General features: G+C 67.3%; 58 protein-coding genes (2 of these 58 running past the window's edge). 33 read left to right on the top strand and 25 right to left on the bottom strand.

The annotated features are described in order from the left end of the window. Nucleotides 1-403: the end of a YncE family protein gene (locus F5544_RS38440; protein WP_167477695.1), read on the top strand. Its footprint begins 1355 nt before the window's first position; the window shows 403 of its 1758 coding nt (coding positions 1356-1758); the start codon falls outside the window, past its left edge; the stop codon is at nucleotides 401-403. On the opposite strand, the gene F5544_RS38445 is transcribed toward F5544_RS38440, so the two are convergent. Then, nucleotides 337-1329: a MerR family transcriptional regulator gene (locus tag F5544_RS38445; protein WP_167477696.1), complete on the bottom strand. Its 993-nt coding sequence runs from the start codon at nucleotides 1327-1329 to the stop codon at nucleotides 337-339. The genes F5544_RS38440 and F5544_RS38445 overlap by 67 nt on opposite strands. A gap of 90 nt (nucleotides 1330-1419) precedes the next feature. On the opposite strand from F5544_RS38445, the gene acpM reads away from it, so the two are divergent. Next, nucleotides 1420-1725, top strand: a complete 306-nt coding sequence (gene acpM / locus F5544_RS38450) for a meromycolate extension acyl carrier protein AcpM (protein ID WP_167477697.1) — start codon at nucleotides 1420-1422, stop codon at nucleotides 1723-1725. Continuing rightward, complete coding sequence (locus F5544_RS38455; protein ID WP_167477698.1) at nucleotides 1722-2153, top strand: SRPBCC family protein; 432 nt, start codon at nucleotides 1722-1724, stop codon at nucleotides 2151-2153. The genes acpM and F5544_RS38455 overlap by 4 nt, the downstream gene beginning before the upstream one ends. 141 nt (nucleotides 2154-2294) lie before the next feature. Here F5544_RS38455 and F5544_RS38460 read toward each other — a convergent pair whose 3' ends face one another. After that, nucleotides 2295-3239 (bottom strand): AraC family transcriptional regulator, encoded by a 945-nt coding sequence (locus F5544_RS38460; protein WP_167477699.1) that lies wholly within the window; start codon nucleotides 3237-3239, stop codon nucleotides 2295-2297. Between the two features lie 87 nt (nucleotides 3240-3326). Here F5544_RS38460 and F5544_RS38465 point away from each other — a divergent pair, with 87 nt between their 5' ends. The 7 genes from F5544_RS38465 (at nucleotide 3327) to F5544_RS38495 (ending at nucleotide 8333) form a co-directional block, all read left to right on the top strand. Then, nucleotides 3327-3647 (top strand): EthD family reductase, encoded by a 321-nt coding sequence (locus F5544_RS38465; RefSeq protein ID WP_167477700.1) that lies wholly within the window; start codon nucleotides 3327-3329, stop codon nucleotides 3645-3647. A 141-nt stretch (nucleotides 3648-3788) separates the two neighbouring features. Then, nucleotides 3789-4979 carry an FAD-dependent monooxygenase gene (locus F5544_RS38470; protein WP_238847533.1) on the top strand — a complete coding sequence of 397 codons (1191 nt, stop codon included), beginning with the start codon at nucleotides 3789-3791 and terminating at the stop codon, nucleotides 4977-4979. Between the two features lie 44 nt (nucleotides 4980-5023). Then, a complete protein-coding gene (locus tag F5544_RS38475; protein WP_167477701.1) occupies nucleotides 5024-5503 on the top strand; it encodes a hypothetical protein in 480 nt (159 codons plus the stop codon). A 196-nt stretch (nucleotides 5504-5699) separates the two neighbouring features. Beyond that, nucleotides 5700-5876 (top strand): carbohydrate-binding module family 14 protein, encoded by a 177-nt coding sequence (locus F5544_RS47690; protein WP_167477702.1) that lies wholly within the window; start codon nucleotides 5700-5702, stop codon nucleotides 5874-5876. A gap of 25 nt (nucleotides 5877-5901) precedes the next feature. After that, entirely contained in the window at nucleotides 5902-6405 is a 504-nt protein-coding gene (locus tag F5544_RS38485; protein ID WP_167477703.1) for a hypothetical protein, read from the top strand. Between the two features lie 98 nt (nucleotides 6406-6503). Next, nucleotides 6504-7013, top strand: a complete 510-nt coding sequence (locus F5544_RS38490) for an HAD domain-containing protein (RefSeq protein ID WP_167477704.1) — start codon at nucleotides 6504-6506, stop codon at nucleotides 7011-7013. Between the two features lie 174 nt (nucleotides 7014-7187). Next, nucleotides 7188-8333, top strand: coding sequence for an asparaginase (locus tag F5544_RS38495; RefSeq protein ID WP_167477705.1), 1146 nt, complete (start codon nucleotides 7188-7190; stop codon nucleotides 8331-8333). A gap of 363 nt (nucleotides 8334-8696) precedes the next feature. Here F5544_RS38495 and F5544_RS38500 read toward each other — a convergent pair whose 3' ends face one another. The 5 genes from F5544_RS38500 to F5544_RS38520 all read right to left on the bottom strand — a co-directional run bounded on the left by F5544_RS38500 (nucleotide 8697) and on the right by F5544_RS38520 (nucleotide 14064). Further along, complete coding sequence (locus F5544_RS38500) at nucleotides 8697-9527, bottom strand: SDR family oxidoreductase (protein ID WP_167477706.1); 831 nt, start codon at nucleotides 9525-9527, stop codon at nucleotides 8697-8699. A gap of 29 nt (nucleotides 9528-9556) precedes the next feature. After that, nucleotides 9557-11170 (bottom strand): FAD-dependent oxidoreductase, encoded by a 1614-nt coding sequence (locus F5544_RS38505; RefSeq protein ID WP_167477707.1) that lies wholly within the window; start codon nucleotides 11168-11170, stop codon nucleotides 9557-9559. 49 nt (nucleotides 11171-11219) lie between these two features. Continuing rightward, a complete protein-coding gene (locus F5544_RS38510) occupies nucleotides 11220-11867 on the bottom strand; it encodes a TetR/AcrR family transcriptional regulator (RefSeq protein WP_203217441.1) in 648 nt (215 codons plus the stop codon). Nucleotides 11868-12014: 147 nt separating this feature from the next. Further along, the gene (gene ychF / locus F5544_RS38515; protein ID WP_167477708.1) at nucleotides 12015-13094 is read right to left on the bottom strand and encodes a redox-regulated ATPase YchF; all 1080 of its coding nucleotides are present in this window, start codon (nucleotides 13092-13094) and stop codon (nucleotides 12015-12017) included. A 46-nt stretch (nucleotides 13095-13140) separates the two neighbouring features. Continuing rightward, the gene (locus tag F5544_RS38520; protein WP_167477709.1) at nucleotides 13141-14064 is read right to left on the bottom strand and encodes a quinone oxidoreductase family protein; all 924 of its coding nucleotides are present in this window, start codon (nucleotides 14062-14064) and stop codon (nucleotides 13141-13143) included. 159 nt (nucleotides 14065-14223) lie between these two features. On the opposite strand from F5544_RS38520, the gene F5544_RS38525 reads away from it, so the two are divergent. The 6 genes from F5544_RS38525 (at nucleotide 14224) to F5544_RS38550 (ending at nucleotide 20767) form a co-directional block, all read left to right on the top strand. Next, on the top strand, nucleotides 14224-15060 hold the full coding sequence (locus F5544_RS38525) for a helix-turn-helix domain-containing protein (RefSeq protein WP_167477710.1): 837 nt from the start codon (nucleotides 14224-14226) through the stop codon (nucleotides 15058-15060). Nucleotides 15061-15070: 10 nt separating this feature from the next. Beyond that, complete coding sequence (locus F5544_RS38530; protein ID WP_167477711.1) at nucleotides 15071-15484, top strand: VOC family protein; 414 nt, start codon at nucleotides 15071-15073, stop codon at nucleotides 15482-15484. A gap of 434 nt (nucleotides 15485-15918) precedes the next feature. Beyond that, a complete protein-coding gene (locus F5544_RS38535; RefSeq protein WP_167477712.1) occupies nucleotides 15919-18249 on the top strand; it encodes a carbon starvation CstA family protein in 2331 nt (776 codons plus the stop codon). Nucleotides 18250-18349: 100 nt separating this feature from the next. After that, on the top strand, nucleotides 18350-18541 hold the full coding sequence (locus F5544_RS46830) for a YbdD/YjiX family protein (protein ID WP_238847534.1): 192 nt from the start codon (nucleotides 18350-18352) through the stop codon (nucleotides 18539-18541). A 73-nt stretch (nucleotides 18542-18614) separates the two neighbouring features. Continuing rightward, complete coding sequence (locus F5544_RS38545) at nucleotides 18615-20138, top strand: Ada metal-binding domain-containing protein (protein ID WP_167477714.1); 1524 nt, start codon at nucleotides 18615-18617, stop codon at nucleotides 20136-20138. A gap of 86 nt (nucleotides 20139-20224) precedes the next feature. Then, on the top strand, nucleotides 20225-20767 hold the full coding sequence (locus F5544_RS38550; protein WP_167477715.1) for a methylated-DNA--[protein]-cysteine S-methyltransferase: 543 nt from the start codon (nucleotides 20225-20227) through the stop codon (nucleotides 20765-20767). Nucleotide 20768: 1 nt separating this feature from the next. Here the strand turns inward: F5544_RS38550 and F5544_RS38555 are convergent, their stop codons facing one another. From F5544_RS38555 to F5544_RS38570, 4 genes are all read right to left on the bottom strand, one after another. Next, nucleotides 20769-21962: an MFS transporter gene (locus F5544_RS38555; protein ID WP_167477716.1), complete on the bottom strand. Its 1194-nt coding sequence runs from the start codon at nucleotides 21960-21962 to the stop codon at nucleotides 20769-20771. Between the two features lie 44 nt (nucleotides 21963-22006). Next, a complete protein-coding gene (locus F5544_RS38560) occupies nucleotides 22007-22450 on the bottom strand; it encodes a MerR family transcriptional regulator (protein WP_203217442.1) in 444 nt (147 codons plus the stop codon). A gap of 46 nt (nucleotides 22451-22496) precedes the next feature. After that, a complete protein-coding gene (locus F5544_RS38565) occupies nucleotides 22497-26375 on the bottom strand; it encodes an AAA family ATPase (protein ID WP_167477717.1) in 3879 nt (1292 codons plus the stop codon). 99 nt (nucleotides 26376-26474) lie between these two features. Then, complete coding sequence (locus tag F5544_RS38570) at nucleotides 26475-27653, bottom strand: exonuclease SbcCD subunit D (protein WP_167477718.1); 1179 nt, start codon at nucleotides 27651-27653, stop codon at nucleotides 26475-26477. 259 nt (nucleotides 27654-27912) lie between these two features. Between F5544_RS38570 and F5544_RS38575 the strand changes: the two genes are divergently transcribed. Together F5544_RS38575 and F5544_RS38580 are read left to right on the top strand one after the other, a co-directional pair. Beyond that, a complete protein-coding gene (locus F5544_RS38575; RefSeq protein WP_167477719.1) occupies nucleotides 27913-29091 on the top strand; it encodes a DNA recombination protein RmuC in 1179 nt (392 codons plus the stop codon). A 57-nt stretch (nucleotides 29092-29148) separates the two neighbouring features. After that, the gene (locus tag F5544_RS38580; protein ID WP_174867485.1) at nucleotides 29149-30060 is read left to right on the top strand and encodes a DUF6542 domain-containing protein; all 912 of its coding nucleotides are present in this window, start codon (nucleotides 29149-29151) and stop codon (nucleotides 30058-30060) included. Nucleotides 30061-30276: 216 nt separating this feature from the next. Here F5544_RS38580 and F5544_RS38585 read toward each other — a convergent pair whose 3' ends face one another. Further along, nucleotides 30277-31287 (bottom strand): 4-hydroxy-3-methylbut-2-enyl diphosphate reductase, encoded by a 1011-nt coding sequence (locus F5544_RS38585; RefSeq protein ID WP_167477720.1) that lies wholly within the window; start codon nucleotides 31285-31287, stop codon nucleotides 30277-30279. A 164-nt stretch (nucleotides 31288-31451) separates the two neighbouring features. Here F5544_RS38585 and F5544_RS38590 point away from each other — a divergent pair, with 164 nt between their 5' ends. The 5 genes from F5544_RS38590 to F5544_RS38610 all read left to right on the top strand — a co-directional run bounded on the left by F5544_RS38590 (nucleotide 31452) and on the right by F5544_RS38610 (nucleotide 35199). Further along, nucleotides 31452-32036, top strand: a complete 585-nt coding sequence (locus F5544_RS38590; RefSeq protein WP_167477721.1) for a lipid droplet-associated protein — start codon at nucleotides 31452-31454, stop codon at nucleotides 32034-32036. Beyond that, nucleotides 32033-33394, top strand: coding sequence for an exodeoxyribonuclease VII large subunit (gene xseA, locus F5544_RS38595; protein ID WP_167477722.1), 1362 nt, complete (start codon nucleotides 32033-32035; stop codon nucleotides 33392-33394). Before F5544_RS38590 ends, xseA begins: the two co-directional genes overlap by 4 nt. 2 nt (nucleotides 33395-33396) lie before the next feature. Beyond that, nucleotides 33397-33642, top strand: a complete 246-nt coding sequence (locus tag F5544_RS38600; protein WP_167477723.1) for an exodeoxyribonuclease VII small subunit — start codon at nucleotides 33397-33399, stop codon at nucleotides 33640-33642. Then, the gene (locus tag F5544_RS38605) at nucleotides 33639-34103 is read left to right on the top strand and encodes a VOC family protein (RefSeq protein WP_167477724.1); all 465 of its coding nucleotides are present in this window, start codon (nucleotides 33639-33641) and stop codon (nucleotides 34101-34103) included. The genes F5544_RS38600 and F5544_RS38605 overlap by 4 nt, the downstream gene beginning before the upstream one ends. A gap of 106 nt (nucleotides 34104-34209) precedes the next feature. After that, on the top strand, nucleotides 34210-35199 hold the full coding sequence (locus F5544_RS38610) for a hypothetical protein (RefSeq protein ID WP_167477725.1): 990 nt from the start codon (nucleotides 34210-34212) through the stop codon (nucleotides 35197-35199). Between the two features lie 66 nt (nucleotides 35200-35265). Here the strand turns inward: F5544_RS38610 and F5544_RS38615 are convergent, their stop codons facing one another. Next, nucleotides 35266-35832, bottom strand: coding sequence for a DUF4245 domain-containing protein (locus F5544_RS38615; RefSeq protein WP_167477726.1), 567 nt, complete (start codon nucleotides 35830-35832; stop codon nucleotides 35266-35268). Nucleotides 35833-35942: 110 nt separating this feature from the next. Here F5544_RS38615 and glpX point away from each other — a divergent pair, with 110 nt between their 5' ends. Further along, on the top strand, nucleotides 35943-36986 hold the full coding sequence (glpX, locus tag F5544_RS38620; protein WP_167477727.1) for a class II fructose-bisphosphatase: 1044 nt from the start codon (nucleotides 35943-35945) through the stop codon (nucleotides 36984-36986). Nucleotides 36987-37113: 127 nt separating this feature from the next. Beyond that, complete coding sequence (locus F5544_RS38625; protein WP_167477728.1) at nucleotides 37114-38517, top strand: class II fumarate hydratase; 1404 nt, start codon at nucleotides 37114-37116, stop codon at nucleotides 38515-38517. A 425-nt stretch (nucleotides 38518-38942) separates the two neighbouring features. On the opposite strand, the gene F5544_RS38630 is transcribed toward F5544_RS38625, so the two are convergent. The 3 genes from F5544_RS38630 to F5544_RS38640 form a co-directional block, all read right to left on the bottom strand. Next, on the bottom strand, nucleotides 38943-39800 hold the full coding sequence (locus F5544_RS38630) for an acyl-ACP desaturase (protein WP_167477729.1): 858 nt from the start codon (nucleotides 39798-39800) through the stop codon (nucleotides 38943-38945). Nucleotides 39801-39916: 116 nt separating this feature from the next. Further along, nucleotides 39917-40450, bottom strand: coding sequence for an LGFP repeat-containing protein (locus tag F5544_RS38635; protein ID WP_167477730.1), 534 nt, complete (start codon nucleotides 40448-40450; stop codon nucleotides 39917-39919). A gap of 204 nt (nucleotides 40451-40654) precedes the next feature. Further along, complete coding sequence (locus F5544_RS38640) at nucleotides 40655-41947, bottom strand: PhoH family protein (protein ID WP_428847201.1); 1293 nt, start codon at nucleotides 41945-41947, stop codon at nucleotides 40655-40657. A gap of 399 nt (nucleotides 41948-42346) precedes the next feature. Here F5544_RS38640 and F5544_RS38645 point away from each other — a divergent pair, with 399 nt between their 5' ends. Beyond that, nucleotides 42347-42622 (top strand): hypothetical protein, encoded by a 276-nt coding sequence (locus F5544_RS38645; RefSeq protein ID WP_167477732.1) that lies wholly within the window; start codon nucleotides 42347-42349, stop codon nucleotides 42620-42622. A 10-nt stretch (nucleotides 42623-42632) separates the two neighbouring features. Here F5544_RS38645 and F5544_RS38650 read toward each other — a convergent pair whose 3' ends face one another. Both F5544_RS38650 and F5544_RS38655 read right to left on the bottom strand, forming a co-directional pair. Continuing rightward, nucleotides 42633-42836, bottom strand: a complete 204-nt coding sequence (locus tag F5544_RS38650; RefSeq protein WP_167477733.1) for a ferredoxin — start codon at nucleotides 42834-42836, stop codon at nucleotides 42633-42635. A gap of 13 nt (nucleotides 42837-42849) precedes the next feature. Further along, on the bottom strand, nucleotides 42850-44052 hold the full coding sequence (locus tag F5544_RS38655) for a cytochrome P450 (protein WP_167477734.1): 1203 nt from the start codon (nucleotides 44050-44052) through the stop codon (nucleotides 42850-42852). A gap of 220 nt (nucleotides 44053-44272) precedes the next feature. Between F5544_RS38655 and F5544_RS38660 the strand changes: the two genes are divergently transcribed. After that, nucleotides 44273-44977 carry a GbsR/MarR family transcriptional regulator gene (locus tag F5544_RS38660; protein WP_167477735.1) on the top strand — a complete coding sequence of 235 codons (705 nt, stop codon included), beginning with the start codon at nucleotides 44273-44275 and terminating at the stop codon, nucleotides 44975-44977. Here F5544_RS38660 and F5544_RS38665 read toward each other — a convergent pair. Beyond that, a complete protein-coding gene (locus tag F5544_RS38665; RefSeq protein ID WP_167477736.1) occupies nucleotides 44974-45393 on the bottom strand; it encodes a limonene-1,2-epoxide hydrolase family protein in 420 nt (139 codons plus the stop codon). The two genes, F5544_RS38660 and F5544_RS38665, sit on opposite strands and share 4 nt — an antisense overlap. A 13-nt stretch (nucleotides 45394-45406) precedes the next feature. Further along, the gene (locus tag F5544_RS38670; protein WP_167477737.1) at nucleotides 45407-46144 is read right to left on the bottom strand and encodes a TetR/AcrR family transcriptional regulator; all 738 of its coding nucleotides are present in this window, start codon (nucleotides 46142-46144) and stop codon (nucleotides 45407-45409) included. A gap of 108 nt (nucleotides 46145-46252) precedes the next feature. Between F5544_RS38670 and F5544_RS38675 the strand changes: the two genes are divergently transcribed. The 4 genes from F5544_RS38675 to F5544_RS38690 all read left to right on the top strand — a co-directional run bounded on the left by F5544_RS38675 (nucleotide 46253) and on the right by F5544_RS38690 (nucleotide 50835). Further along, complete coding sequence (locus F5544_RS38675; protein WP_167477738.1) at nucleotides 46253-47437, top strand: FAD-dependent monooxygenase; 1185 nt, start codon at nucleotides 46253-46255, stop codon at nucleotides 47435-47437. Nucleotides 47438-47570: 133 nt separating this feature from the next. Then, the gene (locus F5544_RS38680) at nucleotides 47571-48785 is read left to right on the top strand and encodes a PPE domain-containing protein (protein WP_167477739.1); all 1215 of its coding nucleotides are present in this window, start codon (nucleotides 47571-47573) and stop codon (nucleotides 48783-48785) included. A 193-nt stretch (nucleotides 48786-48978) separates the two neighbouring features. Continuing rightward, nucleotides 48979-49716, top strand: a complete 738-nt coding sequence (locus tag F5544_RS38685; protein WP_167477740.1) for an ESX secretion-associated protein EspG — start codon at nucleotides 48979-48981, stop codon at nucleotides 49714-49716. A 384-nt stretch (nucleotides 49717-50100) separates the two neighbouring features. Further along, a complete protein-coding gene (locus F5544_RS38690; RefSeq protein WP_167477741.1) occupies nucleotides 50101-50835 on the top strand; it encodes an HNH endonuclease family protein in 735 nt (244 codons plus the stop codon). Here F5544_RS38690 and F5544_RS38695 read toward each other — a convergent pair. Continuing rightward, complete coding sequence (locus F5544_RS38695) at nucleotides 50763-51428, bottom strand: TetR/AcrR family transcriptional regulator (protein ID WP_167477742.1); 666 nt, start codon at nucleotides 51426-51428, stop codon at nucleotides 50763-50765. The genes F5544_RS38690 and F5544_RS38695 overlap by 73 nt on opposite strands. A gap of 68 nt (nucleotides 51429-51496) precedes the next feature. Here F5544_RS38695 and F5544_RS38700 point away from each other — a divergent pair, with 68 nt between their 5' ends. Further along, complete coding sequence (locus F5544_RS38700; protein ID WP_167477743.1) at nucleotides 51497-52246, top strand: MBL fold metallo-hydrolase; 750 nt, start codon at nucleotides 51497-51499, stop codon at nucleotides 52244-52246. Nucleotides 52247-52249: 3 nt separating this feature from the next. Here the strand turns inward: F5544_RS38700 and F5544_RS38705 are convergent, their stop codons facing one another. The 3 genes from F5544_RS38705 to F5544_RS38715 form a co-directional block, all read right to left on the bottom strand. Then, nucleotides 52250-53035: a GDSL-type esterase/lipase family protein gene (locus F5544_RS38705; RefSeq protein WP_167477744.1), complete on the bottom strand. Its 786-nt coding sequence runs from the start codon at nucleotides 53033-53035 to the stop codon at nucleotides 52250-52252. A gap of 122 nt (nucleotides 53036-53157) precedes the next feature. Then, entirely contained in the window at nucleotides 53158-54453 is a 1296-nt protein-coding gene (gene glyA, locus F5544_RS38710) for a serine hydroxymethyltransferase (RefSeq protein ID WP_167477745.1), read from the bottom strand. Then, the gene (locus tag F5544_RS38715) at nucleotides 54450-55070 is read right to left on the bottom strand and encodes a TetR/AcrR family transcriptional regulator (protein WP_167477746.1); all 621 of its coding nucleotides are present in this window, start codon (nucleotides 55068-55070) and stop codon (nucleotides 54450-54452) included. Before F5544_RS38715 ends, glyA begins: the two co-directional genes overlap by 4 nt. Before the next feature lie 98 nt (nucleotides 55071-55168). On the opposite strand from F5544_RS38715, the gene F5544_RS38720 reads away from it, so the two are divergent. Further along, nucleotides 55169-55624 carry a PaaI family thioesterase gene (locus tag F5544_RS38720; protein WP_167477747.1) on the top strand — a complete coding sequence of 152 codons (456 nt, stop codon included), beginning with the start codon at nucleotides 55169-55171 and terminating at the stop codon, nucleotides 55622-55624. A gap of 292 nt (nucleotides 55625-55916) precedes the next feature. Here F5544_RS38720 and F5544_RS38725 read toward each other — a convergent pair whose 3' ends face one another. Further along, nucleotides 55917-56735, bottom strand: partial view of a DUF885 domain-containing protein gene (locus tag F5544_RS38725; RefSeq protein ID WP_167477748.1) — the 3' portion only. The gene runs 378 nt beyond the window's last position; 819 of the gene's 1197 nt are visible here — the last part of the coding sequence; its start codon lies beyond the right edge, outside the window; the stop codon is at nucleotides 55917-55919.

Genomic DNA, 56735 nt, shown 5'->3' on the forward strand with positions numbered 1-56735 from the left:
GACCACCAAATCCGTGGTGAAACGGATCGAATCCCCCGTCCGCGGACAGCGGATGGTCGTCGACCCGCGGACGAACACCGCATTCGCGTCATCGGAGACCGGCATCGTGGTGATCGATCTCGCCGGCGGCGCCTACGTCAAGACCATCGGCATCGGCCACAAAGTGTTCTGGCTGGCAATCGATCCGGCCGTCGGCAAGGTCTACGCACCCGAAACCGGCGCCTCCGGCACCGCCCGCCTCACCGTGATCGACACCGCGACCCGCGCCGTCGCGAGCGCCATCGATATGGGCGGCTCCGCCGAGGGCCTCGCGGCAGATCCGGTGTCCCACAAGGTCTATGTGCGTCCGCTGCGTTCGTACGTGTACGTCGTCGACCCCTGCGCCTCGGTGCGGTGCGGCTGATCCGTTGACGCGCTGGAGTTGGTCAGTGCGTCATAGACCCAGTTGTGGGCCTGCCCCACGGTGACCCGGGCGCCGAGGAACCGCGCCGTCAGTTTCCAGTAGCAATGGATACGGTGGTCGGTGTCGGTTGCGTTGCGCAGCAATCGCTCCCGGAAATGCGGGGAGTCGCGGTCCCCGCGCGCGCTGGCATGCGCGTCGACGAAGCGATCCAGTTCGCTGCCGCCGTGTGGCGGCACACCTTCGGTCACGTGCGCGACAACATCGGTCATCACCTCGCTCACGGCGGAGTACAGTCCGAGGCGGTCGCGGATCAGCTCCGGCTCGTTCCGCCAGAGTTGTTGTCGCACAGTTCTTTTCATATCCGGATTGGCGGCGAGCGCGGCCAGCTCGGCATATGCGACCACCTCGTCGACGGACGGATCGGCGGGCGGCTCCGGGACATTCCAGTACACGTAGATGTCGATCTCGCGGCGCGGTATCGGGGCGAGGACGCGCCGCCAGAACCGCACCAGGCACTCGTGTGCCGCATCGCCGTCCTGCGCGGCGGCCAGCAGGGCGAGGCGCTCGGCCCGCTGCGCCGGAGCGGCCGCCTCGACGGCCCGCAGCGCCGCCCGCCGCCAACCCAGTGATCTGAATTCGATATCGAGACGGGCGCTTTCGGCGGAGACGGCATCGGCGATCGACCGGTTCCCGTGCAGCACATCGGTGATCGAGCCCAATCCCAGACCGAGTGTGCGCAACCGCCGGACCAGCAACAGTCGCTCGATGGCGCTTTCGGCGTCGAACATTCGATGCCCGCCCGCGCTTCGCCGGGATTCCAGAATGCCTTCGTCACAGTAGAACCGGATCGTGCGCACCGCGAACCCGGTGGCACGCGCCAATTCTCCGATGCTCACCAGAGCGCTTGCCTGTGTGCTGTCTGTCACAACGTGTTGAACCTCCACCCCGGTGGAGCTTTTAGCGTACTGGCACCGCCGCACCACACCGTTGCGGCACACACCGAGGAAGGGTGCCTAGTGGCAACAACGCAGGAAGAGATCGTCGCCGCCATCGGGGAAATCGTCGAGGAGGTGACCGGCATCGACGCCGCGGACGTGACGATCGAGAAGTCCTTCGTCGAGGATCTGGACATCGACTCGCTGTCGCTGGTGGAAATCGCGGTACAGCTGGAGGACAAGTACGGCATGCGGGTTCCCGACGAGGACATGGCGAGCCTGCGAACCGTCGCGGACGCGGTGGCCTACGTGCAGCGGATGGAGGCCGAGAAGCCCCAGCTCGCCGCGGAGATGGAGGCGAAATTCAAGGAGGGCCAGGCGAATTGATTGCCGATCCACAGTTGAATCCCGCCGCCATCGAACTCGGCAGCTTCTTCCCGCAGCCACCGGACACCGTCTGGCGCGCGTTGACGGAGCCGGATCTGTTGGCGCGGTGGCTACTTCGGCCGACCGGATTCGCCGCGACGGTCGGCACCCGGTTCCGATTCACCATCCCGGACCCGCCGAACGACGAGATCGCCTGCGAGATACTGATATCCGAGCCGGGTGCGCGGCTGACCTACACCTGGACGTATCCGCCGCTCGACGGCATCGCCGATTGGACGATCCGCCCACAGGGCCGCGGCACCCGACTCCTGTTGACGCAGACGGGTTTCGACATCGAAGACCGTCGACAGCGGATGGTGCGCAATGCGATGGAGCGGCGCTGGAAGCGTCACGTCCTGCCGCGCCTCGGCGAGGTCATCCACCGCTGACCGTGCCGTGCGGGCCTTCGAAGGCACCACTTTGCTTTCGCTGAATGCATGTCGGCCACCATGTCCCGACGCCGAATAGTGCGGAAGGCAGCTGTTCTCCTTGGAGCAACGCACCCAGGACGCACGTGCGCATGCGGGTCGTCAGTGACGTCGGATGTCTCGGCGCCAGCGGGCGGGGGGTATGTGGTAGCGGTTCTTGAACGCGCGGCTGAATGCCGCTTCCGAGGTGTAGCCGACTCGCTCCGCGATGAGTGGGATCGAGAGGGCGGTGTCGCGGAGCAGGTCGGTGGCGGCGTCCAGGCGGACGTGTGCGAGGTAGGTGGCCGGGGGTGTTCCGACGCGGGCGGTGAATCGGGCGGCGAATGCCGACCGGGATAGGTTGCACGCTCGAGCGAGTTCCTCGACCGTCCAGTCATGGCTGGGGTCCCGGTGAATGGCGCTCAGGGATGGACCTAGATGCGGGTCGAACGCACCGGCCAGCCAGTTCGGTTCGGCGTCCTCGCCCGCGGCCCAGGTGCGCATGATCTGGATGAACATCAGATCGAGGATGCGGGAGATCATGACCGCCGAACCCTGTGAGGGCGAACGCATTTCGATGAGGAGCATCCTGCGGGCGACTTCGAGCCCTTCCGGCACAGGGGTTCCCGCGCCGCCGAGGACGACCACGGCGGGCAGGCTCCCGAGTAGATGGCTCGCCTGCGGGTCGCCGATCGTGAATGTTCCACAGAGCCAACGTGTTTCCTCGGGGGCGGTGATCGCTCGATTGCTGATGCGGTGGGAGTCGCCGCGCGGGAGCAGGACCATATCGCCGCGGCTCACGCACTCGACGTGTGGGTGCCCGTCGACCCGGAGCTCGACTTCACCCTCCTCGATGATGTGCAGGCTGCCGAATTCGGCGAAGCCGATCGAAAAGGTCTGCGGCGGAGCGTATTCGGCGATCCGTTCGCCGCTCAGTCGAACGGATCGAAGCAGTTCCGAGAGCAAGTCGTCGCCGACCGCGGGCGGATCGCCGGGTGTCTGTGGCGATCCGAGCGAATCAGCTTGCGTCGCTGGACGATCAGCAAGTTTTCCCGGCGGAGCGGTCATGGTCGCTGCCCATTCCTCTAATTACTGTCGACAACCGTGAGCGGGTGCGCTCGCTGGTATCAAACAGGATCAACCGAGAGGTAAGCCATGGCGGAGCAAGGTAATCCCACGAAGATCAGCTTCATCTACTCCAACCCGACCGACCCGGAAGCCTTCGAAGCGGCTTACCCGGAACAGCTGACGCTGGCACGCAAGCTGCCCGGACTGACTCGGCTGCAGGCGTCGAAGGTCTGGCCCAAGGAGGACGGCAGCCCGACCCCGGCATACCGACTGCTGGACCTGTACTTCGCCGACTATGCGGCCGCAAGCGCCGCCGCCGCGGAGGCAGGCCCCCTTGTCGCCGCCACCCGGGAGCACGCCACCGGAGGGGTTGCGATCGCATTCGCCGAAGTCATCGAGGACTTCTGACCCGACGACGCGAATCCTCCCGGCCACACCGATGAATTCTGGATGGATCCATCGTCGATACGTCTGGATACACCGACAGCGGTCGGTGACAGCAGATCCGGACAGTGAGCGGGAGGCGCGGTGAGCGGTATCAGGGTGTTGGTGGCGGGGGCGAGCATTGCGGGGCCCGCGCTTGCCCACTGGCTACGTCGGCGGGGAGCCGAAGTGACCGTGGTCGAGCGGGCCCCCGAGCTGCGTCCCGGCGGGCAGGCGGTGGACGCGCGCGGGGTGACCAAGGAGGTCATCCGGCGAATGGGATTGGACGCGGCCGTGCGCGCGGCGCGCACCGAGACCGCGGGCGCGTACACCGTGGACGCCGACGGGAACGTGCTGGAAACCTATCGCGCGGACGATAACGGCGGCGACGGGTACATCTCGGAGATCGAGATCCTGCGCGGAGACCTGTCCCAGGTGCTCTATGACGACACCCGCGACGAAGTCGAGTACCTCTTCGGCGACCGGATCGCCGAGCTCACCCAGGATGCGGACGGAGTCGACGTGGTCTTCGCGAGCGGCGACCGGCGGCGCTTCGACCTGGTGGTCGGGGCGGACGGACTGCATTCGGCACTGCGCGCGATGGTCTTCGGGCCGCACGAGCGGTTCGTCCGCCATCTCGGACTCGTGCTGGCCTTCTACAGCGTGCCCAACGAGTTCGGGTTGGATGGCTGGCTGCTCGACTATCAGGATTCCGGGCGTTCGGCCGGCCTGCGACCCATCCGGGATGCCACCCGGGCGATGGCCATGTTGTCCTTCCCCTCGGGGGACTTCGACGTCGACTACCGCGACGTCGCGGCTCAGAAGAGCCTGCTTCGCGAGCGGATGGCCGGGATGGGCTGGATGACCCCGCGCATCCTCGCCCACCTGGACGACACTCCGGACTTCTACCTCGATCAGGTCGCCCAGGTGGCGATGGACCGTTGGTCGAGCGGACGGGTGGCGTTGCTCGGAGACGCGGCGTTCAGCTCGTCACCGATGTCCGGAGGGGGTACCGGGCTGGCCCTGGTCGGCGCCTATCTGCTGGCCGGAGAGCTGGCTGCCGCCGAATGGGACCCGGAGATCGGGTTCGCCCGGTACGAGACTCGGATGCGTCCGTTCGTCGAGGCCAATCAGGAGATCGGCCGGTTGCACGTGCGCAGCCTCATTTCCCCCGAACCGAGCGCGGATTTCGACGCCGAGTGGTTCGCCGAGTTGATCGAGCGCGCCATCAACGGCGTCGAACTGCCCGACTACGCAGGGGTGCCCGACTCCGGGACCCCTGCCGGAGCGCCGATCACCTCCTCCGCCAAACCATAGGCGCAGATCCCGCGGCCGAGCCGATAGCTATCTACTATGACCGCATGGCGGCGATATCCGAACTGCGTGACGCGCTGGAGCAGTCCGCGCTGGAACACCGCGTGCGGGCGTTCATCTACACCTGGCTGTGGCTCATCGAGCCGCCCGTCAAGGATGCGCGGCTCGTGCTCGATCTACTCGACGAGCACATCGCCATGCGGCTGTCCGATGGCCGCACGATCACCACCCGTGCCGACATCACGGCCTGGTACGAGCAGACCGCGGGAGCCGTCTCGGCAAGCAGCCATCGCATCACGGCACTACACGTCCGCGCCGGCGACGCCGGAACCGTTTACGCGAGTATCGATTTCGCGTGGCAGGGCATCGGCCCGGGCGACCAGGCCATGACGGCGCGCACACACCACGAATGGACCCTCGTCGACACGGGCGGCCCCCTGATGAAACTGCGCGATTTCGCCGTCACCGCACTGAAGCCCTTCGCCCCCAGCAGTATCGACGCGGCACTCGCCGAAGTCGGCCATTGACCCCGCGTCCGCCGGGCACAGTCCTCCGGCTATGAACACCGTAGTCGTCAACGGATCTCAACTCGTCCCCGTCGCTGCTTTGGCGGTCGTACCCGATAGCAGGGCACTGTCGGCCCGGCCGGAACGTCCGCGCAGCGGATCGGTCGTGTGCTCTCATGGGGGTGATCCACATCCCCACAGTGATGGGAGATCCACTATGTCCGACAACGTAATCGACTGGTACGACTGCTCTGGCAAGCCCGATGGCAACTACGTTCACCCGAGCGACCCCACGAAGTTCATTACATGCGTAGCCGAGAAAATCGCATACGAGAGAAGCTGCCCGCCGGGCACCCGATACGACCCGGACACCGACACATGTATCCCGATGTGACACAGGCGAACCCGGCAGTCCTTGAATGAGTGCGACCAAGTTCGTCGAGATCGACGGTCGCGGCTTCTGGGCGCTGGACGATGCGCTCGATGTGTGGCTTGCCTATCTGGTCGACCAGATCGGCGATCGGTCTCGCGCAGACGACACTTGGATTGCCGATTTGCGTGACCAGTGGAGCCTTACCGCCGCGATCAGCGATTACGGCATCACGATCGACTTCGACACACAAGAGCATCGCGACCGGATCCGCGAATTCGCCGAGGCTGCCCGCCGCGCCGCATCGGAGGTCGGCGATGTGACCCCGGATCGGCTGCGCCAGTGGCTGATTCTGGACGACATCGCCGAATCGGACGGCCACGCACGCCGCCCCGAAGGCGTCCAGCTGAACCGCATACTCGAGGTCGCCGACGGGTTCATCGCGCTCCTGGACGGGCGGCTGCCTCCGGACCCGCCGTCGGGCTGGTGGTTCCTCGGAACCGGCGAGGGAATGAGCGAAATCGGCCGGTCGATTCGTCCCTCGAACCCGTAGCTACATCACCTCGGGCACATGACATTTCAACCAACTTCGCCGACAGGCGGGCGGCGCAACACTGGATCAGCGCGAGCCGAGCACGCAGAATCGGTTCCATGGCTGCCGGCTCGAATCGTCGCCTACTGTTCCTCGACGTCGACGGAACATTGCTGCCGCGCAGCGCCGGTGCGCCGTCGGCCCGCGAAATAGACTGGGCGGCATGGCAGCATCCGTCGAACCCCGCCTTGTCCGGGCTGACCCCACGCCTCGGCGATCAACTGCTGGCCCTGGACTGTGAGCTGATGTGGGCCACCGGCTGGGGCGAAGACGCCAACCGGGTGGTGGCCCCGATCCTCGGCCTGCCGTCGCTACCGGTGGTGACTCTGCCCGAGCACCCCGACGGCGACTACTACGATGACGAATTGCATTGGAAAACAAGGACCTTGGTTACCGTCGCCGCCGGACGTTCGTTCGTCTGGGTCGATGATGAGATCAGGCAGCAGGATCGAACTTGGGTGCGCGGCAACCATCCCGGACCCGCCCTCCTCCATCGGATCGACAGCGCCATCGGCCTTCTCGACGCCGACTTCACAATCCTCACCGACTGGCTACGGGCATCTCCATAAGCGCCACAGCCTCCTTGAACCGCGCACCCGCAACCACCTCACACGGCTGGCCCGGCGAACTCGAGCGCGCTGCAATGTCGACAGACAGGAGTCCATGCATCACCCCGCGGTATCGTCTCCGCTCAGACTCCAGAGTGATCCCGGTGAATGCCGCAGGCTCCTACCGTCATCGGCATGCCTCGAACGAAAAAATTGCGAGACAACCACGCCCACAGGATCATTCGTGGCAGCGTCGCGCTCCTCGCGTCGGCTGCCGTCCTCGGGGGCTCGGCCGTGGGCGGCCTCGGCGTGGCCGTCGCCGATCCCACCGGCCAGCCCGTGAAGCCCACGGTGGCGGTGATCGGGCTGGGCGGAACGATTGCGGGCGCATCGGATCGCCGCACGAACGTCGAGACCTACGAGCCCGGCAAACTCTCGATCTCGGACCTGGTCGGCTCACTGCATCCGGAGGTCGCCGACGTGGCCGACGTGTCGACGGAGGAGTTCGGTCATCGGGGCTCCACCGATTACACCCTCGCCGACTACTACGACTTGGCCCGGTTGATCGATCAGCGGCTCGCCGATCACGACGCGGTGGTCGTGAGCAGCGGCACCGCGACCATGGAGGAGCTGGCCTACTTCCTGGATCTCACGGTGCGCAGCACCAAACCGGTGGTCGTCACCGGGGCGATGCGACCGTGGACCGCGATCGGTAGCGACGGGCCGCCCAACCTGTACAACGCGATCCGACTGGGCGCCAGCGGGCGGACGAAATGTTTCGGCACCACCGTCACCCTCAACGACCAGATCTTCCCGGCCCGCGACGCCACCAAAACCGACTCCACCCGCCTGAACACCTTCACCACCCGCGAATACGGCGACCTGGGCACCATCGATGAGGCAGGAGTGCGCCTGCAGCGCGCCCCCGCCCGGATCAAGGATTGCGGCGACCCGGGTAAATGGGAGACCCCGTTCGACCTGTCGACCATCACCCGCGAGTCGCTGCCTCGCGTCGAGATCGCCTCCGCCTACCTCGCCGCCGCCGGCGAGCCTGTCACCGCTGATGTGGGGGCCGGCGCCAAGGGAATCGTCTTCGCGGGCACCCCGTCCCCCGGGCAGATGACTGCGGCCACCGCGGCCGCCGGCCACGGGGTCGCCGTGGTCGCTGCCAACGGATACGGTGCCGGCGCGATCTCGGTCGACCCGAAAGTCGGGGTGATCAGCGCCGGCGACCTGGCACCGAAGAAGGCCCGCATCCTGCTGCTGCTCGCCCTCACCAAAACCGCCGACACCCATCAGATCAGCGAGTGGTTCCGCCGCTACGGCAATGAGCAGTTCTGAGAGTCGCTTCGACCGCAAGCTGCCCCGTCGGTAGTGAGATCGGCTGCGGCCCATAACCATTCGATCATGCCGCCGATCGCGCTGACCGAACCGGCCGATGCGCGGCAGCGGCAAGCACCGAGCCCCACCCGAACACCGGATGGGCTCGACAGACCCGAATTCCTATACGTTGAAACGGAATTCGACTACCGCTGCGCGGGCGTTGGTAGACCATCGGAATCGGTTGGGCAACAATGTCTTCCAACGTACGCACATGCCGATGTGAGGTAGGTCCGACGAGTTGGTTGCGTCGGCCGCCGTGCCCGGTTGGCCGGATCCCGAAGGCGGATGAGCGTTGTTGATGTAGTCGATCGCGGGCATGCGCTACGGCGCGGCGAAGTCCGCGCGGTGGTCGTGGATCCACTGTCGATAGGTGCGTGGCTGTTCCGAGGGCAGGATCGTCGAAATAGGGGTCGGTTCGATCGGGTGCAGGATGGCGCGGTGGTAGTACCGCAGCAGTGAGTCGGCGATGTGGGACGGGGTGTGCTGCTCGGTCAGCAGTCGGTGACCGATGGCGGGCGAGACTTCTTCGAACCGGACCGGTTGGCCGAGGGCTTCACCGATCAACTCCGCTTGTCCGGCTTGGCTGATCAGTTCGGGTCCGGTGAGCACGGGCGCTGTCCCGGCGAGACTGTCTTCCAACATTGCGGCGGCCGCCGCGGCGGCCAGGTCTTGCTCATGGATCGGAGCGATACGAGCCTCGGCATAGGCGGCGCGAACGACGCCGTGCGTACGAATCAGGGGTGCCCACCACATGGTGTTGGTGGCGAACATACCGGATCGGAGGAATACCCATTCCAGTCCGGTCTTTTCGATGTGGCGTTCGAGTTCCCGGTGTGCGGTACCGGTGTGATTGTCGGGATGGTCGTCGAGCACCGATGAGGAGGACAGCAGCACGATGCGCCGCACACCGTGCGCCACCGCTCGAGACAGAAACTGCTCGGCGGTGCCGGGCACCGCGGCGGCGTTGAGGAATACTGTGGCGACCCCGTCGAGCGGGAACTGTCCGGCCGGCGCCGATACCGTCTCGACGCCTGGCGGCAGGCCAGCGGCTGCGGGGTTGCGAGTGACGGCTCTGACGTCGGCGCCTGCCGCGTAGAGCCGATCCACGAGGGCCCGGCCTACGTTTCCGGTTGCTGCCGTGATCAGAAACATGTGTGTACTCCTGTGCGTCGGAAAGTAGTTCAGTGGGTTCGTGCCGCGTCGCGGCCGGCGATGCGGCCCCAGGTGAGGGCGGAGGCGATCGTGAGCCCCCCGGCGATGATGCCGGGCCCGAAGACGGCCGCGGCCGCATTCCCCGCCGCGTAGAGACCGGGGATCGCTTGTCCGGTCCAATCGAGAACGCGGGCATGCCGGTCGATACGGGCTCCGCCCTTGGTACCGACTGCTCCCGGGTGTACGGGGAGGGCGAAGAACGGGGGCTCGCCTACTGGGCCGAGGTTCGGATGCGCCGCGGCCGGGTCGCCGAAAGCATGCTCGTAGCGGGAGCGTCCGCGGCCGAAATCCTCGTCGTGACCGGTCGCGGCCATGTTGTTGAATCGGGTGATGGTGCTCGCCAAGGCGTCCGGGTCGATGCCGAGACGGGTGGCGAGGTCGCGGAGGTTGTCTGCCTGGATCAGCCAGTCCGGTGCCTGCGCACCCGCGGGGATCCCGGCGACCGAGTACTTGGCACGGAACTGAGCATCGCCGATCGCCCAGGCCGGCAGGTTCCTGAGCCGATGGGTGTTGGGGTCGAGTTCGGCGAACGCGGCGGCGCAGTTGTGGCTGGACTCGTTGACGAACCGGTGCCCGGCGGCGTTGACCCAGAGCACGTGCGGCAGTAACCGTTCCGGCAGCACCAATTGTGCCTGCGGTGTCGCGTCCGAGTCGGGCCAGACCGTGCCGGGGACCTGGTATGCGGGCCAGGACCAGTACTCACCCGGGTACGCCATCGCCGCACCGATCTGTCCCGCCAACCGCAGGCCGTCACCGTTTTGCACCGGCGGGGTCACCGGGTGTGTGAGCGGCCCGGACAGCAATCGCGACCGCAGGTCGGCGTCGTGTTCGAATCCGCCGGTGGCCAGGATGACACCGCGCCGGGCACGCACTGTGCGGGCGGCACCACCTTGTTCGGCGCGCACACCCGCGATCCGGCCGTTGTCGGCGCGGAGCAATTCGACCACCCGGCATCCGCGCACCAGGCCGACACCCATGGCACGGCAGCCGTGGAGCAGCCCGATGATCAAGCCCGCGCCCAGGGTCACCACCTCGGCCGAGCTGCGTTGCGCGATCAGTTCCAGCGGTGGCGGCCCGCCGGCGAAGAGGCTGTGTTCGAATACCTCTTGATTGGTGAGTACCGGTGCGAAAAGCGGTGCCGGCCAGACCAGTTCGTCGATTACGCCGAGGTCGCCGACAGCCACCGGGCGAACCTCGAGATGGCGGGACGAATGGCCGCCCGGCAGCTCGACGAAAGTGTCCGGATATGCCGTGACCACCGACAATTCGATCGGGGTGCGTTCCTCGAGAAATCGCACCGTCTCCGGCACCGCCCGCACGAACGTCTCGATCAGGTCGTCCGGACGCCCGGGGGCCGCGGCGCGGCAATAGGTCAGGGCATTCTCGGCGGAGTCGGGGCAGCCGGCCTCACGCATTCGATGGTTGGCCGGCGCCCAGATCTGCCCACCCGAGACCGCCGTCGAGCCGCCCCACCGTGCGGACGCCTCCAGTACCACAACCTCGGCGCCACCATCCGCGGCCGCGAGCGCGGCAGCCAAACCAGCTGCGCCCGAACCGATCACCACAACATCCACGTCTTCCATGAGCCCTCCACACCTATTTGTTAACACGTTAACAAATAGGTGTGGAGTGTCAAGATCGTGCGATCACACCATCGAGTAACGCGGTGAGTCCGTAGTCGTAGTTCTCCCAGGGATGCGGCCAGTCGGATGCCAGCGCGGCGATCGTAGGGGTCAGTTCCGAATCGGCTTCCATGATCATGCGCACCTGACCGGGCTGATTCGGGTCGGAGCGGGCTCGATCGGACCCGCTCCGGATGGTGAGGACACCGACCGTGAACTGCCACACCGCGCGGTATGCGGACGCCGCCTGCTCGTGGTCCAGACCGCAGGCCAAGAATGCCCGCAAGATCTCCTCGACCACCCACAAGATCGCCCGACTGGCAAGATCTCCGCCGACCAGGACACCCACCACCCAGGGTCGCGCGGCAAGGGTGTCGTACAGCAGCCGCCATAACACCACTAGTCGCTGCCGCGGGTCTTCGGGTAGATCGGGCCGCCCGAGCTCACCCGCAACGTCGTCCAGCAGCGCCAGCAGCATCTCGTCCTTGTCACGCACGTGCCGGTAGATCGCCGTGGGAGAGCTCGACAGCCGATCCGCGACCCGGCGCATGGTCAACGCCTCGATACCTTCGGACTCCACGATCTGTTCCGCGGCCGCGACAACCGCCTCGCGGGACAGTCTGGCCGGCCGACCCCGGCGCCGCATCGAGTCAGTCATCAGCACAGTCTGTCACCGCCACTGACAAGACGGTCATGCCCCCGAACGCGCACCGCATACCGCGCGGACCGGACCGACCAATGCGCCGCGGCGGCAAACGACCGAGCCCCACCCGGACACCGGATGGGGCTCGGCAGACCCGAATTCCTATACGTTAAAACGGAATTCGACTACGTCGCCGTCCGCCATGACGTAGTCCTTGCCTTCCATGCGCACCTTGCCCGCGGATTTGGCGGCGGACATGGAGCCTGCGGCGACGAGGTCGTCGAAGGCGACGATTTCGGCTTTGATGAAGCCGCGTTCGAAGTCGGAGTGGATGACGCCCGCGGCTTTGGGGGCGGTGTCGCCCTGGTGAATTGTCCAGGCGCGGGCCTCTTTCGGGCCGGCGGTGAGGTAGGTCTGTAGGCCGAGGGTGTGGAATCCGGCGCGGGCGAGCGCATGCAGGCCCGGTTCGGTCTGACCGATGGATTCCAGGAGCTCGGCGGCGGATTCGGCGTCCAACTCGAGCAACTCGGCCTCCACCTTGGCATCGAGGAAGACCGAATCTGCCGGGGCCACACTGGCTTTCAGCTCGGCGACCTTCGCCTCATCGGACAGCACCGATTCGTCGGCGTTGAAGACGTACAGGAACGGTTTGGTGGTGAGCAGCGAAAGTTCTTTCAGCAGTTCACCATCCACCTGATCGCGGGCGGCGAAGAGGGTTTTGCCGCCGTTCAGGATCTCCTGCGCGGCCTTGGCGGCGTCGGCGACCGGCTTGCGGTCCTTCTTGACCTTCGCCTCCTTCTCCAACCGCACGACCGCCTTTTCCAGGGTCTGCAGGTCGGCGAGGATCAGCTCGGTCTCGATCACCTCGATGTCGGCGGCCGGGTCGACCCGGCCGTCGACGTGGATCACGTCACCGTCGGCGAAGACCCGCACCACCTGGCAGATGGCGTCGGCCTCGCGGATGTTGGCGAGGAATTTGTTGCCGAGGCCCGCGCCCTCGGACGCGCCCTTCACGATGCCCGCGATATCGACGAAGGACACCGTGGCGGGCACGATCCGCTCGGAACCGAAGATCTCGGCCAGCTTGTCCAGCCGCGGATCGGGCAGCGGGACCACGCCGACGTTCGGCTCGATGGTCGCGAACGGGTAGTTCGCGGCCAGCACGTCGTTTTTGGTCAGCGCGTTGAACAGCGTCGACTTTCCGACGTTGGGCAGGCCGACGATTCCGAGGGTCAGACTCACGAGAAGGAGAGTCTACGCGGCGCACCCGATCGCCCGACCAGCGCACTCAGGGAATGAGCACAACCTTGCCCAGGTTGCCGCGCGACTCGATCACCTCATGCGCCTTCGCCGCATCCGCCAAAGCGAATTCGGCGTGCACCGCGGGCTTCAGCTGCCGCGCGGCATAGAACTGCCAAAGTTCCTGCCGCCACTGCTCGTACAGTGCGGGCTGCCCCGTCGCGATCCGCGCCATCTGGAAACCGATCGCCGATTTGCCGCCCACCAGCAGGTCGTATGCCTGGATGACGCCGCCGCCCGAGCTGTATGCGACGAGCCGTCCGCCGGGCGCCAGCGCCGCGAGCACCGGGCCGAGCAGTTCGCCGCCGACCGCGTCGAGCGCGTAATCCGATGGCGTCCCCCACGATTCCTGCTGGTATTCGACCACTTCGTCGGCGCCCAATCCGCGCACGAATTCGGCCTTGCTCGGATCCGAGACGGCCGCGACGACCCGCCCGGCCCCGCGGATCCGAGCCAGTTGCAGCGCGAGGTGTCCGACACCGCTGGCGGCGGCGGTGATCAGCGCGGACTCACCGTCCTTCGGATTCGCCGCCTCCAAGGCGCCGCGTGCGACCAGTCCGCTGCGCACCAGCGCGACCGCGTCCACCGCCGAAGCGCCGTCCGGGATCGGCGAGGCCATGGCCTCGGCGAGCAGGGCGTAATCGGCGTAACCGTGCCCGAAGACCAGTCCGGTGACCCGATATCCGGGCGCGTATTCGGTGACGCCCTCACCGACCGCGACGATCTCACCGGCGACCTCACCGCCGAGCGCGATCGGCTCGCGCTGTTCGCGCACCTTCCGCACCACCGGCAGGGTCACCCCGATCGCCTCGACCCGGATCAGGAGTTCACCCGGCCCCGGCGTCGGCACCTCCACCGAGACCGACTCCAGCACCTCGGGACCGCCGCTGCGCTCGTACTGAACCCGCCGCATCACACCTCCAAAAACCATGCGAAGGCGTAACGGTAACGCGCGCAACGACATCGCCCGGCATCCGCGACGACCCGAGTGGGATTCCTCACCACCCGGTTTAACCAGCGACAACCCGGTGACCCGGTTGCGGGCGCCGCGTGAGGGCGTAGCGTTGCTGCCATGGCGCCGACCTCGGAAACGGTGCTCGCCGCGCCCGCACCCGCACTCGCCGGGTTCATCGACAGCTACCGCGGCTACCGGATGACCGGATTCGCCGCAGGGCTGCATCGCGGGCTGCCGTCGCCGCATATGACCTTCATCGCGTCCATCGGACCGGCCATCGACGTCGTCGCGCAGACGAAGCCGGATCAAGCACCGGACGACTACCGGTGTGTGCTCGGCGGCTTGCAGGCCTCGGCCGCCACCATCGCGCACACCGGGCATCAGGAGGGGGTGTCGATCTCGCTGACGCCGCTGGGCTGCCGGACGCTGTTCGGCCTGCCCGCGAGCGAACTGTGGGATACCTCGATGGAGTGTTCCGAGGTCGCGGGCCCGGTGGGCATGCGGTTGTGGGAGGAATTGCAGGGGACGACGAGCTGGGCGCAACGCTTCGCCATCTGCGATCGCGTGCTGACCGCGCTGGCCGATCCAGACCGGACCGTCACGCCGGAGCTCACCTGGGCGTGGCGCAGCATCGTGCGCACCGGCGGCGCGGCGACCGTCACCCAGCTCGCCGACGAAATCGGTTGGAGCCGACAGCATCTCACGCGCCGGTTCGCCGCCGAATTCGGCCTCGGGCCCAAGCTGGCCGCGCGGATCACCCGCTTCGACAAGGCGCGGCGGATGATTCAGCGGGTGCCGCCATATGTCAGCATCGCCGAGGTCGCCGCCAGCTGCGGCTACTACGACCAGGCCCATCTGAACCGCGATTTCGCCGATCTGGTCGGCTGCTCCCCGACCGCCTGGCTGGCCGGGGAGATTCCATCCGTCCAAGACGCGCCGGGTCGGCTCGATTGATGCTTGGCGCATGACGAATCAAACGACAACGCCGCGCACCGCCGTCTGGCCGTGCCTGGCCTTCCGCGACGCACATGCCATGGTCGAATACCTGGTCAAGGCATTCGGTTTCGAACAAGCCGGGCTGTACACCCGCGAGGGCGATCCGTCGATCGTCGAGCACGGCGAGCTGCGCTGGCCGCTCGGCGGCGGCATCATGTTCGCCTCGACCGACCGGGCGGGCACCCCGTTCTGCCGGACCGAGGCGGGCACCGACAACGTCTACATCGTCTGCGACGACCCGGATGCGCTGTTCGAGCGGGCCACCGCCGTCGGCGTGGAGATCGTGCGCGGATTGCGCGACGAGGATTACGGCTCGCGCGGGTTCAGCGTGCGCGACCCGGAGGGCAACCTCTGGAGTTTCGGCACCTACGCGGGCGAGTGACCCCGTAACCTGCTGTCCCCCTTGCTCTCTCGAAACGCGACTCTGGACACACGAACGGTCGTGCGTTTGAATTGACGAATAGACAACAGGGCTCCGGCACCGCGCCGGTCGGTGACAAGAATTGACACCGACCGGAACCGGCATGGCAGCATACGGGTGGCAACACACGATGCGAGCGGACACGTCACCTCGCAGCAGCGGATGCCGGGGCCGAGAACAACGGTCGCCGGATCCCCGCAGGCGGGCCACCCGTACCCGCATCCGAAACCGGCCCGTGCCCAGGGCGGCCCGCTCGTAGGAAACGACAAGCGTGGCGCCGTAATACGGATTCGCAATGTTCAGACTTCACTAAGTCCGACATATCCGGCCCCCTGTTCGGATACGTTGTCAACGTTTAAGCAACACCAGTTCGATTTCCCGGGAGAGTAGTTCGCATGGCGACCATCGAATACCTCCGAACAGATCCCGACCTACCTCCCGTTGGTGTCGTGGACCGTTCGACCCTTACGCCGGCGAAGAAGGGCATCTTCCTCGCAATCGGCGTTATCGGCGCCATCGCGTGGGCCGTGCTGGCCATCGCCAGGGGCGAAAACGTCAACGCGGTATGGATCGTGGTCGCGGCGATCTGCACCTATGTGCTCGCCTACCAGTTCTACGCCCGGATCATCGAATACCGGATCACCAAGCCGCGCGACGATATCGCCACTCCCGCAGAGGAACTGGAGAACGGCAAGGACTACATGCCGATGGACCGACGGGTCCTGTTCGGCCACCACTTCGCCGCCATCGCGGGCGCGGGCCCGCTCGTCGGACCCGTACTCGCCGCGCAAATGGGTTACCTGCCCGGCACCATCTGGATCATCGTCGGCGTCGTACTCGCCGGCGCGGTCCAGGACTACCTCGTGCTCTGGGCATCCAGTCGGCGCCGCGGCCGCTCGCTCGGGCAGATGGCCCGCGAGGAACTCGGCGTCGTCGGCGGTGCCGCCGCGATCATCGCGGTGCTGGTGATCATGATGATCCTGCTCGCGGTGCTCGGCATCGTCGTGGTGAACGCGCTGGCCGCGACCAAGGGCGCCGACGGGCAGTTGCACGGCGGCAGCCCGTGGGGCGTCTTCTCGATCTCGATGACCGTGCCCATCGCGCTGTTGATGGGTTTGTATCTGCGATTCTTCCGGCCCGGCAAGGTCGGCGAGGTCTCGCTCATCGGCTTCGTCCTGCTGCTGTTCGCCATCATCTCCGGCAACTGGGTCGCCGGATCCGGCTGGGGCCGTGACCTTTTCACGCTGTCCGGCACCACCATCGCCTGGATGCTGATCATCTACGGCTTCGTCGCATCGGTGCTGCCGGTGTGGCTGCTGCTGGCCCCGCGCGACTACCTGTCCACCTTCATGAAGATCGGCACCATCACCCTGCTCGCCATCGGCGTGCTGGTCACCATGCCGGTGTTGAAGGCCCCCGCGGTGTCGCAGTTCGCGAGCAACAGCAACGGGCCCTCCTTCGCGGGCAGCCTGTTCCCATTCCTGTTCATCACCATCGCCTGCGGTGCACTGTCGGGCTTCCACTCACTCGTCTCCTCCGGCACCACACCCAAACTGCTCGAAAAGCAGTCGCAGGCCAGGATGATCGGCTACGGCGGCATGCTCATGGAATCGTTCGTCGCGGTGATGGCGATGATCGCGGCCAGCGTCATCGATCAGCACCTGTACTTCGCGATGAACACCGCGGGCCTGGCCGGCCTGCCCTCCGACGCGGCCGCCGCCAAGGTCAACGCGATGGGGTTGGCCGGCCCCCCGGTCACCGGCGCCGAGCTGACCGACGCGGCGCACGCCTACAACGAAACGTCACTGCAGGGCAGGTCCGGCGGCGCGCCGACGCTGGCCGTCGGCATGGCCCAGGTGCTGCAGGGATTCCTCGGCGGATCGGCACTGAAGCCGTTCTGGTACCACTTCGCGATCATGTTCGAGGCGCTGTTCATCCTCACCACCATCGATGCGGGCACCCGCGTCGCCCGATTCATGCTCTCGGATTCGCTGGGCAATCTCGGCGGCGCGGCCAAGAAGTTCAAGGATCCGTCGTGGCGTCCCGGCGCCTGGCTGTGCTCGGCAATCGTTGTGGCGCTTTGGGGTTCGGTGCTGCTGATGGGCGTCACCGATCCACTCGGCGGCATCTACACGCTCTACCCGCTCTTCGGTATCGCGAATCAGCTGCTCGCCGCGATCGCGCTGACCGTCGTCATGGTCATCATCGTGAAGAAGGGCCTGGTGAAATGGGCTTGGATTCCGGCGATTCCGCTGTTCTGGGATCTGCTCGTGACGATGACCGCCTCGTGGCAGAAGATCTTCTCCGGCGATCCGAAGATCGGCTACTGGACGCTGCACTCCCAGACCATCGACAAGCGCGACACGTTCATCGCGGCCAAGGACGCGGGCAAGATCCTCGCGCCCGCAAAGGATCTGGCCGGGATGAACCAGCAGATCTCGGATATGGGCAAGATCATCCGCAACACCTATATCCAGGGCACGCTCTCGATCATCTTCGCGGTGCTGGTGCTGATCGTCGCGATCGTCGGCGTCCTCGTCTCGCTGCGGGCCTGGCGGTCGGGCGGCGGCACGACCACCGAGACGCCGGAGGTGCCGTCGAAGATCTTCGGGCCGAGGGGATTCTTCGCCTCCCCGGCCGAGAAGGAAGTGCAGAAGCAGTGGGATGAGCTGGTCGCCGCGGGCAAGGTCCGCGCGTCCGGCGCGGCACATGCGCACGCGGAATAGGCATCGCATCGTGCAAGGATTCCGTGGGACGCGGCGGCCCGGCGACGGGTCGGCCGAATCCCTTGTGCCGCAGGGCGGTCGGTCTGCTGGACCGGCCGCCCTGCGGCGTTTCGGTGCGGCCGCGCGCGGGCTGCTGTGGTGGTTCAACGGGATCCTCGGCGGCCAGGATTACCAGCGCTACGTCGCGCATCTGCGCAGGCAGCATCCCGGCCGCCCGGTACCGACGGAGCGCGAATACTGGCGGACCAGACATGCCGACGCCGACAACAATCCCACCAATCGCTGCTGCTGATGGGGCACCCAACGGACAACCGTGGGGGAACATGTCGGATTTCCGCTAGCACAGCGGGCGAGCAGCTGACATTGTGGTGAGCGTGGCTATCACGGCTTTGGATTTCGAGCGCTGCTACCGGGCGGTCTCCACCCGGGACTCGCGCTTCGACGGACAGTTCTTCACCGCAGTGCGGACAACTGGAATCTATTGCCGCCCTTCGTGTCCGGCGATCACACCGAAACGCGCCAACGTCACCTTCCTACCCACCGCCGCCGCGGCGCAGCAGGCAGGCTACCGGGCCTGCCGCCGCTGCCTGCCCGATGCCGCACCGGGTTCCCCGCTCTGGAACACCCGCGCCGATCTGGCAGCGCGCGCCATGCGGTTGATCGGCGACGGCGTCATCGAACGGGGCGGCGTGCCCGCGCTGGCCGCCAAACTCGGCTACTCCCAACGCCAGCTCACCAGGGTGCTCACCACCGAACTCGGCGCGGGCCCTTTGGCTTTGGCGCGGGCACACCGGGCGCACACCGCGCGGCTGCTCATCCAGACCACGGCGATGCCCATGTCGGATATCGCGTTCGCGGCGGGTTTCGCCAGCATCCGGCAGTTCAACGACACCGTGCGCGAGGTGTTCGCGGTGAGCCCGACCACCATGCGCACCGAGGCACTGCGCACCAACGGCCGCAACCCCGGGCCCGTGCCCGCGCCGAACGGCTCACTGACGCTTCGCCTTCCATACCGTGAGCCGCTGGACAGGTCCTGGCTGGAGTGGTTCCTCTCCTCGCATGTGGTGCCGGGCGTCGAGGTCTGGGAGGACCACACCTACACCAGGAATCTGCGCACCCCGCACGGGCATGCGACGGCGCGCATCGGCTTCCAGCGCGACCATGTGCGCGCCGAACTCGCACTCCACGATATGCGGGATCTGGCACCGACCGTGACGCGGCTGCGGCACCTGCTGGATCTCGACGCCGACCCGATCGGCATCGATGAGGCGCTCGGCGCCACCGGACACCGGCCCGCCGACGAAAACCGGCGCACCGCATACGGGTTCACCCCCGGCATTCGAGTGCCCGGTTGCCTGGACGGGCCGGAGTTGTTGCTGCGCACCATGATCGGCCAGCAGATCTCCATCGCCGCGGCGGCGACGCACACCGCGCGCCTGGCCGAGGCGCTCGGCGAATGCGTCGACGGCCCCGCGCCGCTGCTGTTCCCGACACCGGAGGCGATCGCCGAACGCGGCGGCGAGATCTTGACCGGCCCGGCCCGCCGCATCCGCTCCATCGTCGGCGCGGCCGAGGCGCTGGCCACCGGTGAGCTGGTGCTGCACTCCGGCCGCACCGCAACGGATCTGCGGCGGGATCTGCTCGCGCTGGACGGGGTCGGGCCGTGGACCGCCGACTACGTCACCATGCGACTGCTCGCCGACCCCGATGTGCTGCTCAGCACCGATCTCGTGGTGCGCCAAGGGGCGACGCTGCTCGGCATCGACCTCACCGACACCAGCCGCTGGGCGCCGTGGCGGTCGTATCTCTCGATGCACATGTGGAAGGCGGCGCTGAACGGACGCGCCAACGCGCCGAAGGTGATGGCGGAGACCGTAACGCCCGTCTGACCGTCGGACAACAACTTTCACCGGATACGACGTGTCCGGCGCCCGATGCCGCCCCGCGCGGCCCCAGTGCGAAAGGACGATAGACCATGACCGAGCAGACAATCGGATCCCGATCCGGCCGAATCTCCACGCGCACCGCCGATTTCGCGACCGTCCAAACACCGATCGGGCCGTTCACCGCGATCGTCGACGACGAGGGCGCGGTGCTCGGATCCGGCTGGACCGCCGATCCGGAGGACCTGCGAACGGTGATCCATCCGGCCTTGCGCCCGAGTCAACTGCGGCAACGGGATTCGCTCGGCGCGGTCACCACGGCGATCGTCGACTACCACCGCGGCGGGCTCACCGCGATCGACGAGATCCCGGTGCGGCAGCGATCCGGCGAATTCCTGGAGCACGCGTGGGAGGTGCTGCGCAAGGTGCCCGCCGGAAATCCGGTCACCTACACCGAATTCGCGGCGATCTCCGGCAGGCCGGATGCGACGCGGGCGGCGGCGAACGCATGTGCGCGCAATGCCGCCGCCCTGTTCGTGCCGTGCCATCGGGTGTTCCGGATCGGCGGCGGACTCGGTGGTTTCCGCTGGGGCCTGCCGGTCAAACGCTGGCTGCTCGACCACGAAGGTCACTGAATTACGCTGCCACCGGGCCGTTTTCGATGAACTTCGCGCGGCCCGCCGAAAGGCCGAGCGCGACGTTGATCGCCATCAGCACCAGCAGACCGATCAGCGCGGCATCCCAGGTGCCCGCCGCCGCGTGCAACACCTCCGCGAGCAGCGGGCCCGCCGCGCCGAGTAGGTAGCCGACGGTCTGCGACTTGGTGGACAGCGCGGCCGCGGTGTGGTGATCGCGGGTGCGCAGCACGTACAGCATGCTCGGAATCGTCTGTCCCGAACCGATTCCCAAGCCGAGCAGCACCAGCCACAGCGGCGCCGTCGCCAGCGGCGCGAGCAGGATGCCGAGCACACCGACGAAACACAGCACCGCCGAGAGCACCAGGTGCCGCCGCTGACTCTGCCGCCGCGCCGCCAGCGCCGGACCCGCGAAACCGCCGAGCGCCAACACCATCGCGCAGATCGACAGGTAGAAGCCGCCGGTGGTCTGATCCGTGCCCTTCTCGACATAGATCGATGGCAGCCACGCGAAAACCACGTACAGCACCAGTGATTGCATACCGAAATAGCCGGTTACGCTCCATGCCAACGGATCTCGCAGCAACCAGGTCCAGGAGGGCGCCGCTGCGGCCTGCGCGGGCGCGCGATCCAGCTGCGGAACGAGCGAGATCAGCGCCACCACCGCCGGGATCAGCGCGATGCCGAGCGCCCACGTCGTCGAGCCGGTCGCCTCGTAGAGCGGATACGAGACCGCGGCGGTCACGGCCGCGCCCAGGCTGACCACGAAACCGTAGACGCCCATCATCGCGCCGATGCGTTCCATCGGGAAACGCTTCTTCACCAGCACCGGGGTGATCACGTTGGCCACCGCGACACCGGCGCTCGCGACGATCGTGCCGACGAACAGTCCGGCGGTGCCCATCAGCCGCACCGCCAACCCGAGCACCAGCACAATGCCCGCGGCGAACAGCGCGCGCTCCTCGCCGAGCCGGTTGCGCACCATGACGCCGATCGCGGCGAACAGGCCGAGGCACAGCGGGGGCAACGTGGTGAGCACGCTGCCCGCGGCGCCACCGAGGCCGAGCACCTTCATCAGCGGCCCCGGTCCGGCGAACGCGATACGCAGGTTGAAACTCACCAGCACGAATGCGACCACCAGAAGGCCGATCGAGCTCGTCCGAGTCGGCCGAGAGGTCTGCAGAACTTGGGTCATGCGGGCAACTGTCGCGGCTCAAGTTGGGTTGAGCGCAAGGGTTCTCAGCCGACCCCGGTATCCAAATCCATCGGCGCGATCCGGTTACCCGCCATCCGCTGGGCGACCACCTCCCGCATGAACGCGCACTGCCCGGCCGGATGCGGGCTCGGGCAGACCAGCAGATGTTCCAGCTGCGCCCGCATCTCGGCCAGCCGCCGCCGCTGCTCCTCGATGGCCAGGATCCGGTCGCCGACCACCGTCCGCCACGCGCCGCCCTCCGCCGAAAGCATGGCCGCGATCTCGTCCAAACTGAGCTGACCCAACTCCTGCCACAACTGGATCAGACCGATCCGATGCACCTGATCCGCGCCGAACTGCCGCACCCCCGCCCGCCGCGCCGTCGCCCGGATCAGCCCCCGCTCCTCCCAATACCGCACAGCCGATACGGTCAGCCCGAACCGCCGCGCCACCTCGGCGATACCCATCAACTCGGTTTCCGGATCCACCCCACCATTCGACCGGGCGCGGCGGCGCCGTTCAACACGCCCGTCGTCAGGCGACGGTGGTTTCGAGGTGGGAGCCGGTTCGGGTGCGGCGGACGTGCAGGCGGCTCGGGATGCGCTGGCGCATCTCGTCGACGTGACTCACCACGCCGACGACGCGGCCGCCCGCCCGCAATTCGTCGAGGACGCCCATGACGGCATCCAGGGTGTCGGCGTCCAGGCCGCCGAAACCCTCATCGATGAAAAGGGTGTCCAGGACGATGCCGCCGGATTCGGCGGCGACGGTGTCGGCGAGGCCGAGCGCGAGCGACAGCGATGCCATGAAAGTCTCGCCGCCCGAAAGGGTTTTCGCGGGTCGGATGGCGCCGGTGTAATCGTCGCGGATATCGAGGCCGAGCCCGCCGCGACGCCCGTGCTTGCCCGCCCGGTCGGTGTGCACGAATTCGTAACGGCCGCCGGACATTCGGCGCAGCCGCACCGACCCGGCCAACGCCACCTCCTCCAGCCGGGCGGCAAGTACATAGGAGCGCAGCGACATTCGCCGATTGTTCGCGCCACGGCCCGCCACCACATCGGCGAGCTGGTCCAGCTCATCGTGGGCGCGCTGGATCGGCGCGATGCGATCGATCGCCGCCCACAGCTGCCCGCCGAGATCCTCGAGCCGATTGACGCGATTGTGCGCCTCCGCATGCGCGGCCACCGCCGCATCCGAACGAGCACGGGCCGCGGACACTTCGGCGTCGAGCTCGGCCGGGTCGGCGGGCTCCCGGTCGGCCGCGGCCTGGATCTCCGGTTCGGCAAGCACCGCGGCGGCGTGTGCCCGCGACCGGTCGGCATCGACCAATTCCGTGTCGATCTCCCGCTGGCGCTGCGGTGTCCGGGTCGCCGCGGTGACAACCTTCGCGTATGCCGTGAGCAGCGCGATGTCGTCGCGGGGTGCGCGGGGCTCGATTATATCGGAATCGCTTGCCGCGGTGGGTGTCTCGGGTTCCGGCTCCGGCTCATCGAGGTCGAACAAGGCGAATTCCGTTGCGGCTGACGTCTCTTCGCGTGCGCCACCCAGGTCTCCCGATGTGCCCGAATCGCCAGCAATACTGCCCTTCGACAAGGCCGTTTCGGCGGCGATGATGGCTCGGCTTGCCGGGGCGGCTGGACCGCTGGAGCTGTCGATCGTTCCGGAACTGACCGGCGCATCGGTTTCGAATCCCTCCGGAATGAAACCTGCTGCACGGGCCAGGTTTTCGACGCGGTCGGCGATGGTGGTGATCTGTTCGCGGGCGGTGATGGCCTCGGTGCGGGCGTCGCGCAGTTCGGTGGCACCGGTGATCAGGGCGTCGAGGCGGGCGCGGCGGCGATCGATGGTTTCGTCGGCGCCCGCCGCGGTGCGCAGGCGGGTCCGCAGTTCTTCGAGGCGGGTCTCGGCGGATGCGATGCGGGTGGCGACGGTGCCGCGGCGGGTATCGGATTCGCGGAGTTCCTCGTGCAGGCGGGTTTCCTCGGCGCGCAGGCGGGACAGCGCCGCGGTGAGGTTGTCGGCGTTGGCGGCGGACTCGGCGGCATCGGAGTACCCGTCGGTGGCCCGGCGGAGGGCAGCGGCCAACTCGACCCGATCGGTATCGCCGCCGCGCGCGATGAGCGCCTCGATCTCCTTCTCCAGACCGGTGATTCGATCGAGCAGCCGGTCACGCTCGCGTTCGGCGGCCTGTTCGGCGGCGCTCGCCGCATCCTCGGCCTCCTTGGCGACCGCGCTCGCGGTCGGACGTGCCGGGTCCGGGTGATCGGCCGAGCCGCATACCGTACACGGCACGCCGTCGACCAGCTGACCCGCCAATTCCGCTGCCATACCGGCCAATCGGCGCTCACGCAGCTCGAGCACCCGTTCCTTCGCGTCCAGGTGCGCCGTGCGCGCCCGGTCGAAGTCCACCCGCGCATGGTCGAGACTCGTTCGCCGCGAGGCCAATTCGACAGCGGCGGCAGCGGCCGCCTGCAAGCGCTCGCACTCCGCGGTGAGCACCGGCAGGGTGGCCGCGGCCGTCGTCGCCTCCCGTACCCGCGCCTCCATCCCCAGAATGGCGTCGGGCAACTGCTCACGCCGCCCGGTCAACTCGGCCACCCGATTCGCCAAAGCGCCTTCCTCCCGGCGCAATTCGGCGATCTCACCGGCCAACCGATCCGCATCCTCCGCATCGGCCCGCACCTCGTCCAGCGCCCCGATCAGCCCGCTCCACCGCCGGATGGCCCCGTCCAGATCAGCGTCGGCCCGCACCACAGGCACCAGATCCGAGCTCACTCCCGAAGCCCCATCCGGCGAGATCGCCCCCGGTCGACCCGTCCCAGCCGCAACCGACCGGGCGGCCAATCGATCCGCCCCAGCCCCACTCGACCCAGCAGGCGACCGATCCGCCCCGGCTCCACCTGACCCCGCAGGCAATCGATCCGACCCAACCCCACTCAACTCGACGGACGATCGACCCGTCCCAGCCCCGCCCGATCCAACGGCCAATCCGCCCGACCCGGTCCCACTCGATCCAGCGGGCGACCGATCCGATCCAACCTCGCCCAGCTCGACGGACGATCGGCCGATCACAGCCCCGCCCGGTCCAGCGGGCGACCGATCCGACCCGACCCCATCCAACTCGACGGACGATCGGCCTATCACAGCTCCACTCGATCCAGCGGGCGACCGATCCGCCCCAGCCCCGCTCGACCTCGCGGGCGATAGTCCGGAATCCGCCGGTCCCGGCGTATCCCGCTGCCCGACAGCCGATTTCCGACTATCGGGCCGCTCGGTGCCGGTGTCGGTGGGGCGCTGCCCTGCCGCTGGGGTGTAGTCGGGGGGCTCGTACTCGATCAGGTCTTGGCCGCCGAGGTCGGCGCCTGCGGGTTCGAGGATGAGGGCGGCGAGTCGTCGGGCGGCTGTATGGCTTTCGGCGTCGCGGCGGCGGCTGAGGCGGACGGCGGAGCGGGCCTCGTCGATGGCGGCGGCGACCGGTTCGGCACGGCGCGCGGCGTCGAGTTCGGCGGTGAGCGCGGCGCGGTGGTCGGCGGTGGCCGCGTATGCGTCGAGCTGCGCACGCGCCTGGGCCAGTCGGCGGCGCAGCTCGCGCAGGCGGCGCTGGTCCTCGGCGCGATCGCGCAGTGCGGTGAATTCGCGTTGGCGCACTTCGGATTCCGCGGCGGCGGTGGTGAGGTCCGCGCGGGCGGCGGCGAGCAGGTCCTGTGACCAGGCGACCGCGTCCGGGATCTCCACCGCCTCGGTGACCGAGCGGCCCGCCGCCATCGTCACGCCATCGATCAGGCGGTGGATGCTGTCGGTGCGCGATTTGAGATCGGCCTCCGAGGCGCGCCGCTTATCCGCGAGCCACTGTTCCGCGGTGCCGAATCGCGCCGTGTCGAAGAGCTTTTCGAGCAGCTTTTCCCGATCCTCGTTCTCGGCGCGCAGGAATCGCGCGAAATCACCCTGCGGTAGCAGCACCACCTGGAAGAACTGGTCGGCGCTCATACCGAGCAGGCGGATGATCTCATCACCGATATCCGGTATGCGGGAAAGGTTTTCGCCGCGGCCGTCGAGCCAGGTCAGGGTGGCTTTCGCCGGGTCGGTGCGCATGCCGGTGCCGCGCAGTTTGGGCCGCTCGTACTCCGGAATACGGGTGATGCGCAACCGCCGCCCGCCGAGGGTGGCCTCCAGCACGACCTGCGGCGGCGTCTGCACCGGCGCATGGTCGGAATGCAGTCGCTTGCTCTCCCCTCGCGCGCCGGGCACCCGTCCGTACAGCGCGAACGCGATCGCATCGAGCACCGTGGTCTTGCCTGCACCGGTCTGCCCGTGTAGCAGGAACAGCCCGTCGGCGCCGAGCGTGTCGAAATCGACGACCGTGGTCTCGGCGAACGGGCCGAACGCGGTCATCTCCAGCCGATGCAGCCTCATGCGTGCCGCTCCGATGTCCCCCGGCGACCGGCGATGAACCTATCCAATTCGCGCAGGGTCACGCGGCGGCCCGATCGGTCGCCGTGTCGTGGGCTGGCCTCATGCCGAAAGCTCCTGCGCCACGGCGGTTTCGGCGGCGACGGCGGCCCGCTCTGTCACCGACGCCGCGAGCGCCCGCTCCAGCCAAACCATCTCGCCCGCCGTCGGTTCGCCCCTGACGTCGGTGAGGAAGCTGTGCGCTACTTCGGTATCGCGGCGGCCGTGCACTCGCTCACGGTAGCGCAATTCCGGATTACCTTCCGGCCGTTGCCATTCCATGTGCACCGCATGTGGAAACCTGACGCGCAGTTTGCGCAGTGCGTCCACCGGACGGGCCCGGTCGGTCAGGGTGGCCGACACGTAATGGTCCTCGACCGCCGAATACTCCGGCGCGGAGAGCAATTCGTCGAGCGTGCCGGTGAGCCTGCTCAGCCCGCGCACGACCGGCAGGTCGCGCCGCTCGACCGAGCACAGCCCATGTGCGTCCAGTTCCACCAACCACACCGCCTTGCGATGGGAGTTCTCCGCGAACGAATACGGCAGCGGCGAACCGGAATACCGCACCGATTCGGACAGCGTCTGCGGCGAATGCAGATGACCGAGCGCCACGTAATCGATACCGTCGAAGGCCGACAGCGGCACGGTTTCCACACCGCCCACCGAGATGGATCGCTCCGATCCGGTGGCCTCGGCGCCGACGACGAATGCGTGCGCGAGCACGACGGTGCGCGGATTGCCGCGCGCGGCCGCGTCGGCCCGGACTCGGCCCATCGCGGCGTCCAGGATTTCGGCATGCGAACGTGCCTGCGGCACACCGAGTTCGGCTCTGGTGATCTCCGGCTCGAGGTAGGGGATGCCATAGAAGGCGACCTCGCCGTGCGTGTCGGCGAGCAGCACCGGCTCGGCGCAGGCCGCGACCGTGGTGCGCAGATACAACCCGCCCGCCGCCGCGAAGCTCGCGCCGGCGCCGAGCCGCGCGGGTGAATCATGGTTGCCGGAGGTGGCCACGATCCGGGCACCCGCCGCGCGAATGGCCTCGAATCCGCGATTGCACACCGCGATCGCGTCGGCGCTGGGAATGGATCTGTCGTACACGTCCCCGGGCAGCACGACGACGTCGACGGATGCCGCGGCGACCAGGTCCGCGATGGCGGCCAGCGAACTGGCCTGGTCGGCAAGCAGATCGACCCCGTGGAACGTGCGCCCGATGTGCCAGTCCGAGGTGTGCAGCAGCCGCATGCCGCGAAACGCTAGGCCACCGCACCGACACGTTTCAATTGCCCGGCCACCCGTGTTGCGGTTGCCGCATGTCCGCCCGGCGTGTTCGACGGAGGCCGAATCGTGTCCGGCGGCACAGAAGTGTCCGAACACCGTTGCACCCATTCGGACCTCGGAGTATGGCCGCATCAGCATCCCGGTCGGTCGAGTTTGCCCGACACGCTGCTGTCCGGTTGCTCGCCGCCCGAACTTGTCGGTGGGCTAGGGCACCATCTCTGCCATGACCGCACCGATGCTGTTCGCGCTGCTGATGGTGTTCGCCGCCGGGTTCGGCCTGGGCTGGCTCGGCCGTGCCGCGCGCACCGGCCACCGCGCCGATACCGCCGCGGCCCGAATGGCAGGCGCGGAGGCGAAATTGGCGGCCGTCCGGGAAAACGAGCACCTGCTCCGGCAGTCGTTGAGCGCCGCCAGCGAAGATTCGGCACGCAGGCATTCGCATGCCATCGGAACAATGGTCGAGCCGCTGCGCGAGGCGCTCGGCGCGCTGAACCAGCACATCCAGCAGATAGAACAGCATCGCCTCAGCGCGTATGCGGGTCTGCGCGAACAGGTCGCGGGTATGCAGCGCACCTCGCATCAGCTCGCGGGCCAGACCAGTCAATTGGTTGCCGCGCTGCGGGCGCCGCAGATTCGCGGGCGCTGGGGCGAGATCCAATTGGAACGGGTAGTCGAGTTGGCGGGCATGTCCAGGCACTGCGACTTCGACACCCAGGTCACCAGGTCCGCTCGCGGCGACGGCACGGCCGACCGCGCCGGCTCGGTCCGCCCCGACCTGGTCGTGCACCTCGCGGGCAAGCGGCAGATCGTCGTCGACGCGAAGGTGCCGTTCACCGCCTATCTGGAGGCATGCACCACCGACGATCCCGATGCCCGCGCCGAACTGCTCACCCGGCACGCCAAACAGCTGCGCGCGCATATCGATCAACTCGCCGACAAGGCCTACTGGGCGGCATTCGATCCGGCTCCGGAATTCGTGGTGCTGTTCGTCCCCGGCGATCCGTTCCTCGACGCCGCGCTGACCACCGACGCCGAATTACTCGAGTACGCATTCGGCCGGAACGTGATCCTCGCGACGCCGACCACCCTCATCGCGCTATTGCGCACCATCGCGTTCGGCTGGCGGCAGGAGGCGCTGTCCAGGGATATGGCAACCGTGCAGCAATTGGGTAGGGAACTCTATGCCCGGCTCGGTATGACCGGTCGGCACCTCGACCGACTCGGCGCGCAACTCGGCAAAACCGTCGAGGCTTTCAACTACACGGTGGCGTCGGTCGAGTCCCGGGTCATGGTGACCGCCCGGAAACTCCATGATCTGGAAATCGCCGAACAGGAGGTGCCAGCAATCCATCGAGTCGATTCGTGGCCGCGGGCGGTGGGGTTCGCAGACGCCGGCGATTAGCCGGGCATCCGCCGTGCCATAGCGCCGCCGGGCGCTACGACGGTTAGTGTTCATATTGTGGCTGCTTCCCAAAGTGCGCGATCCCGGGTGCCCGCGCCGCAACGCTCGATACTGCCGTCGGTTCCGGGTCTTCCGGTCGGTGCGGCGATCCTGATCGCGGTCGTATGCACGTTCGTGGGCTTCGTGATCGACGCTCGCGGCGGAGGTGACGACCTCACCTACTGGTTCGCGGGTTTCTATATCGTGGGCTGCGTCGCCGCGGTGCTCGTCGTGCGCTATCGAGGGCTGTTCACCACCATGGTGTTGCCGCCGCTGCTGCTCTTCATCGCCGTGCCGCTGGCCTATGAGCGGTTGGCCGGTCATACCTCGACCTCGCTGCGGGACATCCTGTTCAATCTGGCCATACCGCTGGTCCACCGCTTTCCGCTGATGGCGCTGGCCACCGCGATCGTGGTGGTGCTCGGCATCGTGCGCATCGTCATGAACCGGCGCGAGGGCGGCGACACAACCGCGAAGGCCACCAAGAAGCCCCGATCGCGCTCGACCGAGAGCCTGCGCCGGGCCGCGTCCAAGCGCGGCCGCGCCGACGACACCGATGACGAGACCGAAGCGCCGCGGCGGCGCAGGCGACCACAGCCGGAGATCGACGACCCGGACACCGTGCAGCATCTGCCGAGGGTGAACCGTCGCCCGCAGGCCGAGGTGGCCGACGGTCCGCCGCGCGTCGCGGGCCGCGGCTATCCGCGCGACGCCCGCACCCGCACCGGCCGTCCGGTGCCGCCCCCGAGGCCCGATCTCGACCAACCGCGCAGCACCGTCACCCGGGCGCGCGGCGATATTCCGCCGCACCCCCAGCCCAACGTCCGCTACCGGGACCGCGACGCCGCGCCGCGGCAGCCGAATCCGAATCGTGCCGAGCTGCGGCCGAATCGGCGCGAACGCCGCGATCCGAACGACTACGACTACTGACTACGGTTCGGCGCGATAGCGCAGACCCGCGATGGTCGTGTCGCAGGATCGCGTACCCGTCAGCGCCACCTCGACATGCGATCAGCCGACCACGACCGTCGAATCGCTCGGCGATCCAGGCCCGTCCGCGAAAGGCGCGGTGTCGGTAGCGAAACCGCCCGAGCCGACTGACGCGGCCCGGGCGGTTTATCGAAAAGCCTTGTGCGGCTGCCGAACTCAGCGACGAGCCGTGCGCAGCTCGCGCGGCAGCGCGAAGACGAGCGTCTCGTTCGCGGTGGTCACCGGCTGGACGTCGGCGAAACCGTGTTCGGCCAACAACTCCAGCACACCCTGCACCAGGATCTCCGGCACCGAGGCGCCCGAGGTGATGCCGATGGTGCGCACGCCGGCCAACCACGCCGGATCCACCTCACGGGCGTAATCGACCAGATGCGCCGCCTTGGCGCCCGCATTCAACGCGACCTCGACCAGCCGCACCGAATTCGACGAGTTGCGCGAACCGACCACGATCACCAGATCGCATTCCGGCGCCATCGCCTTCACCGCCACCTGACGGTTCTGCGTGGCATAGCAGATGTCGTCGCTCGGCGGATCCTGCAGTTTCGGGAAACGCTCGCGCAGCCGCTGCACCGTCTCCATGGTCTCGTCCACCGACAGCGTGGTCTGCGAGAGCCAGATCACCTTCGATTCGTCGCGCACGGTCACCTTGTCCACCGCGCCGGGGCCGTCGACCAGCTGCACATGCTGCGGCGCCTCACCCGCGGTGCCCTCGACCTCCTCGTGCCCCTCGTGCCCGATGAGCAGGATGTCGTAGTCGTCGCGCGCGAACCGCTTCGCCTCCTGGTGCACCTTGGTGACCAGCGGGCAGGTGGCGTCGATGGTGTGCAGACCGCGGTCGGCGGCGGTTTCGTGCACGGTCGGCGCGACACCGTGCGCGGAGAACACGACGACCTGCCCCTCCGGCACCTCGTCGGTCTCGTTGACGAAGATGACGCCGCGTTCGCGCAGCGTCTCCACCACGTGCCGGTTGTGCACGATCTCCTTGCGAACGTAGATGGGCGCACCATGCTTCTCCAGCGCCTTCTCCACGGTCTCGACCGCGCGATCGACACCGGCGCAGTAGCCGCGCGGCTCGGCGAGCAGCACCCGCTTGCCGCCGTCGGCGCCGGTGGATCCGGAACCGGCCGAGCCCGCGATTCCGAGGTTCAGGGAAATGGCCGAAGACATGGGCCAAGCTTACGTGGGCGAGGCGAATGGTATTCGCGCGAGGATCAGCCAAGATACTGGCCCGCCCGTCGCCCGGCCACCACCCCTCACCGAATCGCTGCCGCGATGCTGCATAAACGCAGTTCGCCTTTGCAGAACACACCATTTCCGGCAGGCTTAGGACCATGTTCCGACCACCGTTCCTGGCCAGGGTCGCCGCAGGCGCCGCTGTCTACGCACTCGAAGAAACCCGCCGGTTACCAACGGCGGCAGTGAATTTCCCGATTACCGCGATCAGCCAGCTGCTGCAGACCACCATGCACGTGCAGCAGTTCGTGACCAGCCTCGCCCTGAAGGGCGACGCGGTCTTCGAGCGGTTGACCAACACACCGGTGGCCCAGCCGGAATGGGCCACCTTCGATGAGGATCTCGAACCCGAACCGACCCCGCGCGCCGAGGCCACCGCCGCCCGGGTCAGCAGCTTCGACCGCTACACCGCCGACGAGCCCGCGGCGACCAACGGCCACACGCCCCCGGCCGCGACCACCCCGGAGCCTGAAACCGAAAGCGCGGCAACGGAAGTCGCCGAACCCGAGGTCGCCACCCGATACGACTATCTGAATATGACGCTGGCCCAGTTGCGCGCCCGCCTGCGCATGCTGACCGTCGAGGAATTGACCGCCCTGCTGGAGTACGAGCAGCAGACCCGCGCGCGAGCGCCGTTCGTGACCATGCTGACGAACCGGATTGCTACTGTGCGGGCTCAATGAACGGAGCATCGCGCGGCGATTCGGTGGGCGGCCGGGAGACGGGTGGGCACGAGCCCAGGCCGCCTTCGTCGTCGACGGTTGGCCGGGAGTCATCCGGCCAACCCGACCGAGCCAACTCCGCCGAACAGCCGTGGCCCGTCCGCTCGGTCGCCATCAAGGTCATGCAGTGGATCGACCGGCTCGGCAGCATCTGGGTGGAGGGCCAGATCACCCAGATCAATATCCGTCCCGGCGCGCGCACCGCATTCCTGGTGCTGCGCGATCCGTCGGCCGACATGTCGCTGTCGGTGACCTGCGATCCCGATCTGATTCGCGCGTCCGCCGTTCCGCTGCAGGAGGGCAGCCGGGTGGTGGTGTACGGCAAACTCTCCTATTTCACCGGTCGCGGCACGATCTCGTTGCGCGTCACCGAGATTCGCCCGGTCGGCGTCGGTGAACTGCTGGCCCGCATCGAGCGGCTCAAGGCGCTGCTGGCCGCCGAGGGACTCTTCGATCCCCGGCTGAAGCGGCCGATCCCCTTCTTACCCCGAACCGTCGGGTTGATCACCGGGCGCGCGTCCGCCGCTGAGCGCGATGTCCTCACCGTGGCCAGAAACCGTTGGCCCGCAGTGCGTTTCGAGATCCGAAATGTCGCGGTGCAGGGTCCGTCCGCGGTTGCGCAGATCCTCTCGGCACTGGCCGAACTCGACCGCGATCCGGCGGTGGAGGTGATCGTGCTGGCCCGCGGCGGCGGCAGCGTCGAGGATCTGCTGCCGTTCTCCGATGAGGCCCTGTGCCGCGCGATCGTCGCCGCGACCACCCCGATCGTCAGCGCGATCGGCCACGAACCCGATACCCCGGTCTGCGATCTGGTCGCCGACGTGCGCGCGGCCACCCCCACCGACGCCGCCAAACGGATCGTGCCCGACGCGGCCGCCGAATCCGCCGCCATCCGTGAGCTGCGCGGCCGGGCCGCCGCCGCCCTGCGCGGCTGGGTCGACCGGGAGACGCGCGCGCTCGCCCAACTGCGCTCGCGGCCGGTGCTCGCCGCCCCGCTGCGCGAAATCGACCGGCGCGCAGAGGAAGTCGAGCGGCTGCGAACCGCGGCGCGACGCTGCGCCGAACACCTCATCCGCACCGAGACCACCGCCACCCGGCATCTGCGCGAGCAGCTGACCGCGGTGGGCCCCGCCGCGACACTGTCCCGCGGCTACGCTGTGGTCCAGCGCGTCAACGGGACCGAGCGGCATGTGGTGCGCTCGATCGATGACGCACCGGCGGGCAGTCAGTTGCGCATCCGGGTGGCCGACGGCGCGGTGACCGCCGCGGCGCTCGGCACCCATGCACTTGCCCCGAAACCCGACAAAGGGAGGAATTGACCTTGGCCGACCCCGGCACCCCGGACGACGAGCTGGCCGAAATCGCCGGCTTCGGCTACGAGCGCGCCCGCGACGAACTGGTCAACGTCGTGAAAATGCTCGAGCAGGGCGGCCTCGACCTCGACGAATCCCTCGCCCTCTGGGAGCGCGGTGAGGCACTGGCCAACCGCTGCGAACAACATCTCGCGGGCGCCCGCAAACGCGTCGAGGACGCGCTGTCCCGCGCCGACGCCGCGGACCCCGAATGACCATCCGCCGCGCCGTCCCCGATATCCACACCGCGGACCTCGCGGCCAGCCGCGCCTTCTACCGCCTGCTCGGCTTCGAGGAGGTGATGGACCTCGGCTGGGTCGTCACCATGGCCTCCCCCACCAACCCCACCGCCCAAGTCATCCTGGTAGACGCGAAAACCGAAGCCCCCCAACCAGATATGAGCGTCGAGGTCGACGACGTAGACGCCATCCACGCCGCCGCCCTGGCCGCCGGCTCCGAAATCGTCTACCCGTTACGCGACGAACCCTGGGGCGTCCGCCGGTTTTTCGTCCGCGATCCGAGCGGCAAAATCGTCAATGTGGTGAGCCATCGCCGCGACCCACAAGGCCGCGCAGACCTAGCCGACATACGTCACCGTCTGAGCACAGAACCTGTCGATACCGAAAACCGCGTAAGCGCCGCATTGCAAGCACTACGTGAAGACGAGCGGTACTGAAACTGGATACGGGCACACCCGTGTAACTGGAATCCTCCGTGCCGCACGATATTTGGACGCGATATTCAGATGCGCCGATCTCACGGAGATCTCTAGCATTCGGGCAGTGCCAACCAACAACCACGAAGTACCGCTGGAGCTGTTTCGTGACCGACCGGACCTGGCCCCGAAGATCGCACGGGATGTATTGAACCTGCCGGTACCAGACAAACTGTGCTGGCGTCTAGGGCCAGAGACCGTGACCATGCTGGGCCCAATCGAATTGCGCCTGGACGTGTCACTGGTAGGGGACAACGAGAAAAAACCGGAGTACGCGATTATCCAGGAGGTGCAAAACAGCTGTGCCGAAGATGATTTGAAGAGAATCCGAGGAAGCTGGCCGGAATATGTGACGAGTCTGCGCAAGCGCTTGGGGTGCCAGGTGGTCCTGCTGGCGTACTGCCCTGACGAACGAACGGCGGCAGCGATCGGACAACCGGTGGAGACCGGACATCCTGGTTTCGTGTTCGCGCCAGTGACGTACTGGCCAGGCAAACTGCCAGCTGTTACCGATCCGGTCGCAGCGGTGCAGTGGCCGGAGTTGGTGCTTCTGTCAGTTCCTGGACATGTTCGCAACGCCGAGCGGAGGCGGGTGCTGGAAATGGTGCCACAAGCTGTCGCGGGCTTCGGCCAGGAACGTGGATTGTTCTACTATGACTATGTCTGTGCGCGACTGCCGGAGGCGGCACGCCTGGAACTGGAGAAGATCATGTCGATTTCGGCCGAAACCTACAGGTGGGAAAGTGATTTCGCCCTGCGCCACCAGGCGATCGGGCATGACAAAGGCCTTGCTGAAGGTAGGGCCGAAGGCCATTTCGTAGGCCGAATCAAAGGCCGGGCCGAAGGGCGACTCGAGGGCAGGGCTGAGGGTAGGACCGAAGGCAAGGCCGAAGGCGAGGCAACCTCGATCCTGACCGTCTTGGAAGCGCGCGGCATCGAGGTCGACACCACCACCCGCGAGCGAGTGCTCACCTGCTCGGACCTTGAGCAACTGTCGCGCTGGCTGATCCGCGCGGTCCAAGCAACCACTGCCACAGAGATTTTCGACGAAGACTAAAATTGATAACCGTAGGCCCCGGAACGATCACTGACTTCGGTCAAATCGCCGGGGCTACGTTTTTGTTCAGGGCTGGACGATGGGGGCGGAGCCGACGGCTTGGGCCAATGTGCGGAAGGCGGCGTCGTTACCGGCGCCCTTGACCATTACCCGGGCGGTGCCGAAATCGGTGATCCACGCGGTTTCCTCACCTTTTTCGGCGTAGACGGTCCATTTCTGGTCGGCGATTTGAATGGAGCCGGTGCCGGGGCGGCCGTTCAACAAGAAGCGGGCCAGGGCTTGTTCGGTGCCGTTCGTCTGGGTCAACTGCATGTAGTTGCCCTGGGGTGTGATGAAGCCGACGGTGCTGAGAGGCCCGCCGCCGGGGCCGGTGATGGTGTCGCGGTGGCCGGAGTTGGGGGTCCAGTCGGCGGGTAACTGGGGATTCCGGACGGGGAAGTGGAGGGTGCGGGCGTCGTCGCCGAGCGCGGCGGTCACGTCGAAGTGCGGGATCTGGCCCTGTGTCGGGCCGTTGGCGGCGAAGCTGCACTGGCTGGCCAGCCCGGCGAAAACCACCGCGATCAGCACCAACGGTATGAGCGACCAGAACAGGTCCTTGTAGTCGTTGAGGATGCGCGGCTTCTGATACGACACCAGGCAAGTATCCACTCAGTGCTGTCGATCACCTGACCAGGGGTGCGGGGAATGCACCAACTGAATGAGACAATCGACCGGTAATTACGACGCACAGGAGGCACCCCGCAATGACGGCATCTTCCCCGACACCGAGCCGCCGCGAGGCGCCGGACCGCAACCTAGCGCTCGAGTTGGTACGCGTCACCGAGGCCGGTGCGATGGCAGCGGGCCGCTGGGTGGGCCGCGGCGATAAGGAGGGCGGCGACGGCGCGGCCGTCGACGCCATGCGCCAGCTGGTCAGCTCGGTTTCCATGCGCGGCATCGTGGTGATCGGCGAGGGCGAGAAGGACGAAGCCCCCATGCTCTACAACGGTGAGCTGGTGGGCGACGGCACCGGTCCCGAGGTGGATTTCGCGGTCGACCCGATCGACGGCACCACCCTGATGTCCAAGGGTTCGCCGGGCGCGATCGCGGTGCTCGCGGTCGCCGAGCGCGGCGCGATGTTCGATCCGTCCGCGGTGTTCTATATGGAGAAGATCGCGGTGGGTCCGGACGCCGCCGATGTGATCGATCTCTCCGCCCCGATCTCGGAGAACATCCGCCGGGTCGCCAAGACGAAGAATTCCTCGGTCTCCGACCTGACCGTCTGCATCCTGGACCGGCCCCGGCACGCCGAACTGATCCAGCAGGTGCGCGACGCGGGCGCCCGCATCCGGCTGATCTCCGACGGTGACGTCGCGGGCGCGATCGCCGCGGCCCGCCCGGATTCCGGCACCGACATGCTGGTCGGCATCGGCGGCACCCCGGAGGGCATCATCGCCGCGGCGGCCATGCGCTGTATGGGCGGTGCGATGCTGGGCAAGCTGGCCCCGAAGGATGACGAGGAGCGGCAGAAGGCCATCGACGCCGGCCACGACCTGGACCGCATCCTGTCCACCGAGGACCTGGTGTCCGGTGACAACGTCTTCTTCTGCGCGACCGGCATCACCGACGGCGACCTCCTGCGCGGCGTGCGCTACTTCGGCGGTGGCGCGTCCACTCATTCGATCGTCATGCGCTCGAAGTCGGGCACCGTCCGCATGATCGATGCCTACCACCGGCTGACCAAGCTGCGCGAGTACTCGTCGGTCGATTTCATCGGCGACGAGCACGCGGTGCCCCCGCTGCCGTAACCCGCAATGGCGGTGAGCCGCACGGGCAATCGGGCCCGTGCGGCTTTTCTTATTCCGGGCGCCGGGTGTGCGAATGACCTCAGACGTGGCTCCCCCACGTCGTCGCGCACGGGCATAGGGTCGAAGTATGACCGAGGAGACGCAGTACCGCATCGAACACGACACCATGGGCGAGGTTCGGGTTCCGGTGGACGCGCTGTGGCGGGCACAGACCCAGCGGGCCGTGGAGAACTTCCCGATCAGCGGGCGCGGCCTGGAGCGGGCCCAAATCCGTGCGCTCGGCCTGCTGAAGGCCGCCTGCGCCAAGGTGAACAAGGACCTGGGCCTGCTCGACGCGGTGAAGGCCGATGCCATCATCGCCGCGGCCACCGAGATCGCCGACGGCAAACACGACGACCAGTTCCCGATCGATGTCTTCCAGACCGGCTCCGGCACCAGCTCGAATATGAACGCCAACGAGGTGATCGCCTCGATCGCCAAGGCGAACGGCGTGGTGGTGCACCCGAACGACGACGTGAACATGTCGCAGTCCTCCAACGACACCTTCCCCACCGCGACGCATCTGGCCGCGACCGAAGCGGCGGTGAAGGATCTGGTTCCCGCGCTGGACCATCTGCGACTCGCGCTGCTGGACAAGTCGACCGAGTGGCGCACCGTGGTGAAATCGGGCCGCACCCATCTGATGGACGCGGTGCCGGTGACGCTCGGGCAGGAGTTCGGCGGCTACACCCGCCAGGTGGCCGCCGGTATCGAGCGGATTCTGGCGACGCTGCCGCGGCTGGGTGAGCTGCCGATCGGCGGCACCGCGGTGGGCACCGGCCTGAACGCGCCCGCCGGTTTCGGCGCGAAAGTCGTTGCGGAACTCGTGAAATCGACCGGCATCGACGCGCTGTCCGAGGCGAAGGACCACTTCGAGGCGCAGGCCGCGCGCGACGGTCTGGTCGAGGCGTCCGGCGCGCTGCGCACGATCGCGGTGAGCCTGACCAAGATTGCCAACGATATTCGCTGGATGGGTTCCGGCCCGCTCACCGGCCTCGCCGAACTCCAGCTGCCGGATCTGCAGCCGGGCAGTTCGATCATGCCGGGCAAGGTGAATCCCGTTCTGCCGGAGGCGGTTACCCAGGTGGCCGCCCAGGTGATCGGCAACGACGCCGCGGTCGCGTTCTCCGGCGCGAACGGCGCGTTCGAGTTGAATGTCTACATTCCGGTGATGGCCCGCAATATTCTGGAGTCGATTCGCCTGCTGGCCAATGTTTCTCGACTCTTCGCCGATAAGTGCGTGCGCGGGCTGGTGGCGAATGTGGAGCATTTGCGGACGCTCGCGGAATCGTCGCCGTCGATTGTCACGCCGTTGAATTCGGCGATCGGATACGAGGAGGCGGCGGCGGTCGCGAAAGAGGCGTTGAAGGAAAAGAAGACGATTCGTCAGACGGTTATCGATCGTGGGTTGATCGATGAGAAGTTGACGGTGGAGGAGCTGGATCGGCGGTTGGATGTGCTGTCGATGGCGAAGGTCGACGACGGGAAGTAAAGCGGTTCAATAAAACACCGAACGCCACCTTGGATAACTCTTGGTTATCCTTGGTGGCGTTCGAGTGCCAAACTTGCCCAGGCGATCTGGGCCTCATTCATGTAGCGCGAGCACTGTAGTTCTCGACCACGCTGCTCGCAGCACTCGGTGTCGATTACTCGATCACAGAATGCCGAGGAGGGCGGTCACCGCGGACGCGCCGACACCGATGGCCGCAGCCACAGCGGCGAGAACTGCCAAAAACAACATGGTTCTTTCCTTTCTTGCTTCCGCAGAAAGCGCGGATACCAGCTAATCGCGAGCTACACATGACCCGTTTCACACAACCACGCGAAAACAAGAAAAGGTAAGAACTTCCCAGCAAATTCCCGCTACGACCGAGAAAAAGGGAAAACCGGCGCGCAAACCCGCGCACCGGTCCCGATTCACCCGCGCAGATGCGCCAACTCGGCCCGCGCCTTCTCACCCTCTTCACCGAAATCGGTGCGGTCGAAAACACCCCACCGTTCCAGCAGCGGCTTGAACACCAGCTCATCCTCGCGGGCGCGATCGTAGATGCCCGCCTCGGCAAGCACCTCATCACTGCCGCGCCCGTCGGCCAACTGGACCGTCGGCACCTGGAAGTCGGCGATCTGGTCCGCGATGGCCCGCATCGCCTGATCGGGCGCCGTGTCGAGCCCGGCCGCGACCAGGTTCGCGAAGAACTCCTTCTGCAGTTCGTCATCGGCGGCGATGCGCTCGGACAGCGCGGTGACGATCGGGTTCTCGCCGAGCGCCGCGGTGTTGCGATGCCGGATCGCGGCGGCCTGCTCCTCGAATGTCAGCGTGGCGAGCAGGTCGAGCAGGTGCATGGCGGGGCGGCGGAAGCCCGTCGTCATATGCGCCATCCGCAACCGCTCCAGTTCCACCGGGTCCACCGACCGGGTGACCATGAGGTAGTTGCGGATCATGATCTCGTGCCGGTTCTCCTCGGCCGTCCAGCGGCCGACCCACCGCCACCACGAACCGGTGCGCAGATACTTGCCGATTTCACGGTGGTAGGAGGGCAGGTTGTCCGCGATGAGCACGCTCACCGTGAGCGCCAGCTTCGCCACCTCGCCGAGCTCGGATTGGGTTGGGTCCCAATCGGTTCCGCCGAGGAAGGCGAAGTTGCTTCCGTCGTCCCACGGAACGTACTCGTGCGGCTGCCAGCCGTCGGCGATCGCGACGTGCCTGCGCAGATTCTGTTCCACCTCGTCCGCGAGCGTTTCGAGCAGCTCGCGGTCGGTCAAGAGATTTTGCACTCACACAACCTAGCTGCTTGGCCCGCAATGCGGGGTATGCGAATGGGAAGTTCGGCCTGGCCGATCCGAGACGGCGTCCGAGATCCGTTGTGCGCCAATCTCGGACGCCGTTCGTCTCATGCCTTCGGGGTGACCGTGGTGTTACCGTCGACCCAGGTGATGGTACCCCCGGTGAAATCGGTCTCCTTACCGCCGGGGATGTCCTTCTCGTCGCTGGTCGGGTAGCCGAGCTTGCCGCCGGGGCCGCCGTTGTCCTCCCACGCCTTGCGGATCTCGCCCCAGACGACGTGCGCGCCGGTGTCCTTGCTCCAGACGATGGCGCCGCCGGTGAAGTCCTGCCACATGCCGTCGTTCGGCCCGGTTTCGGCCGCCTTGGTCGGCATGCCGAGCGGTCCGGTCGGCCCGCCCGACTGGCCGTACTTCTCGAAGATATGGCCGGAGACCGCGATTTCCCCGCCCTGGGTCGCGATCTTGGTTTCCTCGGCGGCGCCGGACATCGCGCCGTCGCCGTGGTTCATCGGCGCGGTCGTGGTCATCGACGCGGAGGAGGAGTTCTTGTCCTTGTTGTCGTCTTTGCAGCCCGTGAGCACGAGCAGCGATGCCGCGGCGACCGCCGCGATGAATCCAGCCGATCGAAGAGCGTGGTGCATTTCCATCCTCTCGAAAGTGGCTACGCGCAGCCACCGCCGGACGCGGTGGCGCCGCGCGTAGCCTAGGCCGTCGTTCCGCAACGACCCGGCGAATCGAAGTGCGACTCGCCGGGCCGTGCTGAACAGGTATCGCGGCGGATAGTACCCGGCGCTCTGTGAGAGGAAACACACCCTGGGTATTAGCTGAACTCAGGGTCGCAGCGATCAGGCGTTGGGGCCGTACTCCTCGAGCATCTCGGTGACCAGTGCCGCGATCGGGGACCGCTCACTGCGGGTGAGCGTGATGTGCGCGAAAAGCGGGTGCCCCTTGAGCTTTTCGATCACCGCCGCGATCCCGTCGTGCCTGCCGACGCGCAGATTGTCGCGCTGGGCGACATCGTGGGTGAGCACGACGCGCGAACCGCTGCCCAACCGGCTGAGCACGGTGAGCAGCACATTGCGCTCCAGCGACTGCGCCTCGTCGACGATGACGAACGAATCGTGCAGCGACCGGCCGCGAATGTGGGTGAGCGGCAACACCTCCAGCATGTCGCGGCTGAGCACCTCCTCCATCACCTCACGGCTGGCCAGCCCGTCGAGCGTGTCGAAAACCGCCTGCGCCCAAGGCCCCATCTTCTCGCTCTCGGTGCCGGGCAGATAGCCGAGTTCCTGGCCGCCCACCGCGTACAGCGGCCGGAACACCACCACCTTGCGGTGGCTGCGGCGCTCCAGCACCGCCTCCAGGCCCGCGGTCAGCGCCAGCGCCGACTTGCCGGTGCCCGCCCGGCCGCCGAGCGAGATGATGCCGACGCTCTCGTCCAGCAGCAGATCCAGTGCGATCCGCTGCTCGGCCGACCGTCCGTGCAAGCCGAACGCCTCGCGCTCGCCGCGCACCAGCTGCACCCGCTTGTCGGGGGTGACCCGGCCGAGCGCGCTGGAGCCGCCGCCGAGCAGCCGAAGTCCGGTGTGGCACGGCAGTTCTCGGGCGGCGTCCAAATCGATCACGCTCTCGGCGTACAGCTGATCGATCTGCGCGGTGCTCACATCGAGCTCCACCATGCCGGACCAGCCCGAGGTGATCACGTCCTGCGCGTGGTACTCATCGGCGTGCAAACCCACCGCGCTCGCCTTGACGCGCAGCGGAATGTCCTTGGACACCAGCACCACCTCGCGGCCCTCGGCCGCGAGATTCAGTGCACAGGCCAGGATCCTGGAGTCATTGGTATCGGTGCGGAACCCGACCGGGAGGACCGCGGGGTCGGTGTGATTGAGTTCCACCTGCAACGTTCCGCCCTCGGTGCCGATCGGCACCTCCTTGTCCAGCCTGCCGAACTGCAGGCGTAGATCGTCCAGCATCCGCAGCGCCTCCCTGGCGAACCAGCCGAGTTCGTGATGATGCCGTTTACCTTCGAGTTCGCTGATCACCACCAGCGGTAGCACCACGTGATGTTCGCCGAACCGGGTCACCGCCCACGGGTCGGAGAGCAGTACGGAGGTGTCGATGACGAAGGTCTTCAGAGAATCGAGCGAGGGGCGGGCCCCCTTGTTGTCCGACGGGACAGCGGCGTTGCCTTTCTTCGCGGAGCTGGACTTCGCCGAGGGAGCGGAAACGGAGCGTGCAGCAGTCACGGTGGGCTCCTTATTTGTTCGCACGGCACCCGCGCGAACCATCTCGCTGGACCGGTCCGTCCTGAATGGCGTCTATCGAACGCCACGAGGGCCGGGTGCCGGCCCCCTCGAACTGAATAGCTCAGTCACGGTCAGGACCTCCCGTACGAGCCACACCGACGCGGCCCGCACACCCGACGCTACCGCCGAACCGGCGATCGCGCTCACGCCAGGGAAGGCGTGTCCGTGAATTTGTCGTTAAACCCGGGGTCATGGGAGCGGACCGGGGCAACCGATAGAGTCGCCGGTATGGCCGTCAACGAGGAACTCGACAACCTGTCGTCGAAGGAGTTGCACGATCGCGCGGTGCGGCTGGCCGCACGCCGCGGCGACGTGAAGTACCTGTGGCAGTTGCTCACCCGGATACCGGCGGCGGAGGCCGCCGCGGGCAACCTGGGCGAGAGCGAGGCGGATATCAAGTACGTGCTGCCGCTGCTCGACGACTACATCCACGCCGGTGACGGCGCGGTGGCCGAGCAGCTGCGCCCGTTCTACCTCGACTACCTGCTGCAGCACTCGGAATAGTGTTGCGCCGCTAGGGATTTCCGTTGGAAATCCGGATCGCCGCGGCCGGGCAGGACTCCTCCGCCTCGCGCGCCGCGGCGTGGTGGGCTTCCCCCGGCGACGGGTCGAGCAGCCGCACCGTGCCGTCCACTTCATCCTGATCGAAAACCGTTGGCGCGGTGAGCGCGCACATGCCCGAGCCGACGCACAGCGTCCGATCCACCGTGATTTTCATCTCGTACCTCCTACTACCACGTCACTGGCAGACGATAAACACCGTAGACGTCCATGTCATCGCGCAACGGCACTTCTTCTGGCGCGACCGCGAGCCGCAGGCCGGGAAACCGAGTCAGCAAGGCGGGTAAGGCGACTCGCATCTCGACGCGGGCGAGTTGCTGGCCGAGGCACTGATGGGCGCCGTGCCCGAAACCGATATGCCCGACCGCGTTCCGGCGAATGTCCAGCATGTCCGGATCGTCGAATTTGTTCGGGTCGCGATTGGCCGCCTGGATGGACAGCGCGACCGTCTGGCCCGCCGCGATCCGCCGACCGCTGATCTCCACATCGGCCAGCGCCGTCCGAGATCCGGTGTGCGCGATGGTCAGATACCGCATCAGCTCCTCGATCGCGGGGTCGGCCAGATCCGGATCGGCGCGCAAGGCGGCGAGTTGATCCGGATAGGTCAGCAGGGCGAAGGTGCCGAGCGCCAGCATATTCGCCGTGGTGTCCAGTCCGGCGCCGAGCAGCAGCGTGCCGACGCCCGCCAGTTCGTCGTCGGTGAGATCGGACGAGGTGAGATCGCTGAGTAGATCGTCGGCCGGCGCCGCGCGCTTGGCCAACACCAGTTCTCGGATATAGGCCTGGCCCTGTGCGAACCCCGCCATCCGGTCCTCGGCGGAAACGTCGAGGCTGTTCGCCGACTCGACAAGCTTGCGGAAGGTGCCGCGTTCGGCGCCGGGCACGCCGAGCATTTCGCAGATGACAAGCGCCGGAATGGGATTCGCGAACGCCTCGACCAAATCTACCGGGCCGCCCGCGCGTTCCATCGCATCCAGGTGGGTGGTGGTGAGTTCGCCGAGATAGTCGGTCAATTGCCGCATCCGGCGCACGGTGAACTTGCCCGCCAACAGCTTCCGGAATCGGGTGTGCTGCGGCGCGTCGATGCCGAGCAGGTCGCCGGGTAATGCGGGCGGCATCGTTCCGGCGTCGGCCAGCGGGTAGTGCCCGATCTCGTAACGCACACTGAAGTGCGGATGGGCAAGTACCGCACGCACTTCCGCATGACCGGTGGCCAGCCAGCCGCGGTGACCGTCGGGAAAGATCATGGGGGTCAACGGATCTCGCGCGCGGATGGCGGCAAGTTCGGCGGGCGGGTCGAATGGTCTGCCCGCCGGACGCGCGGTGGGCAGTGCCTCGAGGACAGGTTCACTGTCCGGTATCGAGTGGGTCATGGCCGGTCCTTCTCTGATGTTCGGGATATCCAAAACGCTACGTTGCATTCAACGTGCGAACAACGCTATTTGGCTTAGATAAATGCAGTAATAGCAGGTAGATTCGAAATCTATGTTGCAATGACGATGTCGCAGAACGCACCAACGCCACCGATGCTGTTGCAATGAGAAGCCGGTGAACGCATACTTCCCAGCAGCACCGAAGTCAGGAGAAGGACCGATGCCCGGTGGCAGGCTGACCCAGGAGGACCGCAGACATATCGCGGGCTGTCTGGCCCGCGGTCTCGGCTACGCGGAGATCGCCAGACAGCTGGCGCGTCCCACATCGACCGTCAGCCGGGAGGTGACGCGCAATGGCGGGCCGAGCCGCTATCGGCCGGATATCGCGCACCGGGCGACCGAGCGCCGCGCCCGCAGACGCAAACCCGCCATCCCGTCACCTGGACCGAAAGATGCCGCGGCACAGGAATTTCTGGAGCACTTCGGGAAGCTCTTCCAGCAGGGCGGGATGCCGCGCATGTCCGCGAATGTCCTTGCCTGCCTATACGATTCAGACTCCGGCAGCGCGGTCGCCGCGGAACTGGCGGCGCGACTGCGGGTGAGCCCGGCGACCATCTCCTCGGCCGTCGGCTATCTGGAGGAGCAGGAACTCATCCGGCGCGAGCGCGATGGGCAGCGCCGCCGCGACCGCTACATCATCGAGGAGGACGCGTGGATCCGGGCGACGCTGCTCGGTGCGCGTCAGGCCACGGCGCTCGGGGAATCCGCCGGGCGGGCCGCCGAATTCCTCGGCCCCGACTCCCCCGCCGCCGCCCGGCTCAGCGAGGCGGGCGAATTCCTGGATTTCGTCGGCAAAACCATGCTGGCGGCGGCGGACGACTGGCGAAAGACGCACGCGCGGAGGCCGATTCGGGCGACCGACTAGCGACGCAATGCCGCCCGGTACGCCCCGGCGAGCGTACCGCGCAGGAAGTTCGCCCAACTGAAGTGGTCGTGCCACAAGACGATTCGGCCGTCCCGGAGTTCGAAGGTGCCCTGCACCCAGAACGCGATGCGCACCGGACCGAAGCGCAGCACATCCGTGCGGTCGCTCAGCACCACGTTGCCCGCCGCGGCGATGTGGTGCATTTCGGCGGAGAAGCCGAGCCAATCCCGGTTCAGTCCGCGGATCAGCGCGGCGACCCGGTCGCGGCCGCGCACATCCGGCAGCGAGGTGTTCTTCCAGACGATCTCCGGGTCGAGCAGCCGCACCGCCTCGGCGACCGCGCCGAGTTCCATCGCCGCGAAAAACTCGCGCACCGTGGTGATCGCATCCTGTTGGAGTTCCGGTTCCTCGGTCATGATCCGAGGGTAGTCAGCGCCGGGTCGCGATGAGTACGCCCAGGCCGTCGAGGATGCGCTCGATGCCGAAGTTCAGCGCGTTGTTCCGGTCCGGATCGACATCGGGTGCAGCGCCGGCCTGCTCATCGGCGAATGCGGCGGCGACGGCCGGAAATCGATCACCGGCCGCGGTCATCATCTGGGCCAATTGCGCCGCGACATCCTGCTCGGCCTGCTGGTGGCTCGCCGACCCGAGTTGTTCGGCGAGGCTGCGGACGTGCCCGTTGAGCAGGACGACGGTGTCGAGTCGCTCCGATCCGCGCAGGCCGGTGCCGTCGAGTGCGGTGAGCGCGGCCTCCAACCAGCCCATTTCGTTCGGGCCGATGGGGCGCACACCGGCGGTGAGCCGGATCGTCCACGGGTGCGCGAGGTAGCGCTCGAACATCGTTTCCGCCCAGACGCGCAGGCCGGCGCGCCACGGTTCCTCGGCCGAAACCCGTTGTGCCGCGGTCATATCCGGCGGCGCACCCATTCCGGTGTCGAACATCAGCGCGATCAGCTGCTCTTTGCCTGGAACGTAACGGTACAGCGACATCTTGGTGAAGCCGAGCCGTTCGGCCAGGCGCTGCATGGACAGGTTGGCCAGACCTTCGGCGTCGGCGATGGCGATGGCCTCGGCGACGATCCCGTCCAGGGTCAGGGCGGGTTTGGGTCCGCGCTTCGGCCGCTGCTGGATGCCCCAGAGCAGTTCGGCGGTGGTGGGTGACGGCATATCGAGATCCTTTCAAATCCGAGTTGACAGGAAACTGTGTCCCTCATACTCTAATTCGTGTCCGACGGAAACAGATTACGACGGACGCAGAACTTGAAGGAGCTCAGCATGCGCAACCAGACCGTCCTCATCTCCGGCGCCAGCATCGCCGGGCCCGCGCTGGCCTATTGGTTGCAGCGGTACGGGTTCGCCGTCACCGTCGTCGAGCGGGCGCCCGAACTGCGGCGCGGCGGTCAGGCCGTGGACTTCACCGGCGAGACCCACCACGATGTCCTACGGCGGATGGGCATTCTGGACGACATCTACGCCCACCGGACCGGCACGACAGACGTTGTGTACGTCGACGAGAGCGGTAAGCAACTCGCCGTGATGTCCGGTGAATTCACCGGCGGTGATGTGGAGATCCTGCGCGGGGATCTGTCCAGGATCATGTACGAAAAGACCTACGAGTCCTGCGAATACATCTTCGGCGACTCGATCAGCGCGCTCACCGAGACCGACGACGGCGTGTGGGTGGAGTTCGAGAACGGTGCGCCGCGGCAGTTCGATCTGGTGTTCGGCGCGGATGGAATCCATTCGCGGGTACGGCGTTTGACGTTCGGACCGGAAAAGGACTACGTCAAGCACCTGGGCCACTACTACTGCATCGCGGGCTCGAGCCCGTGGCTCTCGCGCCCGGCGGGTGAGCGCAGCAGGGCGACTTCGTACGGCTACAACGTTCCGGGGCGCGTCGCCATCAGCGGCGGCTCGAAGGCGCATCAGTTCTACGTCTTCGCCGCACCCGAACTCGATTACCCCCGTGGCGATGTCGACGCGCAACGGCAGATCATCAAGGACACCTTCGCGGGCATGGGGTGGAAGGTGCCGCAGATGCTGACCGAACTGGACGGTTTCGACGACGTCTATCTCGACTCCGTCGCCCGCGTGCGCAAGATGAAGAGCTACACCCGCGGCCGGATCGCGCTGGTCGGCGACGCCGGATACGGAAACACCTTGGGCGGCTTCGGAACCGGGCAGGCAGTCGTCGGCGCGTACATCATCGCGGGTGAGCTGGCCGTCGCGGGCGGCGACCACACCGTCGCCTTCGATCGCTACAACGAGATCATGCGCGGCTACACCAAGATGTCCGAGCAGAGCTCCGCGGGCCGCTTCTTCGCCCCGAAGACCGCGCGCGGCATCAAGATCCGCAACTGGTTCCTCGGATCGAAGGCGATGGACCTGATGATGAAGATGGCCGAGAAGCAGAAGAACCTCGACCTGCCCGACTACCCGGCGCTGGTCGCCGCCAACTGAATTCGGCTCGATCCGCCAAGGCTCTGGTCCCGGCGGATCGGCTGTGTTTCGATGGAACCCGGGCGGGGTGGGGCGCGTCTAAACGGGTCAGGACGGTACTGACGAAAGGGGCGACGGCGATGGGGGCCTCGACATGAGAAGGACCGACGGACGCACGATCTCCAATCCCGAGAACGTGCAAAGCTTTTCGCATCAGGCGATCAAGGACGCCGCCGACAAGATGAACCCGGAGGCGCTGCACGGCGCGCTCGACTCCTGGTCGTCGCTGTCGAAAACGGTGACCAAAGCGGGCGAACAGTTCGAGACCGCGATCAGCAAGACGATCGAGCAGCACTGGGAGGGCGCGACCGCCGACAAGGCGGTGCAGCGCCTCCGTGAGTTCGTGTTGCGCGTCGCGGAATTCGGCAACGCGCTCGACCAGCAGAAGGATCCGCTCGCGGCGGCGGCATCGGCCGCGGCGCTGTTCAAGGCCGCGGTGCCCGCACCGGTCACCGGCGCCGCCGCCGAGGTGCGCAACGAGCTGGAGCAGCAGGCCCGCGACGATATGAGCACGTATTACGTGCAGCCGTACAGCGCCACCGCGCCCACCATTCCGACCCTGCCGCCGCCGGTGGATGTGGTTGTGACGCCGTCGGATACCGCGCCGGTGGTAGGCCCGGCGGTCGACGATTCCGGTCAGCCGCAGACGCCTTCCACGACGCCCAGCGATTCGGACAGCTCGCCGGACAAGAAGCCGACGCAGCACGAGAAGCCGGAAAACAATGGCAAGCCGGAGAATCCGGGCAAGCCGGAGGAGCAGGCGAAATCCGACGACAAGGGCAAGACTGCGGATAGCGCGAAGCAGGATGCGGTTGCGCCACAGTCCGTTTCGAATACACAGCCGGTGCCCGCGACACAACCGGTCTCGGTAACCCAACCGGTCTCGTTCACGCCGTCCACCGATCGGACGTCCACCACATCGTACGTACCGACCGTTCCGCCGAGCCGGGTAGCGACCGCACCCGCGTCGGTCGACACCCCACCGAGCCGGACCGGGACCCCGCATGCGCCCGGCAGCACCCACGGCACGCCGAACGCGCCGAGCGCACCGGCACCGCACGGCCAGCCCGGGATATCCCGCGCACCGCAACCCGTCGCACCCGCGGCGGCCGCCGCGCAGCCCACGGTGCCCGTCAAGACCGGAACCACCGGCGGCGCAGGCTATTCCGGATTCCTGCCACCGGGCGTCGCCGCTCGCCGCGAACAGGACGACGCCCACAAATCGGCCAAATACCTGCGCTCCGAGGAAAACGCGAAGAAACTACTCGGCGAGGTGGAGAAAACGGTCCCGCCGGTCTTCGGCGCGTGATGCGCGCGCGAATCGCCCTGCGGGGCGGCGGAATTCGGGTTGGCCCGGGCCGGTGGCATTACCGGGTTCAGTCCAGTGGGGTCCGGCACGACAAGCCTCAGCGCGACAGGATTCGACACAGCCGAGGTCGGTGCGGCGACGCGCCGCGCGGCCGGGTTCGGGGTGGTTGGAATTCGGGGGTGGTGAGTGTGCGGTGAAGGCGCAGTGGGCGCTGTCGGCGGAGCAGTTCGCGGCGGCGTGGTTCGGCACCGGGTTGGATCGGATGCCGTTTCCGTTCCGGTTCACCAGCCGGTTTTCCGGGTTGCACGAATATCAGGCGTATCAGCGACAATTCCGGCTGGAGCTGGCCAGGGAGGAGCGGGCATCGCTGCAGCGCGCCATTCAGGTGCTGGCCAGACCCGATTGGCGGATCGAACTTTTCGGCACCGACAACACCCGCGACGGCGTGGAGATCCGGGTCGTCGGCTGCGCCACCCGCAATGGGATCGCGGTGATCGCCGAACAGTCCCCCGCGCCCGACGGCGGCCCGGTCCGGCTGCGCCGCTGCCGCCCCGACCAACTCGCCACCGAGCTCATCCGGGTGCTGCCCGAGAAACCATCCGGCACCGCGGGCGAAAAGAGTTTCCTACTCGAAGATCTCAACGACGACCGCACGGACCTGTCCGGCAACGCACCCGCCACCGAGGTCAAGGACCGCTACCGCCGCTTCTGGCGGCAACCCTGCGACACCAAAGGGACCGTCGTTGTCCTCCTGGGCCCCCGCAACGCCGCTCCCCTGCGCACCGGCCGCCTCCGCTGGATCGACACCACCGACGGCCGCTACTGCGAAATCCCCGCCAACCGGGCCCGCATGATCCGCCCCGCCACCATCAGCGATATCAGCAGGTATTTGGACGAGGCGATCATCCGCGCGAAGGCGCGGTTGGATTAGCGGCGAACCATCCGGTTGCGAATGTGGTTGTGCCGCTAGGACGACAGCGCCGCCCCAGGTGGGCACGGGTTTACTCGAGTGGTGGCGGCTCGTTTTCGCAGCCGCACCCCGTCTTCGAACCGCGCATTGTCTGTACGGGGTGTGCACCATAGAGACGGAGTGCGGCAGCGTCTGGAGAAGCCTTGGGCATGATCAACGCGGCCACTCGGTTGCTTTAATTGGGACGAAACACCGCTCAGCAATGCGCTACGCGCCTATTCTCAGGCGATTACGTCGTCGTAGCGGCGCGACCACCGGCCCAGCACACCGATCCCTCGCGACAGGCCCGACGCCGTCAGGGCGCGCCCACCGCGCTAGGGATTTGCTGGACGCTACCCTGCCCGCATGGACGCCCGCGCATCCCGGCGACGGCGCTTCCGGCGTGGCGCCGGGGCGGCGTTGGTGCTCGCGCTGTGTGTCGGCGCGGCCGGATTGGCGCTGTGGTTGAACCATCGGGATATCGCCGAGCCGCGGCAATCGACACAATCGTCAACGACATCGTTTCCGCCCGATGCGCAGCAAGCACGGAACATGTTGAGCGCCTTGACCGTAGCCTGGAACGACCATTGGGAGTCGTACGCCCGCAACGCATTCGGTCCCGGCTGGGCGGGCCGGGGCGGCGAGCCGACGCTCGCGGGCGGATGCACGGCGCGAGATGTGGTGCTGCGGCGGGATCTGCGGGAAATCAAAGCGGCGCAGCGCGATCCGTGCACCGTCCTTTCGGGTGTGGTCGACGATCCGTACAGCGGAATCCGCTTGTCCTACAACCGTTTCAAAGCGGGCGATATCGAGATCGACCATCTGGTCGCGCTCGGCGACGCATGGCGTTCCGGGGCCTGGGCCTGGCCCGACGAGCAGCGCGAGCGGTTCGCCAACGATGTGGACAACCTGCTCGTCGTGCGCAAGCAGGCCAACCAGGACAAGGGCAGTAAGTCGCCGGACCGGTGGCGTCCGCGTCCCGAATACTGGTGCGAGTACGGAAAACGTTGGGTGGCCGTCAAATCCCGCTACGGGCTGCACGTCACCCCGCCGGAGCGGGACGCGCTCACCCAATTGCTCGACGCTTGCCCGCCACCCTGACCCGCACCTGCGGCGGCGAGGTGCGCCGCGACCAAGGTGTCCAGCAGGATGTCCATCTCGAGCCAGGGAAAGCTCGGCCGGTCCTGGCGCAGGGTGATCAATCCATGCATTCCGGCCCACAGGCAGGAGGCGGTGGCGGTGGGATCGGCGCTGCCGCAGTCGCGCACCGCGTCGACCATCATCCGGAATACCGGCAGCCCGGGAAGCTGTTCGTCGGTGGGCTCCCAACCGGGCGCACCCGCCGTGCCGAACAGCACCCGATAGTGTCCGGGGTTGCGCAGGCCGTATTCGCAATAGGCGCGGCAGATTTCGCGAAGCCTGGCCTGCGGGTCCGGCCCGCGCGCGGCCGAAAGTGCCTCGCGCAGTTCAGCGAAGCGCACCCTGAATACTGCGGTGAGCAGCTCGCGCCGGTCCGCGAAATGCAGGTAGACGCTCTGCGGGGCGATACCCGCCGTGCGGGCCACCGCACGCAGCGACAGCGATTCCTCACCGTCGAGGGTTTCCAGCAACCGGCTGGCCGCCTCGACGAGTTCTTCGCGTAATCGCGCGCCCTCACCTCGCCGGTTGCGCCCACGCGGGGTTTTCGCCGTCACCTTGACAGGTTAACAAGTCAGGTGTCCACTTACAACCATAACCAGACAGCTGTCTACATAGGAAAACCATGGCCGTCACCGTGACCCGCATCGTCCACGCCAGCGTGCTACTCGACTTCGGCGGAGCCCGCATCCTCACCGATCCGTGGCTGTCCGAGCGCCCCTTCTACTACCAGGGCGAGCCGCGCAGCATCGCCACCGCCGCCGATCTCCCCGAACTCGCGGGCATCGTGATCAGCCACGCGCACTACGACCACTGCGATCTCGGCGCGCTGGTCGGATACCCGAATAAAGAGGTGCCGTTCGCGGTGGTCAGGGGGCTGGCCGCGAAAGTGCGGGCCGCGGGATTCCGCAATGTGGTCGAGCTCGATCCGTGGCAGCGGACCCATCTCGGCCCGGTCGAGGTGACCGCTGCACCGGCCGCGCACGGCGTCCCCGAAATAACCTTCGTGCTGCGCGCCGACGGCAGCACCGTCTACTTCGGCGCGGATACGCTGCGCGTCCCGGAACTCGATGAAATCGCAAGGCGTTACCCGGATTTGGATCTCGCGCTGCTCCCGATAAACGGCCTGCGCATCCGTCCCGCGTTCAACAAACAGGTCGTGATGAACGCCGAGGAGGCCGCCGACCTCACCCGAACCCTGCGACCGCGCATCGCCGTACCAATCCACTACGCATTCACCAGCGGCCGACTCGGTGACCTCGTCATGACCAGATCCGATCGCAATCGCACCGACCTATTCGTCGATGCCGCAAGCGATATCGCGCCGGAGACGACCGTGAGCGTGCTACCCACCGGGCAGCCACTGGCGCTTTAGCGCTCAGCTGTTCGCGCGGATGGCGGCCTCCAGCATTTCCGCCTCGTGTTGGTGGCCGCGGGCGTTGGCGTGCATCGGTTGCGCGGGCTGCTCCGGGAACAGGCCCTCGGACCACCGAATGTCTTCCGGCGCACAGGCGTCCAGTCCGACGCTGGCCGGATAGACGTCGACGAAGACGGCATCGTGTGCGGCGGCAGCGGCGCGGGCCAGTTCGTTCACGGCGAGTACGCCGTTGTGGACCAGGTCGGCTTGCGCGGGCGGCAGCGGCACCTGCGGGAAGCAGCCGCCCGCCCGGATTCGTTCCAGTTTGCCCATCACGAAGACCTTCGCGGCCGGTGCGCGATCGTGGATATCGGTGAGCAGCGCGTCGAGCACCGGCGCGACGGCGGCGCTGGATTCGCTGTCGTTGACGTAGTCGTTGATGCCGATATCCACCGAGACGATGGACGCGTCCGCGGTGAGCGCGTCGAGCTGCGGGGTGTCCGCGCCGCCTGGGATCTCCTGCGGCTGATACATGTTGATGATCTTCGCGCCGGAGCAGGTGGCGTCGCGCAGCGTCAGGCCGAGCGCCGCGGCGGTCAGGTGCGCGTAGTTGCGGTCGGAGCGGAAACAGCCGAACGGCTTCAGCTGGGTCGGGATGAATGGTCCGGCCGCCCCTGATTCACCGAGCGCGACATATACACCGGACGACCCGGCCGCGGACCACACCGAGGGCTGGGCGGCCGCGACGGGCATGCCGAGCACCGTCGCGACCAGCACCGCTGTCCACAAGATCGATCGCTTGATCAACCTTCGTGCCTCCTGTCCGGACCTTCGCACCCAGGCTTAATTGTTTGCACACCTAACGGGAAATCCGCTACTCGTGTTACAAGTAAGCCCAGCTGTGAAGACGTCCTGAACAGGGATGAAGCTCAGCCGAGCAGGCGCCAATCCTCCAGGCCCTGGTACAGCGGCACGCTCTGGGCCAATTTGGTGACCCGGGTCCGCAGGCTGTCCACATCCGAGGTCCCCGCCAGCGCGGAGGCGATGATGTCGGACACCTCGGTGAATTCGGCGTCGCCGAAGCCGCGGGTGGCCAGCGCGGCGGTGCCGATGCGCAGGCCGGAGGTGACCATCGGCGGCCGGGGGTCGAACGGAACGGCGTTGCGGTTCACGGTGATTCCGATTTCGTGCAGCAGATCCTCGCCCTGCTGGCCGTCGAGTGCGGAATTGCGCAGGTCGACGAGCACCAGGTGCACGTCGGTGCCGCCGGTGAGCACGCTGATGCCCTTGTCCTTGACGTCGGCCGCGGTGAGCCGGTCGGCCAGGATCTTCGCGCCCGACAGCGTGCGCTCCTGCCGGTCGCGGAATTCCGCGCCTGCCGCGATCTTGAACGCGACCGCCTTCGCCGCGATCGCGTGCATCAGCGGGCCGCCCTGCTGGCCCGGGAACACCGAGCTGTTGAGCTTCTTGGCGAATTCCTGCTTGGCCAGGATCAGGCCCGAGCGCGGACCGCCCAGCGTCTTGTGCACGGTGGAGGACACCACGTCGGCGTGCGGCACCGGCGACGGGTGCAGCCCGGCCGCGACCAGCCCGGCGAAGTGCGCCATATCCACCCACAGGTAGGCGCCGACCTCGTCGGCGATCTCCCGGAACGCCGCGAAGTCCTGATGCCGCGGGTAGGCCGACCAGCCCGCGACGATCACCTTCGGCTTGGCGCCGATGGCGATCTTGCGCACCTCGTCCATATCGATGCGGTGGTCTTCCTTGCTGACCCCGTACGAATGCACCTCGTAGAGCTTGCCGGAGAAGTTCAGCCGCATGCCGTGGGTGAGGTGACCGCCGTGCGCGAGGTCGAGGCCGAGCAGTTTGTCGCCCGGTTCCATCAGCGCCATCAGCACCGCGGCGTTGGCCTGCGCGCCGGAATGCGGCTGCACATTGGCGAATTCGGCGCCGAACAGCTCCTTGGCCCGGTCCCGCGCGAGGGTTTCGACGACGTCGACGTGCTCACAGCCGCCGTAGTAGCGCCGCCCCGGGTAGCCCTCGGCGTACTTGTTGGTGAGCACGCTGCCCTGCGCCTGCAACACCGCGCGCGGCACGAAGTTCTCCGAGGCGATCATCTCGAGCGTGTCGCGTTCCCTGGCCAACTCGCCTGCCATCGCGGCAGCGAGTTCGGGGTCGAGCTCACCGAGGGACTGAGTATTGACAGAGGCGGTCGTCTGCGTCACCGCCCCAGTCTATGGGCCTCGTCGGCATCGGTGAGCACGGGGTTCACCGGCGTGGCGGGGCGGACCTGCGCCAACAGCGCGGTCAGCTGCGTTTCCACGGCGTCGAGCGGTTCGGTGGACTTCAGCGCACGCGCCTGCACGATCGCGCCCTCCAGCGCACTGATCGCGAAACTCGCGTACGAGCGGGCCTGCGCGGCCGGAATTCCCTGGTCCGCCAGCGCTTTCGCAATCCGGCCGGTCCATTCGGTGAAGGCGGCGGCAGCGGCCGCCTGCACCTCGGGCTCCGATTCGGCAAGCGCCGCACCGACAATCGGGCAGCCCGCGCCGAAGGCGCTGCGCTCCAGATTCTTTCGCCACCAGCCGGTGAGCGCGGCGGGCCACTGCCGCGGCGCGCCCGCGGCGGTGATCCGGTCGAGCAGCGCGCTCATCCGCGCGCCCGCGACCTCGGTGGCGGCCACCATCAGCTCGCCCTTGCCGGACGGGAAGTGCTGATACAGCGAGTTGCGCGAGGCGTTGCCGCGCTCGAGCAGCGCGGCGAGGCCCGCGCCGTGCACGCCCTGTTCGCGCACCAGCTCGATGGCGCTCTCGATCAGCCTGGTGCGGGGACCGGCGTTCATTTCCGATCTTCTCCTCACAGACGGTTGCGTGGACCGATCGGTCCATGTTGCAATCATGACAGATATGGACCGATCGGTTCATCGAAAGGACGGAATTCATGGCCACGCCCGAGCTCGACCTCAGCAAGCTGACCGGCCTCGAACTGCTCCGGCTCGGCATGACCACGCAGGACCGCCCGCGGTTCATCGGCGACCTCCTCGGCATGGAGGTCGAATCCCTCGAGTACGGCGAGGTCGTCTTCGCGCTGCACACCCGCCCGGAATTCGCCAACCCGCTCGGCACGACGCACGGCGGCATCTGCGCCACCCTGCTCGATTCGGTGATGGGCTGCGCGGTGCACACCACCCTCGACGCGGGCGTCGGCTACACGACGCTCGAGCTGAAGGTCAACTACATCCGCGCCGTGCCCACCGACGGGCAGCGCCTCACCGCCACCGGCTCCACCATCCACGTCGGCCGCACCACCGCCACCGCCGAGGGCCGCGTTGTCGACGCAGGCGGCCGTCTGGTCGCACACGGCACCACCACCTGCGTCATCCTCGGAAACCGTTGAACCCCAAGGACCCCCGAATCCCGCTGACATCGATCTTTGGGGGCGTGACGAATGTAACGAAACGGCGGCCTGCAACCGGTTTCATCGATGTCATTGTCCGAGTTGACATCAGAGGAGACACCATGTTCCTGGTTTCGTTGCCCACCAACCCCATCGAGGCGCTGCTGCGACAGCTATCGCAGATCGCTTGTTCCATTTCCTCCGGGCACAGCTGCCCGGTCATCCTGTAGCGCGGGCGTTTCCGCGCCCGGCCTGGGAAAACCCCTGGGCCGGGCCGGAATTCGCCGCCGCCTCACATCGCGCGGATCGCGCCGGGTGTCAGCGGCTCATCGAGCAGCCTGCGGAACCGTTCGGCGCGGTCGTCGGCGTCGGCCGCCCGATCGAGCCAGCCGCCGAGCAGCCGGTAGCCCTCGACGTAGGTGCTGATGTATGCCCGCCACAGCGGCGAGGACAGGAAGCGCAGCGACTGCCTGGCCCGCTCCGGTGTCACCAGACCCCAGCGCTGCAGGAATTCGGCCACCTCGTCGGCCGTTTTGCCGCGGTCGTGCAGCAGCAGCGCGGCATCCTGGCGCACGCTCAGCAGATTCGCCGAGGCGTTCGAAAGCCGTTGCGCCCGTTCACCGTCGAAGCGCAGCCCGAGGTCGGCGTAAATCTCCTGCGCCCACTCGCCCCACCCGAGGCCGACGATCGAGCGCAGCGCGAGATCCGCCAACCCCTCCGCCATCAGGCACTGCGGCGTATTCACCAGGAAAAGCGTCTGCTCGGCCTGCCCGGCGGCGACCAACCCGGCCTCCTTGCGGCAGTGCTCGGTGTGGTGGCCCGGGTACGACTCGTGCGCGATCAGCAGCGGCAGATGGGCCATGTGCTGCTTGAGATCCGAGTTGATGGCCACTCGGGAGTGATAGTTGCCCAGGTAGTAGTTGAAGCCGGACCACGGCTTGTCGCCGACGACCTCATAGCTGACGTGCTCGTGATCGGGCAGCGGATACCTGTCCCTGACCAGTTCGCGCAGCGCGCCGGAGAACGCCTCGACGCAGGCCGTCAGCCGCTCCGGCGGAATCTCGTCCGCCCTGCGATGCGCGGCCACCCGCTCGGCCAGCGGGCCCGCACC

The sequence above is a fragment of the Nocardia arthritidis genome (assembly GCF_011801145.1).
GTDB classification, from domain to species: Bacteria; Actinomycetota; Actinomycetes; order Mycobacteriales; family Mycobacteriaceae; genus Nocardia; species Nocardia arthritidis_A.

Excerpts from the sequence above, each read along its gene's own strand:
- F5544_RS38530 (WP_167477711.1), top strand. The coding sequence starts at position 15,071 with ATGACGAATCAAACGACAACGCCGCGCACCGCCGTCTGGCCGTGCCTG.
- F5544_RS38635 (WP_167477730.1), bottom strand. The coding sequence starts at position 40,450 with ATGCACCACGCTCTTCGATCGGCTGGATTCATCGCGGCGGTCGCCGCG.
- F5544_RS38510 (WP_203217441.1), bottom strand. The coding sequence starts at position 11,867 with ATGACTGACTCGATGCGGCGCCGGGGTCGGCCGGCCAGACTGTCCCGC.
- F5544_RS38525 (WP_167477710.1), top strand. The coding sequence starts at position 14,224 with ATGGCGCCGACCTCGGAAACGGTGCTCGCCGCGCCCGCACCCGCACTC.
- F5544_RS38715 (WP_167477746.1), bottom strand. The coding sequence starts at position 55,070 with ATGAACGCCGGTCCCCGCACCAGGCTGATCGAGAGCGCCATCGAGCTG.
- F5544_RS38625 (WP_167477728.1), top strand. The coding sequence starts at position 37,114 with ATGACCGAGGAGACGCAGTACCGCATCGAACACGACACCATGGGCGAG.
- F5544_RS38575 (WP_167477719.1), top strand. The coding sequence starts at position 27,913 with ATGACCGCACCGATGCTGTTCGCGCTGCTGATGGTGTTCGCCGCCGGG.
- F5544_RS38535 (WP_167477712.1), top strand. The coding sequence starts at position 15,919 with ATGGCGACCATCGAATACCTCCGAACAGATCCCGACCTACCTCCCGTT.
- F5544_RS38465 (WP_167477700.1), top strand. The coding sequence starts at position 3,327 with ATGGCGGAGCAAGGTAATCCCACGAAGATCAGCTTCATCTACTCCAAC.
- F5544_RS38565 (WP_167477717.1), bottom strand. The coding sequence starts at position 26,375 with ATGAGGCTGCATCGGCTGGAGATGACCGCGTTCGGCCCGTTCGCCGAG.
- glpX (WP_167477727.1), top strand. The coding sequence starts at position 35,943 with ATGACGGCATCTTCCCCGACACCGAGCCGCCGCGAGGCGCCGGACCGC.
- F5544_RS38680 (WP_167477739.1), top strand. The coding sequence starts at position 47,571 with ATGAGAAGGACCGACGGACGCACGATCTCCAATCCCGAGAACGTGCAA.
- F5544_RS38485 (WP_167477703.1), top strand. The coding sequence starts at position 5,902 with ATGAGTGCGACCAAGTTCGTCGAGATCGACGGTCGCGGCTTCTGGGCG.
- xseA (WP_167477722.1), top strand. The coding sequence starts at position 32,033 with ATGAACGGAGCATCGCGCGGCGATTCGGTGGGCGGCCGGGAGACGGGT.
- F5544_RS38495 (WP_167477705.1), top strand. The coding sequence starts at position 7,188 with ATGCCTCGAACGAAAAAATTGCGAGACAACCACGCCCACAGGATCATT.
- F5544_RS38475 (WP_167477701.1), top strand. The coding sequence starts at position 5,024 with ATGGCGGCGATATCCGAACTGCGTGACGCGCTGGAGCAGTCCGCGCTG.
- F5544_RS38670 (WP_167477737.1), bottom strand. The coding sequence starts at position 46,144 with ATGCCGTCACCCACCACCGCCGAACTGCTCTGGGGCATCCAGCAGCGG.
- F5544_RS38570 (WP_167477718.1), bottom strand. The coding sequence starts at position 27,653 with ATGCGGCTGCTGCACACCTCGGACTGGCACATCGGGCGCACGTTCCAC.
- F5544_RS38690 (WP_167477741.1), top strand. The coding sequence starts at position 50,101 with ATGGACGCCCGCGCATCCCGGCGACGGCGCTTCCGGCGTGGCGCCGGG.
- F5544_RS38555 (WP_167477716.1), bottom strand. The coding sequence starts at position 21,962 with ATGACCCAAGTTCTGCAGACCTCTCGGCCGACTCGGACGAGCTCGATC.
- F5544_RS38655 (WP_167477734.1), bottom strand. The coding sequence starts at position 44,052 with ATGACCCACTCGATACCGGACAGTGAACCTGTCCTCGAGGCACTGCCC.
- F5544_RS38460 (WP_167477699.1), bottom strand. The coding sequence starts at position 3,239 with ATGACCGCTCCGCCGGGAAAACTTGCTGATCGTCCAGCGACGCAAGCT.
- F5544_RS38665 (WP_167477736.1), bottom strand. The coding sequence starts at position 45,393 with ATGACCGAGGAACCGGAACTCCAACAGGATGCGATCACCACGGTGCGC.
- F5544_RS38675 (WP_167477738.1), top strand. The coding sequence starts at position 46,253 with ATGCGCAACCAGACCGTCCTCATCTCCGGCGCCAGCATCGCCGGGCCC.
- F5544_RS38505 (WP_167477707.1), bottom strand. The coding sequence starts at position 11,170 with ATGGAAGACGTGGATGTTGTGGTGATCGGTTCGGGCGCAGCTGGTTTG.
- F5544_RS38520 (WP_167477709.1), bottom strand. The coding sequence starts at position 14,064 with ATGCGGCGGGTTCAGTACGAGCGCAGCGGCGGTCCCGAGGTGCTGGAG.
- F5544_RS38650 (WP_167477733.1), bottom strand. The coding sequence starts at position 42,836 with ATGAAAATCACGGTGGATCGGACGCTGTGCGTCGGCTCGGGCATGTGC.
- F5544_RS38500 (WP_167477706.1), bottom strand. The coding sequence starts at position 9,527 with ATGTTTCTGATCACGGCAGCAACCGGAAACGTAGGCCGGGCCCTCGTG.
- F5544_RS38590 (WP_167477721.1), top strand. The coding sequence starts at position 31,452 with ATGTTCCGACCACCGTTCCTGGCCAGGGTCGCCGCAGGCGCCGCTGTC.
- F5544_RS38550 (WP_167477715.1), top strand. The coding sequence starts at position 20,225 with ATGACCGAGCAGACAATCGGATCCCGATCCGGCCGAATCTCCACGCGC.
- F5544_RS38720 (WP_167477747.1), top strand. The coding sequence starts at position 55,169 with ATGGCCACGCCCGAGCTCGACCTCAGCAAGCTGACCGGCCTCGAACTG.
- F5544_RS38585 (WP_167477720.1), bottom strand. The coding sequence starts at position 31,287 with ATGTCTTCGGCCATTTCCCTGAACCTCGGAATCGCGGGCTCGGCCGGT.
- F5544_RS38700 (WP_167477743.1), top strand. The coding sequence starts at position 51,497 with ATGGCCGTCACCGTGACCCGCATCGTCCACGCCAGCGTGCTACTCGAC.
- F5544_RS38660 (WP_167477735.1), top strand. The coding sequence starts at position 44,273 with ATGCCCGGTGGCAGGCTGACCCAGGAGGACCGCAGACATATCGCGGGC.
- F5544_RS47690 (WP_167477702.1), top strand. The coding sequence starts at position 5,700 with ATGTCCGACAACGTAATCGACTGGTACGACTGCTCTGGCAAGCCCGAT.
- F5544_RS38490 (WP_167477704.1), top strand. The coding sequence starts at position 6,504 with ATGGCTGCCGGCTCGAATCGTCGCCTACTGTTCCTCGACGTCGACGGA.
- F5544_RS38605 (WP_167477724.1), top strand. The coding sequence starts at position 33,639 with ATGACCATCCGCCGCGCCGTCCCCGATATCCACACCGCGGACCTCGCG.
- F5544_RS38645 (WP_167477732.1), top strand. The coding sequence starts at position 42,347 with ATGGCCGTCAACGAGGAACTCGACAACCTGTCGTCGAAGGAGTTGCAC.